This is a genomic window from uncultured Treponema sp. (genome assembly GCF_934725225.1).
Classification (GTDB): domain Bacteria; phylum Spirochaetota; class Spirochaetia; order Treponematales; family Treponemataceae; genus Treponema_D.
Genome location: NZ_CAKVAM010000003.1, coordinates 286,002 through 342,724, shown reverse-complemented (window position 1 = coordinate 342,724; position 56,723 = coordinate 286,002). Strand labels below are relative to the sequence as shown.

Sequence of the window (56,723 nt, the reverse complement as noted above, 5' to 3'; positions counted from 1 at the left end):
CCGAGGATGGACGCGTAAAAGATTATTCTTCGTTCTATGCTGACGGAAAACTTTTCAAGCGTGTTGAATATATCTACAATGCGGACTCAACTTTGGCGCAGGAAAAAAACTATGACGCAAGCGGATTTTACGAGAGCGTGAACTACTCGTATTCAAACGGAAAGGCTTCTTCAATAAAAACGCTCGGCGCGGACGGAAGCCTGAAGACTGAGGAGACACGGACTTTTTCCGCTGGAAATATGATTCGCTCGGTTCTTAAAAATGCGGAAGGAAAAACTGTCTCTGAAAAAGAATTCTTCTACGACTGGAAAGGAAACATTGTGCTTGAAAAAAATCCGTCTGGAATCATAATGCGGAATTTTGTGTACAATGCGCCAGTTTCATCATCATCTTCTTCTGCGGCTTCTGCTTCATCTTCATCTGAAAAAAAGGAAAACTGAAAAATGGCCTGCGTGATAATTGTTGAGGACAACTCTCTGATTCGCGATGCTGTTTCTGGCTACCTGAAGCTTGACGGCTACAAGACGCTTGAATTCGGCGGAGTTTCGGGCGTTCTGGACGCGGTAAAAAGGGAGACGGCCGACCTTGCGATTCTTGACGTTATGCTCCCTGACGGAAGCGGATTCGCGCTCGCAAAGGAAATAAGGGCGACAAGCGACATTCCGCTTATTTTTTTGACCGCAAAGGATTCCGAGTCCGACAGAATTTTAGGATTCGAACTTGGCGCGGACGACTACATATGCAAGCCTTTCTCGGCAAAGGAGCTTGTTCTTCGTGTTCACGCGCTTTTAAGAAGAAGCGGAAAAACAGACAGCGGAAAAAGCACTGCTTCGGGCGAATGGAAGAGCGGAAACTCGACCGTTATTATTGACGAGGCGAAGCACAGCGTGAGCGTTGACGGAAACGCTGCGGAGCTTACTTCAACAGAATGGAAAATCCTCTTGTATCTTGCGTCGAACGCGGGGCAGGTTGTCTCGCGTGAGCAGCTTTTGGGCGAATGCCTGAACTATTTTTTTGAAGGCTCGGAGAGAACGATAGACACACACATGGCGAACTTGCGCTCAAAAATCGGGCAGCAGTGGATTTCAACCGTAAGGGGCTTCGGCTACAGGTTCAGCGGAATAAAGGCGGATTCCAAAAAATAGAAAATGAAGTCGATTTTTGCACGGATTCTTACAGGATTTATCGCCGCCTCTTTTGCCGTAATCGCCGCGATGTCCGTAATTTTTACGGTGTCGGTGAGCCGCTCGATAAACGACTGGAACGCGGACAAAAGGGACGACTTTGTCTCTCTGATTCTTCCGGCAATCTCAAAAACGTACAGGCTTACGGGAAGCCTTTCCGCTTCCGAGCTTGAAAAAGCCGTAATGCCTTACACAACGGATTCTCTTTACATCTACATTTTTGACAGGAACAAAAAGCCCGTTCTTCTTCTTGAAAAAGGAAAGGTCAGCACTCAGGACGAAGTTGAAAAATCGGTCGGCTCGCTTTCAACTTTCCTATCGCTCAATTCTCCTGTCCAGATAAAGGACGGCGGCGAGACAATAGGCTATCTTTGCGCGGACAACGTCGGGTTTCTGGCGTACAAGGCGAACAGAATTTTTGTCTCCACAATGGAAAAAGGGCTTTTTGCAGGAATCGCTCTTGCAGTTTCAATCACGATTGCTCTTTCCGTTCTGATTTCGACGATGCTCTCAAAAAAGGCGCGCTCTCTTGCAGACTACATCTCTTCCCCGGACTTGATGAAAAAGGACATGGCGGCTCTTGGCGTGAACGAGTTCGACAGGATTCTGGATTCGGTCAAAAAGCTGAAGGCACGGCTTTTGCACGAGGAGACTTTGCGCAGGCAGTGGATGCAGGACATCTCGCACGATTTGCGCACTCCGCTTACGGCGGTGAAAATGCAGGTTGAGGGAATGAACGACGGAGTTCTTGAGGCTACGGCAGAGCGTTTTTCCGCCCTTTACTCCGAGCTTACGCTGATTGAAAAACTCGTGTGGAATCTTCAGGACTTGAGCCGCTTTGAGTCCCCGGAAATGAAAATTTCGCCTGCGGACGTGAACGCATGGAAATTTGCAGACGATGTCTCATCCCGGTTTGCGCTCCTTGCAAAAAAGAAGAACATAAAATTCAGCGTGGAAAAAAATTGCGCAAAAGACTTTGACTTTAAGGCAGACCCGCTTCTTCTTATGCGGTGCGTCTCGAATCTTCTGCAGAACGCGTTCCAGTACACGGCGGACGGCGGCGAGGTTACGCTTGAAATTGAAGAACAGGCTGAAAAACGCGCGAAAATCTCCGTGCTTAACACAGGCGCAATCAGTGAGGAAGACATTCCCCACGTTTTCGACCGGCTTTACCGCGGCGACCGCTCAAGAAGCACGGCAGGCTCTGGGCTTGGACTTTCAATCGCGCAGGCAATCGCAAGCCTCCACGGCGGAAAAATCGAAGTGCAGAACACAAAAACTGAAAAAGGCGAGAATTGTGTGTGCTTTTCGGTGGCGGTGTAGGGTTTTTACGCAATGGCCAAACGCACTTTTAACTCGTTCGAAAACTTTCACGGCCTGCCCAGCGTACTTTTGGCTCGTTCGGAAAAATTTACGAGTTGCCCAACGCATTTTTTGGTCGTTCGGAAAATTTTGTGAGCCGCCCAACGCACTTTTAACTCGTTCGAAAACTTTTACGAGCTTCTCAGCGTATTTTGGGCTCATGCAAAAATTTTATTTTCTTCTCATCGCTTACACAAAATCAAAAAATCTGCTAGGATAGGCGAAATTAAAAATTCAAATGCAATCTAACGAGCAGCCAAAAGCGTAAGTCCAGTTCGGGCGCGTTTTTAGGCTGCTTTTTTTGTTTAATGGATTGTGTTTTTTTTCTTGAGGTGAATTATGAAAAATTATGATTTGGGGAGCGAGAAAATCGGGCGGCTTGTGCGGCATTTCGCCGTTCCGTGTGTAATCAGCATGCTGGTTGCGGCTTTGTACAATATTGTTGACCAGATTTTTATCGGGTGGAGCAGTGCGGGCGCATTCGGAAACGCGGCGACCAATATCGTCTATCCCTTTACAGTTCTGGCTTTGGGACTTTCGCTTCTTGTGGGAGACGGCTCGGCGGCGATGTTCAGCCTTTCGCTCGGCGAGAAGAACAGGGAAAAGGCGGACAAGTGCGTTGGAACTGGATTTTCGTTTCTGGTTATTCTTTCGGTTTTGCTTTGCGCTTTTGGATTTTTGTTCAAGAACCAGATTCTTGCGGTTTTCGGCGCGAATCCAAGTGAAAAGCTCTGCTACGATTTTGCGAACGAGTATTTTACGGTGATCTGCATGGGGCTTCCTTTCTATATGATTGGCCAGGGATTGAACGGCGCAATCCGTGCGGACGGCTCGCCGAAATTCGCGATGACTTGCACTCTTGTTGGCGCGGTTTCGAACATTATTCTTGATCCGGTTTTTATTTTCGTCTTTGGAATGGGCGTGAAAGGTGCTGCGATTGCGACTGTAATCGGGCAGATTTTGACTTTTGCGATGAGCATTTTTTACATTTTCCGCTCAAAGAATTTCCGCCTCAGCCTTAAATGTCTTAAGCCTGATTTTATTTTGCTTGCCCGAATTTCAATGATTGGAATGGCGTCTCTTATTGTTCAGCTTTCAATCGTGATAGTAATCGCCGTGAACAACAATCTTCTTTCAAAATACGGCTACGGAACTTTCGCAAGCACCGGCGAGGCTTTCGGCTCTGTGATTCCGCTTGCGGTCGTTGGAATCGTTATGAAAGTTTTCGGAATTGTTATTTCCGTTGTGATTGGAATCAGCTTGGGCGGCCAGCCGATTATCGGATTCAATATGGGAGCCGGAAACTTTGCGCGCGTAAAGGAAACTGCCCGTGTAATTCTTCGTCTTGTGCTTGCAATCGGCGCTGTGGTTTTCCTGATTTTTGAATTCCTTCCGGATTTGGTGATTTCAATTTTCGGAAAAGGCAACCCGCCTGAATATATTGAATATGCGCGGCTTTGCGTAAGAATCTTTTTGAGCGGAATCATAATGACATGCTTCATAAAGTCCTCGGCGATAATCTTGCAGTCAATCGGAAAAAGCGGAAAATCAACGCTTCTCGCTTTGCTCCGAGACGTGATAGTTTTTGTTCCGGCTTCAATTATTCTTGCCACCGTGAGCAAAAATATTGTGACAATGCTCTGGAGCGCGCTCATAAGCGATGCAGTTTCGTTCGTGGTTGCTGTGATTTTTCTGCGCGCGGAAATGGGGAAGATGGAATGCAATTTGTAATGATTAATGCTTAATGCGTTAGGGATTGTAGCACCTGTGGAGCAGTCCTGTAGCGTAGCGCAAGGATGAGCGGATAGCGAAGTGCGGAAAGCCCGACCTGCCGCAAGGCAGGGAACGCAAAAAAAAATCCCGGCTTCACATTGTGAAAACCGGGTTCTGTTAAAAGTTATCTGTTTGTAAAACTTTTGATATTGTTATATTGAAGCCTTGCATAGATTTCTTTTGTCCAAGTGTTAAGTATGTCGGCGTCAGATTTGTCAACGTTCGACGGAAGCTTTGTTTTTACAGCTTTGTTGTAGTTTTCTGCGGCAGTATTGTAATCTTTTGAGTTTAGCGCGACTTCGGCTTTTGTAAGATAAGCGGCTTTTTTCTGAACTTGAGGATTGTTTGAAAGTTTTGCAGTATTTTTCTTGGCATTGTTTGTTTCTGTTTGTTCGATTGCCTGAGTTTGTTCTGTTGTCTGTGAATTGTTTTTTCCGCCGACTCTGCCTTCAATTCCATTTACAAGGCTTTTCCATTTCTGGGCGAAGCAAGATGAAGCTGAAACCATGAGCGCAACTAGTACAACTTTCGATTTTTTTGATAAATACATAATAACTCCTAAAAACATTATGTTATTTTATAAAGTCTTTTTATATAAAACTACTTTTTATGGAAATTGTCAATTAAGGAAAATTCGAAGAAATAAGTCGGCCGAAACTTCTATGGGCATTAAAATAACGTTTGCTGATTTTATGTAATTTCTCGAAGCGTTATTTTAACGCTGACCGACCGCAGATGATTTCTCTAAACGTTATAGTAATGTTCCCCGACATGACATAATTTCTTCAAACGTTATTTTGATTTTCCTTGACCGCAAGCAATTTCAGCTAGCGTTATTTTAACGTTTGCTGTCCGCACACGATTTCTGCTTGCGTTATCGTAACGTTCTTTGCCAGCAAGTAATTTTTCAAAACGTTACGGTTCTTGCTTTTCCGCTGTGTATCTTGCCCGCGCGCCACCAATGAGTTTCGGCCGTGAGTAAGCCGCCGTAACGTAAGCCTTGCCGACGAATTTCTGCTCCGGGTGGACTGGAACCGCGACTTCTTTCAAGTGCATTCCAATCAGCGTGCTTCCAATGTCGATTCCAGCCGCCGCCTTTATATGCTCAACGACGACCGGCTCCTTGAATCCGTAGTAAGCCGCAGTCGCAAACGAGCCGCCTCCGTGAATCCACGGAACAACGCTCACCTCGTCAAGTCCGTATTTTTCTGCGCACTCGCACTCAACAACAAGCGCGCGGTTTAAATGCTCACAGCACTGGCACGCAAGAAAAATTCCTTTTTCAGACAAAATTCTGTTTGCAGTCTCAAAAATCGCTTTTCCGATTTCCGCGCTCGAGTCCTTTCCGATTGAGCCGCCCGCAACTTCGCTCGTCGAGCAGCCGATTACAAAAACCGAGCCGGCTTTCTGCGGATGGGAATCGAGCAGCTCAGCGATTATCTTTTCCGTCTGGCGTGAAATTTCAGAAAGAGTTGCATTTTTATTTTCGTTCGTATTCATAATAAAAAGATTATAGCGAAATTTTGCGGCTTTAGAAACAAGTTGCGTGTTCTATAACTTCCGCCAGATTTCTGCTATAATCTCCGCATGATTCAGATTTTTGGGACGACAAGGAATTTTGACACAAAAAAGGCGCAGATGTGGTTCAAGGAGCGGCGGATTCCTTTTCAGTTTGTTGATTTAAAGGAAAAAGCTATGAGCCGGGGCGAATTTGAAAGCGTTGTGGATTCACTTTCGCGCGCGGCTGGCTCACGTGCGGATGCGGTCGAGCTTTTGGCGGACAAAAAATCAAAAGACTACGCTTCGTTCGCATATCTTGATGACGCTAACAAGGAAGAAAAACTTTTTGAAAACCAGCTTTTGATGAAACTTCCGGTTTGCCGTAACGGAAAAATGCTGCGACCTGCGGACTTGAACCAAAAATCTGGGAAAACTGGAAATGACATCATCTGAGTCAGATTCAAAAAATCTTTTTGACAAAAATCTTCCGCGATGCAATTGGTGCAACCTTAAAAATCCGAAATATATTGACTACCACGACAATGAATGGGGAAGTTTCAGCGAAAAAAGCACGGACGACAAATATCTTTTTGAAATGCTGACGCTCGAAAGTTTTCAGGCGGGGCTTTCATGGGAATGTGTCTTGAACAAGCGTGAAGATTTCCGTTCTGCCTACGACGGATTCGACCTTGAAAAAGTCTGTGGCTACGGCGAGGAAAAAATCGCTGAACTTTTGGCAAATCCAAAAATCATAAGAAACCGGCTAAAAATAAAGTCGAGCATTTCAAACGCAAGAATTTTCAGGACGATTTGCCTTGAATACGGAAGTTTCTTTAGTTTCATAAAAAAGTTTTTGGACGAATATTTATGCAATGACTCCGTGGCAGAAAAGAAGAATACAAAAATCGAAATCATTGAGGAAAATTCTAAGAACAAATCCGATTTTTCCGGAATAAAAATAATTCACGAGACAGGCAAGGCGACGAACGGTCTTTCAGACTCAATCTCCGCAGAACTAAAAAAACGCGGAATGAAATTCATGGGAAGCACAATTGTCTATTCATTCTTGCAGGCAATCGGCGTAATTTTTTCGCATGGGGAAGAATGCTTTTTGTTCAGGGATTGAAAAAAATAATCCGCCACAGTCTGTTTTTTCCGCGGCGGATTTTGTTTGTTGTTGCCTGATATGCTCGGGCAATTTTATTTTAAAAGATATTCGACTGTAGTTACAACGCGGATTGTCTTTTTTTCCTGAAGGTCTTCGGCGGCGTTCTCTATGCTGAAAAATCCCTGGGTTGCTTTTTTGATTTTTCCGACTTTGCTTCCGGAGTCATGCGCAAATTGTTCTGCTGCTGTGCGCGCATTTTTTGTCGCTTCGGCAATCATCTTCGGCTTTATGTCATTCAGTTTTGTAAATTCAAAAGAAATCTTGCTGTTGTAGTCTTTTGAAACTGCGATTCCGCTGCTCATCAGGTCAAGGGAATCGTCCTGCGCTTTTTTTACTTCAGCAACTTTTGAGGAGCGAACAAGAACTACGGTCTGCGCAATGTAAGTGTAAAGAATTTTATTCTGATCCATGTACGGATTGACAGTGTTGTCAGTTATGCTTGGCGACTGAACCGTGTAGTCTTCTTCGGAAAGTCCGTGGCTTGCAAGATATTCCTTTACAGTCTGAGTTTTTGCCAGAATGTCCTTCTGAAGCTGCGGAAGGCTGTTTGCTCCAAGCGTGAATGTGAGCGGCCAAAGAGCAAGGTCAGCATCGACTTCTTTTTCTGCAAGTCCGCGCACCGTAACAGTCCTGTCAGGTCTTGCGATTTTTGAAAGTCCCACGGAAACAATCGCCGCCGAAACAACAAGCGAAACCGATACAGCCAGAATAAATGCCTTTAGTTCTTTCATTTTTTCCTCCGAATATTTTATGCTTTAAATATAATAAATTGAATATAAAAAATCAGCATAAAACTGCGAATATAAAATTTTTTAAGATTACATTTGCTAAACAACTTTGCGTGCAAAAAGTTTCAGCAGTTCTCTTTTTGGTTTTACAGAATATTCATGGCGGTCCGGCAAGCACCTTCGGCACTTGCCGTCGCTATGTCCGCCCTTCGCTAACCGCTCATTCTTGGGTAATTTCGACAGGCTCAATCACCCAAGAACTTCGGGGCTTCCAGCGCTACCGCATCCGCCTACAAAAGTTCTTTCACTTTGCCTAAAACTTCCACGTCCGCTGGAAGCCATTTTACGCTTTCAAGTTTTTCCGCGGAAAGCCAGACCGCGTTCTCGTGCTCCAAAAGTGTCAGATTCCCGGAAACAACCGAGCACAAAAAACATTCCATTTTCAAGTGAAAGGCAGGGTAGTCGTATTCAGCCGTGCAGAGTTTTCGTTCCGCCCTGATTTCCGTCGCAAGCTCCTCGCGGATTTCGCGCACAACCGCCTGTTCCGCGCTTTCGCCTGCCTCAATCTTTCCGCCCGGAAATTCCCACCAGTCCTTCCATTCGCCGTATCCGCGCTGTGTCGCAAAAATCTGCTTTTCGCCCTCGCTCGTGTTTCGGAGAATTACCGCCGCGGAAACGTGGATTTGTTTGAGTGGGGAAGTTTTGTTTTGTGAAGTTTTTTGAGTTGTTGACTTGAGATGTTCTGTTTCGTTATTCATACTTATAAAATATAACTTTTTAGGATAATTTTACAGGAGTTGTTGAGTTTTATCAGATTTCTTTCAGCGCGTTTTTTTACAGAATCCTTTCTATAATCTTAGGTGAATAAACGCTTATGTCATCGTTTTCTTCTGCGCAAACAGCTGTAATTCCAGATTCAAAATATCTTGTTATTTTTGCTTTTGCCAGATAATAGTAATCTGCGTGGAATCCATTTGCCGGAGAAAAATCTTTTCTATACAAGAGTGAAAGTTTCTTTGCAAGCACATCTTTTGAAACAAGCTCAATGCTTTCAATTTCTGCTTCCCATGGTTCTAAATGGTTAAAAACAAATCCAAGTTCTGTTTTGCAATTTCTTATATCGGTTGTTGTAAGTCTTAAATATTTTGCCTTATTTGTTTCTTTATGAAGTGTATAGACTTTTCCGTTTTTGATTGCATAAAAATAAAAGTAGAAACAAAAATTTTTTCCGCTCATAAAATCATCAAGAGAATTCGGAATAAAGCCATTTGCTTTTAGAAAATTCAGATACTCATTCCTGATAAAACCAATCATCTGATATTCACTCTTTTGCTGCTTTGAAATAACTGCGGCTTTTTCTTCGGACGGAGAGCGAATCACTATGTTTTCAAAATATTCTTTTCTGTATTGTCGGCTTGATTCTTTTGCCTTGAATTCTAGAATTGCGGAAATGAATTCCTTGAGTGCTTTTTGACCTGCGTTTTTATTTCCTGGGCGAATGGCGAATGCCCCGACTCCAGGAAGAATTTCATCATAAACAGAAGTTTGCTCATTTTTATTCTCTTTGCTGTTGTTGCCCGGATAAAGAACATAGCTTCCAACTGTCCGGCGGATTGCGTCATTGTATGTGTGCATTTTTAGCAAGTCGCCGCGTTTGTACGTGTTTACCACAGAGTCATTTTTTTCCTGAGCAAGTTCTTCGCTTTCTTTTTCTGAAATTTTGGAGATGTCAGATTCAAAATTTTCTGTATCTGGCATTTTTTTATCAGAATTTATAAATTGAGTTAAATCCTGAATTCTGTATTTTGCATCAAAATGAATGTACGAAACATCTCCTTCTTTTATAGCATCGTTTTCTTTCTTATATTTATTCGGAAAAACTGCGATTGTGTAATCAGGTCTGAATGGGCGGGAATATGAGCCCCAATAAACTGATGTGCTGAATTGTGTCGGCAAAAATGTTCTGTTGTAATAAAGATTCACTGTAAGATTCTGTTTTTCGAATAAAAAAGTTTGAACAGAAGTGTTTCCTTGCTGTAGTGAGATTGTGAGTCCGTTAGTGTCGTTTACAAACTGGCGGAAGGGTTCTAATTCTTCCGTATTTTTTTCTTTTCCGGAAAGTTCACGCAGAATTTTTCTTAGCTCAAAAAACAGCCAGTATTCATATAGCAGGGCGGTATTTTTGGATTCCCCTAAATAGATGTCATCTTTTCCTTTCCATGAAAGTTGCAAAGCCAAATCCATCATTGAAAAAGCGTTAAAAATCTGACTGTAGCCTTCGCGTTTTTCAAGAATCTGATTGTTCGCAGGAAAAAAATCAAGTTCATTTATGTCATCAAAAAATGAATCGCACAAGATTTCATCGATTGTGCTGATAATTTTTTGCGCTTCTAATTTCAGTTCTTTCCCGCTGTTGTCAAATTCAACTTTTTCAAGAACTTTGCCGCATATTTCTGAAAAAGTGAGTAACGCGAATTTTATGAACCGATTTGCGGAAGTGTCAAAACTGTCGTATTTTCTGGAAACTGAAATTTCTGATGGAACATAATTTCCTGATTTTGTCTTTGTCCAGCACCTGCTGTTTGCAAAAGGAGAAGAATAAAATTTGTTTGACGGGATTCCGCTTCCAAAAGGTTTCATTTCTTCTTCCTTTGCAAGAATTCTGTCCGGGTTTCTTTTTATTGAGGCAAAAAGACTTTCAAGATTGTCTGAATAGCAGAATGTGCGGAGAAAAATGAACTGCTCCAGAATACTTGATTTTCTGCTTGAGTCCTGCGAGAATGTGAGTGAGGTCGGGCTTGAATAGTCAAGCAGCAGGGCGGAACATTCATTGGCAATGGCTTTTGTAAGCTGAATATAATCTTCCTCATAGTTGATTTTATCCGGCACAACTTCAAAATCAATTTTTTTTGACTTGTTGTTTTCAAAATAAATGTAAGATTTGCCAAGATAATTTATGAACTGAAAGATTATTCTGTCATTTTCGCGTTCCAGTTTTATAAGCCTGTTGTATTCATTTGTAATGTGAGGGACAATCTCTGAAAGTTTTGTTGAACCAGCGATTTTGCAGCAGTAGCGGACAGTTTCCTTTAGCCGCAGGGAATTGATATTAAGGTCGGATTGTTTGTATTCAAAGAAAGTTTTGCTTAATTGCTTGCGTGAAATATAAAAATCAAATCTGTCTTTCGTTTCTGCAAAATCAACTTCATTCAGGTTTGTATCCGACGGAAAAATCCATGCAGAATGAGTTTTATCAATTTTACAGGAAACAGCGGCAATATTTTTCATAAGGATTTGGCGGAAAATCAGATAAAGCTTGTGTACTGGAATCTTTCAAGTTTTTCTATCATGGATTGAACTTTTGCTTGGCTTAAAATAAATTCTTCATGCTCGGAAAGTTTCGCTTTGAGTTTTGCAAGCATTTCTCCAATCTGCTTTTTGTTTCCGTGGATTTTCGGAAGAATCTTCTGCACAATCTGCTCGTCAAGAATTTTCATCGTGCTGATTTCTGAATCAAGATTTTTTGCCGCACAATAATAAAGCATGATTTCTTTTGCTGTTCTGTATGCGAATTCAAATCCTGATGGTTTTAGAATGTCGTATAATTCGCCGAGGATATTTTTGCAGTTTGTCTTTAGTTCTTCATTCGGCTCTTGTTCTGAATTGCGGATTTTTTCTGCAAGCGCGACAAAACTTTCTGCCATTCCGCCTGGAGCAGGAGAAATATCTTTTATATAGATGTTCTCAGAAAAGCATTTCAAAATATCTTCTTTTTCAGGTGAAAATTCTATTACATTCGCGCGGTCTAAAACTTTCGGGCTGAACATATAAGTTGTTTCATCAATGTTCACAGTTCCTGTTACAAAAAGGTTTTCCGGCAAGTATATTGACTCTTCAATAGAACATTCACAACCGGAGTTTTTTTTATACAAAGGAATCGGCTTTTTTGATTCCATCGCACTCAAAAAGTCGGAAAAATATCGCTCGACATGGCTTAAATTCATTTCATCCAGAATCAGAAAAAACGGAATTTGCGGGTTGGCGTTCGCGGTCTCAATAAAATTCAGCACAGCGGATTTTACATATTCACCGTTTTCGTTGTTTGCAAGAGGATTGAAGTAGCCGAGAATTTTTGTGTTGTCAGTCCAATCCGCACCTACTGGAATAATCAGAGAATTTGTAATTCCAGAATCAGTTTTCTTTTCAAACCATGAAGCAAAATCAAGCGCGATTTTTGTTTTTCCTGTGCCGCTGTTTCCTGCGAGAATTGCAAAAGGTTTTGCAAGAAGGGAAGTGATGTAGCGAACGGCATAAGGCGAGTTTTTTTGAGGAAAAGATTCTAGAGAAAAGGAACGATTTGTGTTTGTAGAAAAAACAGATTGTGTAGGTTTATTTTTCTGTAATTGAGAATATTGTAAATCATATTTGCCTGAAATCAAACATTTGTAAATGTTAATGCCTTTTGTAATTTCTGCATAATAGGAATTTTTGATTCCAGCGACTTTTATTATTTCATTTGGAGAAACATTGTCGATAATATATGGTGCGTATTCAATTCCGAACATATGAATTGAGGCAGATTTGAAATTTTCATCTGCATTCTTATACATCTCTTTAAGTATGTTGCCAAGTTCCTCTGCTGTGTATTTTGATTTTTTCCGAGGTGTTTCCTGTCCCGAAAAAGGTTCGTTTTTTGGGACAAGTCAGAACTGCTTTTTACATGAAAAAAACTTGACAAACAGAATAAAAAGTGTAAATTTTAAGCATAAACAACTTATATCAACTTATTTTGAGGTGATTTTATGATGAATGTAAGCGTAAGAATGGACAACACAACAAAGAAGGAGTTTGAAAAATTCTGCAAGGATGTAGGTCTTTCAATTTCCGGGGCGTTCAATCTGTTCGCAAAGAAAGTAATCCGCGAGCACCGTATTCCGTTTGAAATTTCTTCAGAAGATCCATTTTACAGCGAGGAGAACCAGAAACGGCCTGAGCTTTCAATTCAGCACGCAAAAGAAGGAAAACTTACAGAACACGAACTTATTGAGGAATAACCACACTTTCCCCTAGAAAAGTGTGATTACTCTTTTAATATTCCCCTGGAAAAATGCAAAAATACCTTAACTTTTCCCCTAGAAAAGTGTAATATCATTTTATGAAGCGTTTGCTGTATAAAGAATTGCTTAAATGGAAAAATTCAAACAGCCGAAATCCTCTTATTCTTGAAGGTGCCCGTCAAGTTGGAAAAACCTGGCTTTTGAAGGAATTTGCAAAAAATGAATATGAGAATTTTGTATACATAAACTGTGAGACAGAAATATCCGCAAAAAATGTGTTTTCAGATTATGACACGCAAAGAATCATTCGTTCTCTTTCTGCACTATGCGGACAGAATATTTTTCCAAAAAAAACGCTTATAATCCTTGATGAAATTCAGGTTCTTCCGGCGGCGATTACCAGCCTTAAATATTTTTGTGAAAACGCAAATGAATATCACGTTGCGGTAGCCGGTTCACTTCTTGGCGTAAAAATGCATGAGGGAACCGGTTTTCCAGTCGGAAAAGTTGACCATCTGACGCTTTATCCGCTTTCATTCAAGGAATTTCTTCTTGCAATGAACAAAGATATTCTTGTCCAGTATCTTGATGAGCATAAATGGAATGAATATTCTGCCCTAAAAACTGAATTGACTGAGCTTTTGCGTCAATATTATTTTACAGGCGGAATGCCGCTGGTGGTCCAAAAATACGTTGAAAACCAGGATTTGATTGAGGTCCGGCAGATTCAGAAAGATATTCTGCGTGACTACGAGGAAGATTTTTCCAAGCACATTCCTACAGCGGAACTGGCTAAAGTCACAGCGGTCTGGAATTCAATTCCAAGCCAGCTCGCAAAGGAAAACAAGAAATTCATCTGGGGCGCATTAAAAAAGGGAGCGCGTGCAAAAGAATTTGAGAATGCGGTTCAATGGCTGATTGACGCAGGTCTTGTCCACAAAGTTCCGCGTGTGAAAAAAATCGAGCTTCCGGTCAAGTTCTATGAGGATTTTTCGGCTTTCAAGCTGTTTTTTAATGATGTAGGCTTGCTCGGCGCCCTTTCCGATGTTCCTGCAAAAGAAATCCTTGTCAGCACAAAACTGATGACCGAATATAAAGGCGCTTTTACAGAGCAGTATGTGGCGCAGCAATATTTTTCCGCATTGAGCTCGACATATATTTTGCCTCTTTATTATTATTCAAATGAAAATTCCACATTGGAGATTGACTTCGTATTTCAAAAAGAAAATGTTTTTCCGGTTGAAGTAAAGGCTGAAGAAAATCTAAGGGCAAAATCACTCAGCACGATTCTAAAGGAAAACAATGAAATAACCGGAATCCGTTTTTCCATGTCAGACTACCGCGAGCAGGAACAGATGGTGAATGTGCCGCTTTACCTTGCATTCTGGTATTTTGAGTGGGTTTAGGTGGAAATGATAACTCAAACCCTATTTGCTAGAAAAATGTAATTGAAAATCTAAAAAAAACGCTATATTATGGTTAAGACTAATCATTTTATGAAGGGGCTAAGATAAAAACAGCCGAAACTGGCGTCTGTTTTTATCTTTACAAGTTTGCGTTGCAAACTTCATTATCAACTGTTGTTTCTCACTTCGTTGTGAAACAACTTAAAAAGTCGAATCGGAAATTGATATTTCCTCATTGACTTTTTATGGGGGCATTTTATGGAAAGTTCAAATGTAATAAGACTGTATAGCGAAATAGAAATGCTCTCTTACTCCGATCGGATTTCGTTATTAAACAAACTCCTGAATTCAATTGGATTTAATCGCTCCAAAAAAGCAAAATCTTCCTCTGAGAATTTTGATAAAGTTTTTGGTCTATGGAAAGACAGCGACATAAATATTGAAAATATCCGTCAGAAAGCATGGAGCCGGACATAATGCTGTATCTATGCGACACTTGTATTTTAATTGATTACCTTCGTGGAAAAGAAGAAGCAAGGAAACGACTTTCTAATGATAGGACAAAAGGGCTTGGAATGTCTGCTATAACTTATATGGAACTTATGATTGGAGCAAGAAATAAAAATGAAGTTATAGCCATAAAAAAGGCTTTTGCTGATTTTGAAATAATAGAATTGACAGAAGCTATTTCTGTAAAAGCTAGGAATCTAATAGAAAAGTTTGCGAAAAGTCATGGACTTCTAATTCCCGATGCTTTGATTGCAGCAACAGCACTTGAATTTGAACTTCCACTTTCAACCTTGAATATTTCAGATTTTAAATTTATTCCAAATCTAACATTGGTTTAAGGATTAAAAATGTCAGATACAGAAAACACATCTGTCCCAAAAAACGAACCTTTTTCGGGACAGAATACACATCGGAAAAAATCAAAAGCCAACTACACATTTTTAGACAAATATATTGGCGAAAAAAGTTTTGATGAAAACTACGCGCTTTTAAGTCATTATATCCAGCTTCAAGATTCCATTGCTGGTGAAAAATACAGAAAAATTCTTGAGCAAAACGGACTTGATGTTTCAAAGTTTCCAGAAACAGATGATTTCAATGCAAGACTTGATGTTCCGTTTGGTACACCAAAAAATCCATCGTTTACTTTTGTTGATTTGTTTGCTGGAATCGGCGGATTCCGGCTTGCGATGCAGTCCTGTGGCGGTCAGTGTGTTTTTTCCTCTGAATGGGACGACGCCGCAAAGCAGACTTATTTTGAAAATTATGGAGAAGTTCCGTTCGGCGATATTACAAAACCGGAAACGAAAGATTTGATTCCACAAAAATTTGACGTGCTGTGCGCTGGTTTTCCATGCCAGGCTTTTTCAATTGCCGGTTATCAAAAAGGATTTGCCGATGTCCGCGGAACTTTGTTTTTTGATGTTGCGGATATTTTAGAGAAACATCGTCCAAAGGCATTTTATCTTGAGAATGTAAAAAACTTGAAGTCGCATGACGAAGGGAGGACTTTTGCAAAGATAATGGACGTTCTGAAAAATCGGCTTGGTTATATCGTTGACTCAAAAATCATGAATCCGTGTGAATATGCAAATGTTCCTCAGAACCGCGAGCGAATTTTTATAGTCGGCTTTGACCCGAATCAAATTGAGGTTCCTGAAAGATATTTTTGCAATGGACAGTTTGAATTTCCTTTTCCTAGAAAAATCAATTTGACAAAAAATATTCATGATGTGATAGATGATTCTATTGGAACGGAAAATCTTTTTTACAAAGAAAACCATCTCTATTACGAAAAAATGAAAGATGTGATTGTAAACCCGAACACGGTTTATCAGTGGCGCAGAGTTTATATCCGCGAGAATAAAAGCGGAGTCTGCCCGACGTTGACAGCAAACATGGGCGAGGGCGGACACAATGTTCCGATTGTCCGGACTTCAAAAGGAATCAGAAAATTAACGCCTGAAGAATGTCTTGGATTTCAAGGATTTCCAGTTGATATAAAAAATCCATTCCGATTTCCGGACACAATTGCGCAAAGCAAGAAATATAAGCAGGCAGGAAACAGCGTGACAGAGCCCTTGATAGAGCGCGTAGCAAGAAATGTAATTCAATTCGTGAGGGAGAATGAGAGATGAATTTTATGGATGAATGGAAACAAAATAAGGAGTATTTTTCCTTGCTTGAACTTATGGCGCGCCTTTCAAATCTTTTTAGCGACAGCTCAATTCCATTCTTGCATTACAGGGTTACTGAAAATCTTTTCTGTAAGTATTATAAAGCGGAAAATCTTTCGCGCTCAGATACAGCTTACGATGCAAAAAATGGCTCGTTTGGAGTCGGAATAAAAACTTTTACTTTGGCAAATAATGCAAGCACAGAAAAGGTCGCAGAATTTAATTCAATAAGTTCAGAATTGAAAAAATATAAAGGATATGATTTAGCCTATCAGCTTGCAGTCGCACGCAATGAAAGAATGATGCTGGGCCAGCGGCTTTATGGCATTTCAGATGGCTGCTATCACATTATCGGCCGGGTTGAGAATGGCCTTACAGTTTTTAACTCTTCCTATCCTCTTTTAAATACAGAAAAAATTCATGTAATAAAAGATACAGAAAAATCGCTTCAATTTGATGACGGAAAAGAGTTCTATAATTTCAATTATTCAAAAAGTACTTTGTTCAAGCATTTTGAAGTTCCTGAAGATTCCAAAGAAAAACAAGAAATTTCAGTTTCTATTATCCAAGATCCTTATGAGCTTCTTCGGAAACTTATTGACACAGAGGATTATGAAGGCAAATACACAGATATTTACAATATTCATAAAGTAATCCACGAGCAAGTCGCAAGCTTCAAAAAGCAATTAAGGTTTGGAATTGACTATGTGTATCTGCCGCTTTATTCAGAAAGACTAAAAGAAGTTCCTTTAAAATCTGGTCTGAACCAATGGAACGCAGGCGGCAGAGCACGGGATGCAAATGAGATTTATATCCCGATTCCTCTTTCTATTCACCATGATTTTCCAGCTTTTTTCCCTCCGCGTGATACTCCATTTACACTTCATCTTCCAAACGGTTCTTCAATGTCTGCAAAAATCTGTCAGGACGGCGGAAAAGCGCTTATGTCAAATCCGAATAAAGAATTAGGAAAATGGCTTTTGCGGGATGTTCTTCACCTTAAAGAAGGCGAGCTTTTGACAATGGAAAAACTCAATCTCTTTGGCTTTGACAGCGTGATTATTACAAAAAACGATTCAGAAAATTTCAAAATAGATGTCCGGAGACGAAGTGAGAATGAATGATTTTTTCTCCCTATTAAAACGACATGGAGAGTTACAGAAGATTGGAATTTGACTTTAGCCAATAAGTCTGTTTCTTTATCCCTCCGCCTTCCTGAAAAACGAAGTCCTTACAGGAAAAATGGCTTAACCTCCCTATAATTCCAAATTCCCACCTTCCATTCTGTCTGTACATATTTCCCAGCTTGGCTGTATAAGAGCCCCAGTTTGATTGTGCTTACGCCCCAGACAAGTTGTATAAGCACTACAGTTTGTCTGGGCTTGCTATACAGTTTGTCTGTAGTGTAAGAATTTTTTTTTGAATATTTAGCCTAAATTTCGAGTTTTATAATTTTATGTCATTATCGGGCTTGACCCTGCGATGTTTCTGAAAGAAACTCGGTTGATAATCTATTGAAAATTTCCAACAGATTCCTGATCGAGTTTACTGCGTAAACATCGCAGTGTCGTAGCACGGGAATGACACTTAAATTACTGTTCTTATCAAAACTCGACATTTGGGCTATTTATAATTTGTCATCGACTTGAATTTTTGTTTGGCAGTTTATGAAGCGTTTTCTATCGTTCTATAGTTTTGTCATGTTTTTTCAGTTAGATTTCCTGCCGATTGTCAAAAAGCCTTTCAGTCTCTTTTATTCTTGAGTCTAGTGTTCTGCACAAAATTTCCGCGCGCTCCGGCTCGATGTACGGATTTTTTGATATGAGCTTTCCGAAGAATTCTGGAATTCCATACAGTTTCTCAAAGTTCAAATCTGCACAGTATTCCTTGAATGGAATCCGTTTCATCTGTTCCTTCTGGTTTGGAGCGAACGGCTTTGCCTTTATTTTTAAAGATTCACGCAAGTATGGATTTCGTAATGAGAACACGCTTTCTCTGTGGAAAAATGAAGTTCCGCTGTCGAACACTGGTGCAAGACCAAGCCATTCAAGCGTGTCAGGATTCCTTAAAAAACCGAAGTTGTTGTAGTGCCTGTCGGTGTTGGCAATTATAAAGTCAACCGTGAGCATATTGCAGATTTCCTGCTTTAGTTTTTCTGTGTCTTTGAATCCCAGTTCCTGGCAGCAGTTTATCATATGGTTGAAGTTTGAAGTATTGTTGTCTTTTTTTAAAGTATTTACAATGTGCCAGGCTGGAACAAGCTCTGTCTGCGGCGACACAAAGTCTGGGCATGATGAATAAAAAGTTTCATCAGATTTTATGATTTTGTATTCAACGTGTTTTATTCCGAGCCTACCACAAATTTCGGAAGTCAAAACTTCATTGAACGGCTCCTGATAATACGGCGCGCTTCCGGCTTTTAGAAGAATCCTCTCTCCGTTGTTTATTATCCATTTTTTCTTGAGCCATCCGTCGGATGTGTTGTCCGGGGAAACAAGGTTCAGCTTGTCCGTGCTGTCTGAATTCAGAACGCCGAAGAGAGCTTTTCCTACGTCGTCTGAAAAACTGTTCTGAAAGAAATTCACATCTTTCCAGGACAGGCTGCTTGCTAAAGGCTTTGCCCAGTAGTGGTCAGAAAGGCTTAGACCGTAGCTTTTTTCTATGAGATAATCCGTGGTGATGTTTCCGAGCTGCTCAAGGGCGGTGTCAAGATTCTGGCGGCTTGCAGGAATAGAGCGGCCTTTCCACCATGAGCGGAACTGGCTTTTCAGCGTTTTTCCTTTTTCATTGTCTGGCGATATTCCAACAGGAAGATGCTCCTTGCAAATGACTTCAGAGACTTCGGAGAGTTCCTCATCCTCGGTTGAGAATCTTAAAACCGGAATATCTTTGTGGCAAAGAATGTAGTTCATTATTCTTCCTTATTAGTTACAATATATTGCAAAAACGGCTTGGTTTACAAGTTATTTTTCATGCGAAAAAATAGAGGAAAAAATAATCAATATTTACAAATTTGTGAAAAATATTTCAAAAATAACTTGATTTATTTATAAAATTAATATATATTTTACTTAGATGCTAAAACATAAAGAATCAAAAAAAAGATTCTTTTAAGCCTTAAAACGAGAGGTACATTTATGGGAGTAACGGCATTTGGAAAAATTTTGAGAAAAAGAAGAATTGATTCTTCGGAAATTCTTGGAGACATGGCAAAGCGGCTTGACGTAAGTTCGGCTTACCTTTCTTCAATTGAAAATGGTCTGCGTGAGATTCCTGACTCTTTTGTTGAAAAAATTGCAAAGGAATACGGTCTTTCAGAGGCAGAAAAACTGGAGCTTGAAGAAGCACAGGCGCAGTCAAAGGGCAGTGTGAATGTTCCTCTTGGCGAGCAGAAAGATTCAAGCGAATATCTTGAAACCGCTGTAATGTTTGCCAAGGATTTTTCAAAGCTTACAGAACAGCAGGTCAGGCTTATGAAAGAGTTGCTTGAAAAGTTTCAGGCGGAATCTTCGGGAGAGAAAAATGGAAGTGGTGCAGTATGAAACACATTTAAAAGACGTAGAGTATTCAGAAACTCTGGTTCTTTCTGAAAACGAGATTAAAATCGCTTCGTTCTGGAGCCACTTGCTTTGCACGGCTACCACAAACCAGAAGTTCGAACCGCTCTTTGTAATGGAAAATATAATTCCCTGTTTTGACAGGACTTTCAATTATCTGATTGAGCCTGAAGATTTCTGGAAGCACGGAAAAGATGTGGCGGCTTTTTATAATGCGGCTCAAAACATGATTGTCATCAGAAGCGATGTCTATGAAGGCGCGCAGAATGGAAGCTATATCGATGTGATTACGATTGCGCATGAGGTAGTGCACTGTATCCAGTCGATTATCTTAAGATTCATAAGAATCTTTGAGTGCGCGGAATTCAAAAAGGAGCTTTCAAAAATCAAGGTGGAGCAGATTCAGGAGCATGAATTCCAGACTGATTTAATAATGCGGCTTTTGTTCTCTCCGGAAGAAATTACAAAGGGCAGAACGCAGGAGGAGGTTTTGGACGAGTATGTGCTAAAGCCTGTTCTTTCGCTTCTTTGCATTCTGATAAAAAAAGTTGGAAAGCAGTTCTTGGATTTGATAAAAGAAGAGAATTCAAAAATTCCTGCTGCAACTCAGAGCTATCTGGAGGCAGTCTAAAATGAAGAAGAAATATAGGAGGAAGCGGATGCACAACGGAATTGCCAATGCTCTTGCAAAAAAAAACTTGAACCTACGCCAATAGATTCAAGTTTTGCAGAATTAAGTCAGGATATGCTTAACTCAAAAATAACTTTGTATATCCTACTTTTTATTCTGTCTTTTTGCAAGAGCCAGAACAGCGTGCCGGTAAAACTAGATGAGTAAAATTACCGACTAAAACATTGCCGCATGGCAAAATTTAAAAGGCTCTTCACGCCATAAGCTGAAGAAGGATATATATGGAACACATTTCCACATTGGAAAACAGCTCATCATTAGTGAGTATTACATTAAAAGAAAACAAATTAAGAAAAGATGGAACTTATTACGCTACTGTAACGCGCAACAAGGCAAGCTTTAGAAACATTCTTTCAGAAATCGCGGAAGAAAACAAAGGAATAGATCCGTTCATTTTGCAGTATTGCGCAATTCTTATGCAGAAGAAAATATTAAAGTTTCTTGAACAAGGAAAAGCCGTGAACATTCTTGATCTTGGAACTATGTATATTGCAATGAATGTTTCTGCAAAGTCAAAAACTGAAGTTCCACAAAACGGAAAGTTCAAGGTAAGATTTTCTCCTACAAAGCTTACAAATTCTTCTTTGCAGAATCTTAACATTGACAAAATTGTCTACAACGACAAGTCCCCGGAAATTGATTCTGTGGCAGACATCAGCTCAGAAGAAGAGAATGTTCTTTTGCTAGGCGAACCGGCAAAAATAACTGGAGCGAACCTTAAGCTTGGAAGCGAAGAAAGCGGAATCTACTTTGCGGCCGTTGACTCAGACGAAAATCTTGAAGAACCTTCCGTCTGGACAAGGGTTGACGATTCAAAAGTATTCCGCAACAAGCCTGCGGAACTGAATTTCTTTGTGCCGCAAACTTTGGATTCTTCAAAAAGCTACAGAATCGTAATAAAAACAAACTATATTTCCGCAAGCGTTACCCGCAAGGAATTTTTAGAGTCCGTAAGCAACACTGTAAAAATAAAAGAATAGCGGTGCTGTAAGAAACTAAAATCTTCCCGGTTCTGTCATAATTATTTGTGCTGGAACTGGGAAGATTCAATTTTAGCCGTCATACATTTTATAGAAAAATTTTCCTAAACGATGCTATAATAATATTTAACTTAACTGTCATTCTCGTGCTTGACACGGGAATCTTGTGCTGCAGGAATAATGACATTAAATTTAATTTACACACTTTTTTTTCAGGAGTCGCCCATGCAGAATTATACGCTTGAAGCTGCCGCAAAAAAACAAAATGAAATTCAGGAAAGTTTAAAATCGCAGCCGAAGAATTTTCTGCTTCCGGTTTTTCATGCGTTTTCTCCGGCGGGATGGTGCAACGATCCGAACGGCTTTTCGTTTTTCGGCGGAAAATGCCATCTGTTTTTTCAGTATCATCCGTATTCGACGCAGTGGGGACCGATGCACTGGGGGCATCTTTGCACTTCGGATTTTGTCCGCTGGGAAATTCTTGACCCTGCTCTTGTTCCTGATTCTGCTTTTGACTGCGAAGGCTGCTTTTCCGGCACGGCAATTGAATTTGAAGGCAGGCATATTCTTGCGTACACTGGAGTTTCAAAAAATGAAAAAGGTGAAACTTTGCAGAACCAGTGCTTGGCGGAAGGCGACGGTCTTTGCTACAAAAAGTTTAAAAAGAATCCTGTGATTACTGCGGCGGACGTTCCGTTTGAATTTCAGAAAGGAGATTTCCGCGATCCAAAGTTGTGGCGCGAAGATGGAAAATTTTACATGGCGTGTGTTCTTAAAATGCCAGACGGAAAAGGCGCGCTTGTCTGCTTCCGCTCTGAAAATCTTCTTGACTGGAAGTTTGTTTCTGTGATTGACAAGAGCCGCGGAAAAAGCGGAATGTGGGAGTGTCCCGATATTTTTAAATTGTGTGGAAAGGACGTTGTGATTTTTTCTCCGCAGGAAATGAAAGCTGACTTTGAGAACGGACTTCACGATGGAAACAACAGCGTCTACATGACAGGAATTCTGAAGTGGCCGGAATTTGTTTTTGAGCGCGAAAAGCGGAATGAAAATTCTCTTGACTTTGCGCAGATTGACGGCGGAATTGATTTTTATGCGCCGCAGACTTGCCTTGCTCCTGACGGACGAAGAATCATGATTGCCTGGATGCAAAACTGGGAATCGTACATCACGCCCAAAAATTATCTTTGGTCTGGCATGATGACTTTTCCTCGTGAGCTTGAGTTGAAAAACGGAAAGTTTTTTCAGAATCCTGTGCGCGAGCTTTTGTTATATAGAAAAAAATGTGAAAGCGGCATTGTCTCTGAATCTTCCGTGTTTGTAAAAAATGATTTTTTGCATGGGGATATTGAGCTTGATCTTTTTTTTGATTTTGAAAATTCAGCGGACTGCAAAAATCAAAATGAAAAATTTTCTTTTGTGCTAAGCAGAAATTTTGCTGGCAAAAAATTTTCCGTAGAATTCACTTGCGACTTTGCAGAACAAACGCTTTGCTTTGACAGAAGAAATTCCGTTGGCGGCGGAGGAAAAATAAATTTCCGCAAAATGAAACTTCCGCCGTCTTCGTTCAGCTATGAGGAATCAGCTCACGGAAAAAAGATTTCTCTGCGGATTTTAATTGACACTTGCTCCATGGAAGTTTTTGTTAATGGCGGAGAGACGGCGTTCACAAATGCGTTCTTTCTTGTTCCTGCTGCTTTTGTTAGCTCTGAAAATTCTGCGGTGCTTGAAATGTCTGTTTCAAAAAATATTCGCGCTGAATATAAAGTTTTTGAAATTTAAATTACGGAGATTTGCAAAATGAAAAATTACGATGTTGTTGCGCTGGGAGAGCTTCTTGTGGATTTTACTCAGAACGGAATGAGCGCGCAGGGAAACTGGCTTATGGAAGCGAACTCTGGAGGCGCGCCATGCAATGTTCTTGCGATGCTTTTAAAGCTTGGACATTCAGCTTCGTTTGTTGGAAAAGTCGGAGATGATATGTTTGGAAAAATGCTCAAGTCAAAAATTGAAAATCTTGGAATCGGAACAGAAAATCTTGTGTTTTCAAAAAAATACAAAACAACGCTCGCTTTTGTTCACACTGCAAATGATGGCGACAGAAGTTTTTCGTTTTACAGAAATCAAGGCGCGGATTCCATGCTTGAAAAATCTGAAATAAAATCAGAGTTGATTTCAGACGCGAAAATATTTCACTTTGGAACTTTGTCAATGACAAATGAAATTTGCTTTGATGCCACTAAGTTTGCGCTTGAGACTGCAAAAAATTCTGGAGTGCTCCGTTCGTTTGATCCGAATCTGCGGCTTCCGCTTTGGGAAAATGAAAATCAGGCAAAAGAAAAAATTTTGTTTGGACTTTCAGAATGTGAAATCTTAAAGATTGCGGCGGAAGAGCTTGAATTTGTTTCCGGCGAAAAATCTATTTGCGATGGCATAAACTGGATCCGCTCAAAATTTAAAATTCCGCTGATTACAGTTACCAAGGGCAAGGACGGAAGCGAAGCGTTTTTCTCTGACGGAAAAATTTCTTTGCATGAAACAGCCGGAACATTTTCAAACGTAAAAACAATTGACACGACTGGAGCGGGCGACACATTCTGCGCTTGCATCCTGCATGAAATTCTTTGCGCTGGATACGAAACTTTTTCTAGGGAGCGTCTGCAAAAAATGCTTGTCTTTGCAAATGCCGCTTCATCGCTTGTAACAACAAAAAAAGGCTCGCTTTCAGTAATGCCTGCGCGTTCGGAAATTAAGCAGCTTATAAAAGATTTCAGCAAAAAATAACTGGCAAAAAAAATTCATAAAGTTTTCGATATTGCTCTTTGTTCTATTGAAATTCTGTGGGAAAGTGTTATTATTTATATAGCAATTATATAGAAGATTTTTGTTTTTTATTCGCCAGTTTTGCTTTGCAGGGGAGGGCTTGTGAAGTCCAACATTCTTACAGATTTTCTGAACGACCATTTTGTTTTGTTTACAAGCGTTCTCTCCGGGATTCTTTGCGCGCTTTATGTATGGAAAGGTTTTAACGAAGGATTTTTCGCAGGAACTTGGATTGTTGCCTTGATGAATTTTCTTTATATTCCGACTGCGGCTATTTTCAAGCGGAAATGTTTTTCTTATTTTTATCTTGTCTATTCAGTGATTCTTGTTTTTTTGATTGCGTTTGAAAAAACTTTTTTGTTCAATAATTTTACGGCTCTCTTTATTGTGTGTATTGTTGTTATGATAAAGCCCAAAGTAAAATATATTGCCATGTCGCTTTATTTTGGTGCGGTTTGTGTTGCTTTTTCTATAAACGGCGAAAGTGTGTTTCATTTTTTGATTCACATTGCCCGCAGCATCTGGTTTGTTGGAAGCGTTTTCTTTGTTCTTGGAAATCAGTTTGAACGCAAGCGGCTTGTGCTTTATGAAGATGAAGTGAAAATTCTTGAGCAGCTTTGCGATGGAAAAATCTACCAGAAAGAAGTTGAAGGCTTCAGCGAAAACACCGTGTACAGAAAACTCAAGGCGGCGCGTGAACGCAACGGAAACATTACGCGTGAGCAGTTAATCGCTTTGTTCAAAAAAGAGCGCATGGGAAGAAAATCATCAGAAAAAACATTCCGTCAGATTTAGTTTCCATGCCGCATTTTTTTATTGCCGTCCGCCAAGTTCTTTATCAAGCACATAAAGACCTTCTGGTGTTGAGCCGAACATTTTGTATTTGTCTATAAGCTCCTTTGCCTTTTGCTCTTCTTCAAGCTGTTCGTTTATAAACCAGTTCAAGAAATTTTTTGCAAACAAATTTTTTTCTTTTTCAGCTTGAAAGTAAAGCGTGGTTATGAGATTTGTTACGTACTCCTCGTGCTCAAGGCTTTGATTTAAAACTTGCGAAATTGTTTCAGGCTTGTTCTTTGGCGCGCCAATCGGCATAAGTTCCACAGGCTGATTTACTTTGCACAAGTAGTCGTAAATTTTCATTGCGTGCTCTTCCTCTTCTTTTGCCTGCTGTTTGTACCATTCAGCAAATCCGGCAAGTCCTTTCATGTCAAAAAAAGCCGCAAACCCAAGATAAATATAAGCTGACTCAAATTCTTTTTGAATCTGCGTGTTCAGCATTGAAGTTAAAGTTGTAGTCGTGTTCATAAAAATCCTCCGTGAAATTTAATATTCCGCTTTCCAAAGCCTGTGGATGTTGCAATATTCATAGGCGGCTTCAACTCGCTCCCCGGTCATAACTGCAAAATCTACGCTTGGAGAGTTTCCGGGACGAAGCCACTTTTGCTGGATTCCTTTATCAGTCTGAAGCAAAATCCATTCGATGTAGTGTTCTGCTTCTGACGGATGAAGTTTTGAGCCTACAGTAACAGAAACTGTGTTTCCTGCAACTTTGATTACAGGAATGTGTTTTTCTGTAGAGCCGTCTGTTGTTCCCGGCACAAGTTCCTGCATTTCTTCTCCGCAGCAAATTGTTGGAACTCCAGAGTCCTTTACGATGGCGATGATTTTTCCGCAGTGCCTGCAATAATAAAATTTCAACTGCATAATGACCTCCAAAAAATTTTGCAAGACCGGCTTGAAAAATAACTGCATTTTTTTTGCTGCCTGTTATTTTCTTTTTGCCTTGCGTTTACGCTTTTAAGATACCACAAAAAAATCCTGTGTAAACAAAAAACGTCCGCAAACGGTCATCAAAAAATCACCAGCGGTATGATGAGAGAAAATTTCATTGCTGTTCATAAACAAGCAGTTTATATTAACGGATTTGTGAAGGGAAAATAGGAATTTTAAGAGTTTTTATCTTATTTTCTCTTCAAAACTCAATATCTGAAATGCTAAATGCGTAGCGTTCTACTGATTTAGCCTTGCATTTTCCGTGGAAAAATATTACATTTGCGTTGCGCAGTTTATGATTCCTCATAACTCTCCTGCGCTTTATAAATTAAAATTCTTATGGAGGTTGGCGGTTTTGTTTCCGCTGATATTTTATGAAAAAATTCTTTTCTTTTGTTTCCCGCGAAGCTGACGACTTTAAAATTCTTTTGAGAAACATTCCTTCACTTACAGTTTCAATTTTTATTTTGTCTGTTGTCTGTGCGAATCTTATTGCGAACAAAGAGCTTGTGAGTTTTAAATATGTTGCGCTTGACTGCGGATTTGCGTTCAGCTGGATTATGTTTTTGTGCATGGATGTAATCTGCAAAAGATGGGGTGCGAAGGCTGCGATAAAAATTTCACTTGTTGCTCTTGCCGCGAATCTTTTTATCTGCGTTTCATTTGCGTTGCTTGCAAAGACTCCGGGAAAGTGGGGCGAATTTTACACTTCTGAAAATCAGCTTGTCAATGATGCGCTCAATGCAACTTTCGCTGGCTCTTGGTATGTTGTGCTCGGCTCGTCTGTCGCCTTTGTTTCGTCATCGGTTGTAAATGCTTTGCTTAACTGCGCAATCGGAAATCATTTTAAGTCGGACGGATTTTTTTCATTTGCATTCCGCTCTTATATTTCAACTGCAATAGCGCAGCTTGTGGACAATTTTATTTTTGCCACAATTGTTTCAAAAGTTTTCTTTGGCTGGACTTGGATTCAGGTTTTTGTATGCTCGGCGATTGGGGCAGGCTTTGAGCTTTTGGGCGAAATATTTTTTTCAGGCTTGGGATATAAAGTTGTCCGCCAGTGGGAAAGAGAAAAAGTCGGGCAGGAATATATTGAATACAGAAAGGCTAATGCAAAATGAAAGTTTTAATTACAGGAACGAGCAGAGGAATTGGCAGAGCGTGCGCTTTAAAATTTCTTGCTGAAAAAAATGAAGTCATCGGGCTTGATGTGCGCCCCGACTCAATAAGCGGCGATTCTTCTGTAAAGAATGCGGAATGTTATAAACATTTTGTCTGCGACATTTCAAAAGAAAATTCTCTTCCTGAAATAAGCGGCGTTGAAATTCTTGTGAACAACGCAGGAATTCAAACTGCCAGCAATTTCAGCCTTGATGATATAAAAGTGAATCTTGTTGGAACAATGGCGGTTACAGAAAAATATGCGTTTCAGAAAAAAATAAAATCGGTTTTATTCAATGCTTCCGTTTCAGCGCTTACAGGAAACGAGTTTGCTTCTTATGCCGCGTCAAAAGCTGGAGTTGTGGGCTACATGAAAAACTGCGCGATTCGGCTTGCAAATGAATATCGGGCGACTTGCAATGCCTTGTGCTTTGGCGGAATCCTTACGGAACTGAATGCGCCAGTTGTTCAGGATAAATCGCTTTGGAAAAAAATCATGGACGTAACTCCGCTAAAACGTTGGGCGACTGCGGAAGAAGCCGCTGACTGGATTTACTTTATGACTGCGATAAACAAATTCTGCACAGGGCAGGCAATCGATATTTCCGGCGGAGAACGCAACTGTGCCGACTTGTTCGTGTGGTAAAAATTTGACATTTCAGCAGTTATTACTTTATAATTACATTAGGTTTGTCAAGGAGGTTTTTATGGTGGTTTCTGTAGTTCCTATTGGAAATTCTCGTGGAATAAGATTTCCCAAAATGATATTAGATAAATTTTTAGTGAAAGACAAAATGAATATGAAAGTAACCGAAAAAGGCATTCTGCTTACTCCTATAAAAGAAAATCCTCGTGAAGGCTGGGCGGAAGCATTTTGTGAAATGCACAAAAATAAAGATGATGTGATGGAGGACATTCCTTCTTCAGAGGAGTTTGAATGGGAATGGTAATAAATCAATATGATGTTTATCTTGTAAACTTAGATCCAACTGTTGGACATGAAATAAAAAAGACTCGTCCTTGCCTTATAATTTCTCCTGATGAAATAAATAATAATATCAGCACTATAATTATTGCTCCTATGACAACAAAATCCCATTCATATCCGACAAGAATTCCAGTGAGATTCGAAGGAAAAAATGGCTGGATTGTTTTGGATCAAATAAGAACTGTAGATAATATTCGTCTTATAAAAAGGCTTGGAAAAATATCAAAAAAAGAAGTTTTAGAAGTGAAAAAGATTCTGAAAGAAATGCTTGTGAATTGAAATTGTTTTTGTCTGTTTTTCATATTCTTTTTAGTTGACTTGCCGGTATTTTCAATGCTAAATTTTAAGAATGAGATTTTCTTCTAGTCGTTTTGTCCGCTGTTTTTTATTTGTGCTTTTGTTTTTTCCTTGCTTTGGGTTTTCATTTTCTGCATTCAATTTAAAATGTGAAGAGCCTGAGCTGCTTTCATTATTCAAAAAGGCTTATCCTGATATTCAGTTTAAAAGCGAATACAATGCGTTTGCCGGCGACTGGAAAATTTCACTTTCGCATGGCGGAAGAACTGCGGAATTTTTCTGGGCGGACGGAATGTTTTTGCCTGAATCCGAAATCGAAAATAAAAATCTGTACAATTCTTTTCTATATGAATATGATTTTGTTCTGCATGACCCGGCGGATTTTACAGACGAGGACATTGAAAAAATCCGGCAGTTCAGTTCTCCAGAAAACAGAACAAGCGGCAAGGGAACGCCTCCATTTTTTTACGACTTTGTATATGACTGCAAGACAAGAGTTTCCCTTGAGCAGCATATAAAAAAAATATCGTTCCTTGGAAAAAAAACAAATGCGCATGAGCGACTTAGAGAGCCTCTTGCAAAAGTCGAAAAAGAAATTCTTGAAGCTTCAAAGTCTGATGCGGAAGTAAAAAATTTTTTAGATACACTTTTAAGCGCGGACAGTTATTCTTGGCGGAATATAAGCGATTCTGGCAATCGTTCTTTTCATAGTCTTGGACTTGCGCTTGACTTGCTTCCAAGAGGCTGGAAGCAGAAAAATGTATACTGGGCATGGAGACGAGATATTGACGGAGACAACTGGATGAAGCTTCCGCTTGAAAGAAGATGGATGCCACCGAAAAAAGTAATTGAGATTTTTGAAAACAACGGATTTTTGTGGGGCGGAAAGTGGGCAATCTGGGACAATATGCATTTTGAATATCGCCCAGAAGTTATTCTTTTCAGCAGATTGCAGAATAAGCAATCCCGGTAATTTTCCTGCCTTGAATTTTATTTTCCTAGCTCAAGGATGCTTTCTTTTATTGCGTTTGTGTCAGTAAGAAGTTTTTCTGTGCGTTCTTTTACTGTCTGTGTAAGTTCGCGCATTGTTCCTACTGCCTGCAAAAGCTGCTTTCCGCCTTCGTTCTGTTCGGAAATTGCACGGCGCACAGTCTGCTCCTGCTCAACCACAGTTCCAGAAAGCTGCACAACTTCTGAAAATTCCTTTTGGACATCTCCAGTGTCTTTGAACGTTGCATCGATTAGCTGCTTTACATTTTTTAGAACATCAGAAATTTTGCGTGCTTGTGAGCCTGAATTTTCAGCGAGTTTTCTTATTTCGTCGGCTACAACTGCAAATCCTCGCCCGGAATCTCCTGCGTGGGCGGCTTCTATTGCGGCGTTCATGGCAAGAAGGTTTGTCTGGCTTGCAATTTTTTGAATAACGCTGCTCATTTCGCTAAGTCCGTTTGAGTTTTCTTCAATCTTGGAAACAAGCTCGGCAACATTTTCAATTCCTGCCATTCCTTTTCTTGTTGCTCCGTCAAGAAGTCCCACGGATTCAGCGTTGTGTTCAAGAATTGAATTTATAGAATTTATGTTTGCAATCATTTCTTCAACAGCGGAAGAAGAAGTTGAAACGCTTTCGCTCATGTTGCGTGCGGCATCTGTCAAAGTCTGGACATCGCGTCCGTTTTCTGTAAGTTTTTCAGCTCCGGCTTCAACAACTTTACGCACAGACTGTTTTACTTCGTCCTGATGCTGCTCGTTCATTATGTCCTTTAAAATATTTGTGTAATGAGTGCAGTTTTCAGGGTGGTTCAGTCCGTTGTAAATTGCAACCGCCATCTGCTCGCAGTTTTCATATCCGCAGGCACCACAGTTTAAAATGTCCGCCTTTGTTTTTTTGTGCATATCTGTGTAGATTTTTTGAATTTCTTCCTGCGAAGGCTCTTTTATTGTTTGGCGGAAATATGCACTTCTGTCAACATAAGTTCTGTCGTAAAGTCCGGGCTTCCAAAACTCATCGATTGCCTTGTTAAGTTTTTTCAGAGCGGATTTTTTGCTGTGTCCTTTTTTTGCCCAGTACGAACGGCGCTCCTGCATTCGGTTTTCTACAAAAGATTCCATTTCGTCAAGGTGCATTCCCTTATTTGTAGTTCCGGCTCCTTCGTTGCATCCGTTTTCGCAGTTAAGGCAGTCAACTAAAGTGAAGCACGGCTTTTTGTTTTTATTCGCTTCTGAAAATTTTGCAAGATAATGAAAAACTTTTGGATTGCCTTCAATCTTACGCGTCTTTTCTGAAATGCCCGGAACAAAGCGTTCTGCGGTTCTCATAAGTCCGCCCGGAGTTGAATAAAGAACTCCACGTTCCGCGGCAGGATTTTCGTATTCTACTTTTGGAAATGAATCGAGCTTAAGATTTTTTTCTTCCATATATTTCTGGATTGAGCGCATTGTTACGTTGTAGTCGCACACTCCAGTTTCGTCGAACTCACGCCGTTTTGCATAGCATGGCGAAATTGCCGCGATTTTATATCCGCTGTATTTTGTATAAAATTCTTTTATCATTTTTGCGCAGTGAAGCATCGGGCTGTCGGCAGGCGCAAGATATTTTATGAGTTCTGGGCGGTAAGTTTCAATAAACGAAACAAGGGCAGGACAAGGCTGAGAAATTACGCAATCTGGATTTTTGTTTTTAATATATTCAACATAAGATTTTGTTGTAAGCTCCGCGCCAAAACTTACATCAAAAACAGCTTCCACACCAAGCGACTTTAAAAATCCGTTCAGTTCAAGGTCTTTTCCGCGGAAACTAACAATTGCGGCAGGCGCAACAATCGCCACGATTTTTTCACCTTTTTTAAGAGATTCAAAGAAAAGTTCTGCGTCGTCAATTCCTTTTCTTGCGCCGTGAGTGCAGGCTTCAATGCAAGAGCCGCAACCTATGCAAAGTTTTTCGTCAAATGCAACGTGGTCTCCAGCTCCGTTGTTGCACATTTTTACAGGACACACCGCAATGCACCTTTGGCAGTTTACGCATTTTTCTTTGTCTACGGAAATTACTGAACGATATTTTCCAGTTTGTGTGTTTAGATTTTTTGTCATGTCGAACTCGGTAAAAAGTGATTTAGTGAATTTGGTTTCGGCTAGTATCTAACGAAAACGGTTTTTCGTCAACCATTGATATTTTCTATAATTTTATTTCTTTGCGAGCCTGCTGATTTTATTGACATTGTGCGGAAAAAGTTTATAATTATGCAAAACTTTGTAAAAGGAGTGTATAAAAATGCAGTTTATTGATGGCGGAGTTACAGCTCCTAAAGGATTTACAGCGAATGGAATGCTTTGCAAAATAAAGGAAAGCAGCACAAAAAACGACCTTGCGCTTGTTTTTAGCGAAAAGCTTTGCAATGCGGCCGGCGTATTTACACAGAATAAAGTCAAGGCAGAAAGCGTAAAGCTTACAAAAGAAAATATTGCCAACGGAAAAGCTCAGGCTGTTATTGCCAACTCTGGAAACGCAAATGCTTGTACTGGCGAACAGGGCGCGAAAGTTGCGCGAAAAATGGCGAGCCTTGCAGCTGATGTTCTTGGAATAAATCCTAATGATGTTATTGTTTACTCCACAGGCGTAATCGGCAAGCAGCTTCCTGTTGAAAAAATCGAAAAGAATATTCAGACTTTAAAAGACGGACTTTCCAAGGAAGGACATAAAGAAGCCCGCGCTGCAATAATGACAACAGACACTCATTACAAGGAATGCGCTGTAGAAACTGTAATCGGCGGAAAAACTGTAAGAATCGGAGCAATGGCAAAAGGTTCTGGAATGATTCATATAAACATGGGAACAATGCTCAGCGTTATGACAACTGACTGCGCTATTTCTTCCCAGATGCTTGAAAAAGCCTTGCGCAAATCTGTTGCTGGAACTTACAACTGCGTTTCAATTGACGGCGACACTTCCACAAACGACAGCCTGACTGTTCTTGCAAACGGAATGGCAGGAAACGATGAAATCACTTGCGAAGGAAAAGACTTTGAGATTTTTTACGAAGCCTTGAATGCAATAAATACCCAGATGGCAAAAAAGATTGCAGGAGACGGAGAAGGTGCAACCAAGCTGATTGAATGCAATGTTTCCGGGGCGAAGGACGTTGAAACTGCGCGTGGTCTTGCAAAAGCCGTTATAAGCTCAAGCCTTGCAAAAGCCGCAATTTTTGGAAGCGATGCGAACTTCGGGCGTTTTTTGTGCGCAATGGGATATTCAGGATTTGACTTTTCGCCTGAAAAAACTTCCATAACTTTTGAAAGCGCGGAAAATTCCATGCGGACTGGTGCGACTGATTTTATCGGCGAGCAGAAAGGGAAACGCACTTCGCTTAAAGTTTTTGAAAACGGAGTTCCTCTTGACTTTGACGAGGCATTGGCAAAAAAAGTTCTTCAGGAAGCGGAAATAAAAATCAACATTGAATGCCAGGACGGAACTGCCTGCGGAACTGCCTGGGGCTGTGATTTGACTTACGAATATGTTAAAATAAACGGCGATTACAGAACCTAAAACACGGAGCAAAAAATTGAATACAAATGAACCTGATATAGAAGAAATTGATCCTCGGCTTGACAATGCGCATTGGTCTGATGTGCTTGTTCAGGCTCTTCCGTATTTTAAGCATTGGGTCGGAAAAGTTGTTGTCGTAAAGTACGGCGGAAACGCTATGCTTAATGCGGATTTGAAGAAGCACGTAATGGAAGATATTGTTCTATTAAACACGATTGGAATCCATGTTGTGCTTGTTCACGGCGGCGGTCCTGAAATTAACAATATGCTTGGAAGAGTCGGCAAGAAAAGCAAATTCATAAACGGACTTCGCTACACTGATGCGGAAACAATGGAGATTGTCCAGATGGTTTTGACTGGAAAACTGAACAAGGACATTGTTGCTCTTCTTCTTGAAAACGGCGGAAAGGCTGTTGGCTTGAGCGGAGTTGATTCAGGACTTTTGAAGGCTGTGAAAATCCAAAAAGACGGACAGGACTTGGGTTTTGTCGGTGAAGTTACAGAAGTGAACCCTGAAATTCTTGAGTCGCTTTTGGAGCAGAATTTTATTCCTGTAGTTTCGACTGTTGCCTTGGGCTGCGATGGCGACAATGTCCGTTACAACATAAATGCCGACACTGCCGCTGCGAAAATTGCCGTGGCTCTTCATGCTGAAAAATTTGTTCAGCTTACAAATGTGCCTGGCGTTTTAAAAGATGTGAATGATCCGAAGTCTTTGATTCAGCGGATTCATATTGGCGATGTTGAAAAATATATAGACCAAGGAATAATTGCCGGCGGAATGATTCCGAAGATTGAGTGCTGTATGCTTGCCCGAAACGGCGGTGTTCCGCGCACTCATATTATTGACGGCCGTGTTCCTCATTCGCTTTTAATTGAAATGTTCAGCGACCGCGGAATTGGAACGATGATTTACTAGAGGTTAACATGGGAAGCAAAAAAGTTTTAAATAATTACGGCTCTTTTGATGTTGTTTTTAAGAGCGGAAAAGGTTCTGTTCTTACAGATATAAATGGAAAAAAATATATTGATTTTCTTGCGGGAATCGCAGTGAACAGCTTGGGGCATAATTTTAAGCCGCTTGTAAAAGCTGTGTCTAGCCAGGCAAAAAAACAGATTCATGTCTGCAATTATTTTCTTAGCGACATTGGCATAAAGTATGCGGATGAACTTTTGAATGCTACAGGATTTGAAGGCGTGTTCTTTGGAAACAGCGGCGCGGAAGCAAATGAAGCTGCGATAAAACTTGCACGCAAATTCGGCCAGCTGAATGGCGGTTCAAAAAGAAAAACTATTGTAACGTTGGAGCATTCTTTTCACGGACGCACGATGGCAACTCTTACTGCGACTGGTCAGGATATTTTTCACCCGGAAACTTTTGCGCCTTATGTTGAAGGTTTCAAAACTATAAAGCCAAACGATTATGATTCTTTGAAAGACGCTTTTGACGATACGACTGCCGCTTTGATGATGGAATGTGTTCAAGGCGAGGGCGGCGTTTTTCCTCTTGATAAGGAATGGGCAAAGGCGGCCGCAGAAGCTGCAAGAAAAGCTGGCGCAATTGTAATCTGCGATGAAGTTCAGACAGGAATGGGACGCACAGGAACTCTTCTTGCGAGCGAGCAGCTTGAAATAAATCCGGAAGTTGTAACACTTGCAAAAGCAATTGCCGGTGGAATTCCAATGGGCGCTTGTCTTTACCGCGGAAAAGGAAATGTTCTTGCGGCAGGAGAGCATCAGTCAACTTTCGGCGGAAATCCTCTTGCGTGCAGCGCGGCCAGTGTTGTTTTGCATGAGCTTTTAAAGGACGGCTTCTTGTCTTCTGTTTGTGAAAAAGGCGAATATATTCAAAGCACTGTAAAAAGCTGGAATTTGCCTTGCGTAGAAGATGTGCGCGGAAAAGGTCTTATGATTGGAATTCAGGTTTCAAAAAATCCTGTGGAAGTTGAAAAACTTTGCCTTGAAAAAGGTGTGCTTTTTTCTACAGCAGGAAAAAATGTCTTGCGCCTAGTTCCGCCTTTAAATATCGGCTACAAGGAAATTGACAAAGGTCTTTCTATTATAAAAGAAGTTCTTGAAAAATAAAAAAATTGCATTATCGTTGCTCCCTTACATTCTTGGGAGCATTTTTTTTATTTTGACGTGCGGTAAATATGTTATTTATTTTTATTGAAAAGTTTCTAATTTACGTTTTGCCATGCTGCTATATTGTTCATCTGTAGATTGCTCTAATAATTTATAATATTTTTTTGCGTCTTCTTTTTCACCAAGATCTTCAGAAATATATGCAAGATTTGCTAGAATTATCATATCTGACTTGTCAAGTTCATAAGCTGATTTAAAATATTCTTTTGCGGATTTTAAGTCATTTGAATAAATACAGCATATTGCAGCATCATTATATGCAATGGGATTTTTAGGATAGTATTTGATAAATTCGACTGACAATTTTTTTGCATACTTTATTGAATCTTCAGTTTTTTCTTTCAGCCATTTTCCAATATATCCATGCATAGTTTTTTCAAAGTCAATACTGGCTTCTTTTGCAGGCGTATTATTTGCCCACAGCCATTTTGATTTATTTTTTTTATCCAAATCAAATACTTTCTTTAATAATTCACATTGATTTTTATAATCTTTTCTTAAGTAGTAAAAATGAGCCTTTCCAAAATACATATCAAGTCTTTTAGGATTGTATGAAATTCCTTTGTCAATATATTCAAAAGCTTTGTTTGACATTTCATCATCATATTTAGTTATAAAACACATATAACCTTCCTCGCCGTTTTCATTCTGGCCTTTCATATAGCTTTTACAGTCCGGCGGAAGATCTGTTTCAAAATACATTTGATTTTGTGTGGCTTTCTGCAAATAGAAATTAAAATACGCTACATAAAGTTCCGCATCTTTTTTGTTTTCCTGTTCCCAATTGCCTAAGAAGGTTTCAAGTTCATCATACTTTTTTTCACCCATTAAATTCCAAAATTCGACAATTCTTTTTTCAGCAAATATTGAGTTAGCAAAAAGTAAAGTGCAAATAAATGTAAAAATAAACTTTTTCATTTTTTTCCCTTTGAGTTATAGATATTTTCAATCAATATATAATAGCATAAAAACAGCAGTTTTTCTATGTGGTTTTTGTCGTCTAGTTCATCTGCTGCAAAACTCTACATTCAGATTAGATATTCTTATAGAAATAAAATCTTTACATTTCCTGTTTCTTTTCATAGAATAGAATCAGATTATGGAAAATAAAAATTTATCAGCAAAAAGCAATTTTGAAGTTCTTGCGTCAAATCTTTCAAAAGAGGAACGCTCTGATATTTTGAGCCAGATTCAGCAGGACAAAGTTGATGTTTCATTTCCTTCTGAAAAATCCGACAATCAGCTTGAGCAGGAAAAACGCAGAGAAGACAAGCTGACTCTTTCGGAAAAACTTAGACAAGAGCCGCTTTTGTTCAGATTCATTTTGTGGCTGAAATCTTTGTTTTTGAATTCTAGCATTGAAACTGTTTACAATAATTCCGTTGTGGCTTCTCTTTCAAAAAATTTGGAGCATGATTTTCCTGATATAATTGACTGCAAAAACAAGCTTCTTCTTTCTGGATTTTATTCCGGGCTTTTGGATTTAAAGCGAGTGCGTGAATTTTTTAAGCCTTCGTTTGATTCGCTTGAACAGGACACCGGGCTGTTTTATTTTTTGCTTGGTTTTACCGTGATGCCTGAAATTGTTCAAGAAATAAAATCTTCGTGCGATGTTTACAGTTATTCTTTTGAAAAACCTTTGCCTGCGGACATAAGAAATATTCTTTTTACAAAGCTTGACGGAATTGTTTCTGGAATTTCTTCTGAAAAGAAAATTCAAATGTCTTCTTGCGCGCGTGAATTTGAGCGGCTTAGAATGTTTGTGAAAATTCCGCTTGGCACTGTTATGTCAAAATTTTCTTCCGGCTCTTCCGGACGCACTTGTTCTTTTTCGCAGATAAAAGATGATTTTGACAGCCTTGCAAGAATTCTTTTGGGGCGGCTTGAATGCTCAGATACAACTCTTTCTGTTCTTTTTATGTCTGGAATTCCGCAGAAGGATTTGTGGAACTGCTCGGCTTCTTCATATGAGGAGATTTCAGAAAAAGTAAATTCATCGTCTGCAGAAATTTCTTTGCTGAATACGTTTGCAGAAAAAATTCCGCTTAAAAAATTTGGAAAAGTAATTTCTGAAAATTCCCTTTATTCTCCGTTGCCGTTGAGCTACAGCGATTTGTGGTTTCAGAAATTCAAGGAGCAGTGGAAAGTTGTTTTGGACAAGCGGCTTAAAATGTGGAACAAGGATTTTAAAAAATCAGAAGTAAAGAAAAAACTCAAAACTTATTTTTCACTTGAGGATTTTCCAAAGTATCCTTCTCGTCCCTGGAAAAAAATCGGTGCGGACTACACTGAAAAATATGAAAATTCGATTGGCTTTTTGAATTATTATTTAAAGAATGAATTTCCAAAATACAAGCAGCTTTTGAGCACAATTACTTTGGAAGGAAAATTTTCGATAAAGGAAAATATGTATGAGTTTTCCGACATGATTTCCACGTTGAATTCTATTATCAGCAAAAATGATTTTCTTATTGAACGGCTTTCGTCTTCCGGGGAATATGGTTCTGAAATTGCGCATTATGCTTCTTCTGAAAAAGAGCCGGACAAAGAAAAACTCCGCAGCATTCTTTTTGAAATTGAGGGAAATGCCTTGGACTTGGCGGATATGTTTGCAAAATTTTTGACCGGCTTTGAAAATCTTTTGTTTGCGATGCTTGGCGAAAAGTCAACAGTTTATTACGGACCGCTTGCGAATTTAAATAAGATAATGGGTGCGGACAATAAAGAGTTCAAATTGAATCTTGAAAAATTTGCGCACAGCATAAAATTTGCTTCTGAAGTTTTGCAGGCAATTATAGAAATGGAAAATATTTCAGTATGAATTTTTTGACAGGAAATTTTTTTTATAACGGAATGCCTTTGTTTTCTGCGCCTTTGTGGGGAATGTCGGTTTTGTCGTCTGGAAATATGCGGTTCAGATGGAATGAAACCAATTCAGTGCGAGATAATTTTTTTTCTTCAATTTGCGCTGAAAAAAGAAAGGTTGCGCAGCCGGAACTCATTCATTCAAAAACTGTCTATGAAGTTTCTAGCGCGGATGAAATTTTTCAAAAGAAAGGAGACGGAATTTTTACTTCAAATAAATTCATTGTTCCTGCTGTAACAGTTGCGGACTGTATGCCGATTTTTGTTTATGACAAAAACTCAAATGTGTTTGGCGTTTTGCATTCCGGCTGGAAGGGAACTGGAATTGCGGTGGAAGCTTTTTATATGCTGAATAAAAAATACGGTTCCAAACCTGATGATTTGTGCTTTGTTTTGGGACCGCATATAAATTCGTGCTGTTATTCCATTAATAAAGGCCGCGCTGAATATTTTTTGAAAAACTTTGGATGCGGCTGTGTTTCTTCAGATGAGAATAAATATTCATTGAGCCTTGCGGATGCGAATCTGTATCTTTTAAGAAAAATTGGCATTCCAGATGGAAATATTTTTGTGAGCAAAGAATGCACTTGCTGTTTTAAGGAAAACGGAGCGTTTAAGTACGGCTCTTTTAGGCGGCAGACATCATCGCTTCCGCAGAATTTGCCTTTGGAAGAAAAACAGAAACACTTTACTGTTCAAACTGCATTCGTTTTTTATTCATTTTGATATTGCATATTTATTCATAAAAATGTATATTCTATGCATACAGTAATTTTGTTTGAAAGTTGTTCAACTGAAAATAAAGTTACTGAAAAATTCTTTATAAGAGGCGTTGTTATGGCAGTTAAAGAAAAAGTTTCTGAAGCAGCAAAGGCTGTAAAATCCACTGCGAAAAAAGCTGTAAAGGCAACAACAAAAGTTGCAAAATCTGCGGCATCAAAAAAGGACAAGGTTGTCTTGGCTTATTCAGGCGGTCTTGATACAACTGTTATCATTCCATGGCTCAAAGAAAACTATGACTATGATGTTATTGCTGTCTGCATTGATGTTGGACAGGGCGATGACTGGAAAGCTATAAAATCCCGCGCTTTGAAAACTGGAGCTTCTGCTTGCTATGTTGTAGATGCCCGTCAGGAATATATTGAAGAATACGTTTGGCCGGCTTTGAAGGCAAATGCAATTTATGAAGATGAATATCTTCTTGGAACTTCTACTGCGCGTCCTCTTATTGGAAAAATTCTTGTTGAATATGCTCGTCAGGAAAAAGCTGTTGCAATTTGCCATGGAGCAACTGGAAAGGGAAATGACCAGGTTCGCTTTGAGCTTGCAATCAAGGCTTTTGCTCCGGACTTGAAAGTTATTGCCGCCTGGCGTGATCCAAAATGGAACATGGACAGCCGCGAAGCTGAAATCAAATATCTTGAAGAGCGCAAGCTTGAAGTTCCGATGAAAAAGGATCAGTCTTACAGCCGCGATGAAAATATCTGGCACTTGAGCCATGAAGGTCTTGAACTTGAAAAAACAGAAAACGAGCCTAACTACAAGCACATGCTTAAAAATACAGTTGTGCCTGAAGAAGCTCCTGCTGCCGGTGAATATGTTAAGATTGATTTTGAAAAAGGAATTCCAGTTGCGGTTAACGGCAAAAAAATGGATGCCCTTAAACTTCTTCTTGAACTTAATAAAATCGGCGGAAGAAACGGAATCGGTCTTGTTGACATCTGCGAAAACCGCTGTGTAGGAATGAAGAGCCGCGGTGTTTACGAAACTCCAGGCGGAGCAATTCTTTACTTTGCGCACAGAATGCTTGAGCACCTTTGCTTGGACCGCGACACATACCATTACAAGCAGCAGCTTTCTATAAAAGTTGCAGAACTTATCTACGATGGAAAATGGTTTACAACTTTGTTTGATGCTTGCATGGCGTTTGTTGACAAGACAGAAGAAACTGTTACTGGCTGGGTAAAACTCAAGTTGTGCAAAGGCGCAATCCGCGGAGCTGGCTCTTATTCAAAATACAGCTTGTACAATGAAAGCATTGCTTCGTTCAAGACTGGTGAATTGTATGACCACAAAGATGCGCAGGGCTTTATTACTTTGTTTGGCTTGCCTTTGAAAGTCCGTGCTATGATGGAGCAGCAGGTTGGAGAAGGTCAGGCAGTTCTTAAAAGCAAAAAACTTAAGAAACGCCCGACAGAGTAAACTGTTTTTGAAAGATACAATGCGAACATAAATAAAATGTTTTGCATTGTATTTTTGATTCAACTTAAATCTGTTTTAGCGAGCCTCCGTCTTGGAATTGAACAGGAACTTCTTCTTGTACGATTTCAACGGAGGTTTTGTTTATGTAGCCAAAGAGAATTTCTGCGGCGCGTTTTCCCATTATAGAAAAAGGCTGAACATTTGTTGCAATTGAAAAATTGTAGAACATCTGGTCTTGAAAAATTCCGTCGAAGCCAACAATAGAAAACTCATCTGGAACTTTTATTCCGTGTTTTGAAAGCTCGCATATAACCGGCGGAATGTGATTGTCTGTGGAGCAGAACATTGCGGTTGGCTTTTCCTTTAGGTTGAAAAAAGGCAGGAAATTTTCTGCGGCGGATTTCTGGTCGTAAGAACTTCTAAAAACATATTCTTCCGAAACTGGTTTTCCTGAAAGTTCAAGAATCGCTCTTCTGAATCCTTTTTCTCTGTCGGAAATATTTTTGTTGTATATTGAATTCAGCACGCCGTAAAAAGCAATTTTTCTGTGGCCCTTTTCCCAAATCCGCTTTGTGGCTTCGTAACCGGCTTTTTCATTGTCTGTGTCAACCCAGGAAAATGATTCGTCCACTTTTCTGTCGCCGACGATTACGCACGGAAGTTTTCTAAGCTTGATTTCTTCAATGACATTTTTTGGCATTTGCTTTAGTCCAACGAAAATGCTTCCGTCAATTTTTCTTTGGCGGAACGGACGCAAAAAGTCAAAGTTTTTATCATCTTCTGAAAAAGGAATAAGCAGGATGTCTGTTTCATTTTTTCTGCAAACATCCTGAATTCCTGAAATGACTCCCAGAAGATATTCAGAGCGGGAAACTACATTGAAGTTGATTGGAGTCAAAATTGCGATTGTATTGCAACGGCCGCTGTTAAGTGCTTTTCCTGCGAATCCGGGAAAGTATCCGATTTCTTTTATTGCCTGCTCAACTTTTTTCCGGGTTTCTTCTTTTACATTTGGCTCTTTGTTTACAACTCGTGAGACTGTAATAAAAGAAACACCGGCGTATTTTGCTACATCTTTTTGCGTAACCATGATTTTAATTATATATCAATCAAAATTGTTTGGATAGCATGAGCTGGGCAGAAAAGGGGAGCGTTGCTTGTTTGACATGAATCACATTCAAGTTTGAAACTTACGGCTTCTTCGTTTCTGTTGCAAATTGCAAGCGCAATTTTTCCGTCTGGATTTTTGAACGATGTGCATTCAAATGTGTTTCCCATTTGTCCGTCGCTTGCTGAAGGAACTGCGCACGGAAGCAAGCTACTTTCAACTCTTGTTGCGCCAGACTTTATGAATCTGCTGAAATGTCCTATATAGTAATAAGAACTTTGCACTGCATATTCACCAGTTTTTGTATTTATTAAAATCGGAGCATCGCAGTTGTTTCCAACGTGATTCGGTCCGCCATCAATGTCAAGAAATAAATTCCAGTCAAACCATAATGAGCAGCCGCTGTTCAAGTCGTTTATTATATTGTGTGCATACCGTTCCCCGGTAAACCATTTTCCATTTCTAGCTCCGTTTTCTACGCAGCCTTCAGAAAAAACAATTTCTTTGCTTGGAAAATATTCTGCAATCTTTTTTATATTTTCAAACTGATCTCATGTGTACCAGTGATAGGCAATTCCTGAAATGTATTTGTCTGCGTTTTTTGCCTTCATTGATGCGGAAAATCTTTCCCAGGCAAGATCCCGGTTATGATCCCAGACAAGAATTTTTGTCTTGCTGTATCCGTTTTTTTCAAGAAGCGGACCAAGATGAACTGTTGCGAATTCTCCTTCTTCTTCCGCTGTCCATAAGCATGAATCCCAAGTTTGCGTTGCGGCTGGTTCGTTTTGAATTGAAACGTAGTCTATTTTCGCTCCGCGTTTTTTCAGCTCATCAAAGAACTTTAAAAAGTGTTTTGCCCAGACTTCTCTGTATTCAGGCAGAAGATGACCGCCATAGTTCATGTTGTTGTTGTCTTTCATCCAGGCTGGAGGCGACCATGTAGAAACCATTGTGCCACAGTTTTTTCCTTGCTCTGTAAGTCCGCTGTAGATTTTTTTTTAAAGAGGAGTTATGTATTTGTCTGTGCGCTCCATTGAAAATGATTCAAGCGTTTCATCTTTTTCTGGAACACACGCCCAGTTTTCAAGTGAAAAGTCGCAGGAGTTCATGTGAGTGCGCACAAAAGAATACTGGTTGCTGTTTTTGTTTCCGTAGTAAAGTGCTACAAGTTCCTGCTGTTTTTTTTCATCTAAAAAAGACAAAACGTATCCGGCTGATTCAGTTGCCGCTCCTCCAAAGCCCTTGAATGTTTGAGCAGTTTTTTGCGGATGAATATTTATAGTTGCGCAAGGTCCTTTTGTTTCTTTCATGCGTTCATTAGGATTTATGCTTGAGATTCTATTGTCTGTGTCTTTCGCTGTTTCAAAAATTTTTGAGATTTCCATAATTATTTTTCAACTCCTGAAGTTTGAACTCCGTTGATAAAGAATTTCTGCGCGATAAAGAAAATTGCAAACGGAACAACGCATGCTAAAAGGCTCGCCGCCTGAATAAGGTTGCTTTCTGTTGAATACATTCCACTGAATCTTGAAAGTCCGACAGTGATAGGCTGTTTTTCCGGCTTTCCTGCAAGATAGATAAGCGGATTGAAGAAGTCGTTCCAGGCAAAGAAGAAGTGGAACAATGCAACTGAAATTACAGACGGAATTGCCTGCGGAAGAATTATCTGGAACAATGTGCGGATTGGTCCTGCTCCGTCTACGCAAGCGGCTTCATCCATTTCGCGCGGAATTCCCATAATGAATTGTCTAAGAAGAAAAATGTTGAATGCGTTTCCGAAGAAGTGCGGCACGATAAGCGGAAGCCATGTTCCAATCCAGCCGAGCTTGTAGAACATCGTGTACTGCGGAATCAAAGTTACTGCGCTTGGAAGAACGATTGTCGCTATAAGAATGATGAACAGAATTTTCTTTCCGGGGAAATCGTAACGTGCAAATCCGTAGGCTACAAAGAAGGCAGAGAAAACTGCTCCGATTGTTGATATGACTGCGTACATGAGCGTGTTTTTGAAAAGCTGCGGAAAGTTTACGGCTTTCCAAGCGGTTAAGAAGTTTTACCACTTAGGTGAAATTTCCCATGCTTTTTCGAGTGTGCGCCACTGACCGCTCCAGTTGTATTTTTCATTTGAAACGCTGCCTATGTCAATGAATACGCAGCCGTCTCTTCCTTTTTGAAACGCCGCCATTTCTTTTGTGCGTTCTTCGTTTATAGGAACGAGAAACACTTCAAGTTTTTTTCCGTTGTATTCAAAAGTCTTGGGCTTCATTGGAAGCGGAGATTGGTTCAGAGAAGACAGTTGCTCTTTTGTTTTCAGCGATACAGAAATTCCGTAGAACAATGGAAGGATGTAAACAAAGGCTACAAGAAGAACAAGTCCCGTGATAAGTATGTTTTTATTTGTAATTTTTGTTGTCATATAATGCTCCGTAAAAATTGCGTTATGATTTTACTTTTTTTGTAAACGATTTAGTTTTTGCTGTCCGCGTAGAAAACCCAGCTTTTTGAAGTTCCAAATAAAATCAGTGTGAATACAAGTCCGAGAACAAAAATAAACCAGGCGATTACAGCCGCGTATCCCATGTTGAAATATGAAAATGCGTGTCTGTAGAACAAAACCATCGGAAAGTTTGTCATTCCTTCTGGATAGCCGCTTCCTTGGTTTATTACCATCGGAACTAAGAAGTACTGCATCATTCCGACAACTCCAGTTATTATATTGTAGAAAAGAATTGGCGTTATCATCGGAATTGTAATGCGGATCATGCGTTGCCAGCCGTTTGCTCCGTCAATGTATGAAGCTTCGTAAAGCGACTGTGGAATTCCTTGAAGTCCTGCAAGAAGTATTACAATTGTGTTTCCGACTCCCCAAAGTCCTATGAATGCGTAAGATATGTAAACAAGCTTTGTGCTTGCAAGCCATCTTAATCCTTCGCCACCAACAGTTCCTTTTATCATAAGATTTATCCAGCCTGTCTGTTCGTTGAGAATTCCTTTCCATATAATTACTGTCGCAACAAGGGGAACCATCGTTGGAATGTAGTAAAGCGCGCGGAAAAGTTTTTTTCCAAGAAGATATTTGTTGTTAAGAAGAACAGCTGCGAATAAAGAAAATACAAGGCTAAGCGGAAGTGAAATAATTGTGTATTCCAAAATTCTATAGATTGACATAAGAATCTGTTTGTCTTCCACAATGGCGCGTTTCCAGTTTCCGATGCCAACAAATTTTGTGAGTTCCGGCTGAATTAGATTATAGTCCAAAAATGAATATATAAGCGAAACAACCATCGGTCCTGCGTAAAATACAAGGAATCCGATTAGCCAGGGAGCAATGAAAATAAATCCCCAAAACTGCTGTCTTTTTAGGAAAAATTTTGTCTTCATAAAAACATCCTTCTTGTGTGTTCAGTTTTAAAAGCAACTGCCAAAAAACACATTCTTCTGGCAGCTGCTTGTCAAGCTTCAATCGTCAACTGATTTTTGAAACTTGTTTTTATTTTACGTTTGAAAAAATATTCTGAAGTTTTTCTCTAAGGATTTCAGATTCCTTTTCAACATCAAGTCCCGGATTGTTCTTGAGCTTGTCCCAGAATTCTGAATATGCTGTTGAGCTTTCCTGGAATGACGGCATCCAGCTTTCGTGATTCGGATTGTCTGCGTATTCAATGCTGTCTACGATAACTTGAGTGTTTACATTTACGTGCGGGTATCTTGTCTTAAAGAAGTCGTCAAGGAAAGGTTTTTGCAAATTTTTCTGAGCTGGCATTCCGCCGTAAATATTCAGCAAGTCTTTTGAAGCTGTTGTTACAAGATAAGAAAGAACTTTGAATGCTTCTTCTGGATGTTTTGAGCCTTTTGGAATTTCAAATGTATCGGCGTGCATTTTTGCAGTTGTTTTTCCTTTGTATGAAGGCATTGGATAAACGTCCCAGTCGTAGTCCATTTTTGCATATCCTGAATACCAGAGGTGGCACTGGAACATTGCAATTTTTCCAGATTCGCCCCAGCTTCCGTTTGAAAGAATGTCTGAATCTCCATAAGCCGCTGTAGGAATAAAGTTTGACTTCCACATTCCGTCGTAAGTCCACTTCCAGGCGTCAAGCCATGATGAAGGAATCTGCGCAGTTTTTCCGCCGTCTTTTACAAAAGTGTTTGGCTCGAATAAACTTCCGTATCCGCGCGCATCGCCCCATACAATTCCGAATCCCCACTGCACAATATTCTGCGGATCGAAATTTTTGCTTGTCGCATCGTTTCCGTTTGCATCAACTGTAAGTTTGCAGGCGAGTTTTTTTAGGCAGTCAAAATCCCATGTCTGCTCTTTTCCGTTTTCATCGATGTATTTTTCGCCGTAATTTTTTGGAGGAAGCGGAAGTCCGGCCTCTTCAAAAAGTTCTTTGTTCACATAAAGATATGACGGATAAATTCCAAACGGCAAACCGATAAGTCCTTCCTGCGGATCGCGGTAAAATTCAACCATTGATTTGTCAAACTGACTCAAGTCGAATTTGTTTTCCTTAACTAGCGGATCAAGGTCAAGCCAAGCACCTTTAAAGCTGTCTCTTCCGCGGATTCCAACTGGTCCTACAACATCCGGAGCATTTCCGCCTGAAATCTGTGTTGCAAGCGTCTGGTACGCCTGATCGTTGTCTACAATTTCAAGCACAAGCTCAATTTCATCCTGAGACTTGTTGAACGCATCAACAACGGCTTTTTGCGGCGCGTAAGTCGGCTCATCAGAACCTGCTCCAAGTCCTACAAACCAGCGGATTTTTACACGATCGTCCTGCTTTTTTGCACAGCCGAAGAATAATGTTGCTGCTGCGAGGGCTGCAACTGCGGTGAGTGTGAGTCTTTTCATAAAATACCCCATAAAGTTAGATTTGTTTACGCAAACATTTTTAACAACAGTTTTATAAAAATTAGGAGGAATACTGATATTTGAATGTTTGCGAAAACATTATATTTAGAGTAAACCCACTTTTTCTATTTGTCAAACAAAAAATATAAATTTTTTCAAGAATTTAATTTGCAAGAAAAAAAATTCCCGGAACATAAAAAATGCTCCGGGAATTGAAGTTATAGTTTCCGCTTTTATTGCGCTGAATGTTCCTGCGACTCAAGGTACTTGAAAATCTGGTCGATTTCGATTGAAAAGGAGATTATGTCGTTGAAGAGAATCAGGTTCTGCGAGGCGTTGTCCGCGAATTCCTTGAGCTGCTCGATGTTGCGTTTTTTTACGCTCTGCAGAACGGAATCTATGCTTTTGCGGTTTTGCTCAATCAGTTCAAGCATGTTCTGCGCATATTGGGAATTTTCGTCTGTTTCCGCGCTCATCTGCGAAACGATTTTTTTTGATTTGCTGGTTGAATCTACCAAAGAGGCGAGAAGCTGTGAATTCTGCCTGCTTTGTTCTGAAAGCTGCTCCAGCTTGTCTTGAAGCGCGCCGACCATTTTTGTAATCTCATCCGAAGCTTTTTTCGTGTTCTCTGAAAGTTTCTTGACTTCGTTTGCAATGATTCTGAATCCGACGCCAGCGCTTCCTGCATGGGCCGCCTCAATTGACGCGTTGAACGAGAGAAGATTTGTCCGCTCGGAAATTTCTGAGATGTCGTCCATGTGCTTCATGATTTTGTGAATCTGCTCGCCGAAGTTGTCTATGCTTGACTTGAGGCTGTTGTTGTTCTTGGAAACTTTGTCAACGTCCTGACTGAAATTCTCGAACGCCTTGAAAATCTGTCCGTTGCCTTCCGCATTCCGCTTGAAATTCTCAATCAGTTCTCCGGCATTTTCTGAAAGTTTGTCGCCTGAATCAGAAAGTTCCCTGAGCGCGCTGTCTTCTTCGTTGTCCGCCCCGGAGTTGTTCGCCATTCTGTCTATGTAGTCCTGCGCTCCGGAATTTCCCGCCGCGTTTTTCGCGCAGCAGTCCATCAGGATTTTCGCAAGTTCCTTTCCGCCGTTTATCGCTGTCATTCTGTCCATGTTATTCTCCGATTATGATGCTGACCAAAGTCTGGTTTGAATTTATGCGCCCGATTTGCTCTCCGTAGCTTGAGAATCCGGCGAAGTCAAGTCCGTGCGAGTCGTAAAGCCTGCAAATCTGGTCGCAGATTCCCTGCTGCTGGAAGATTATCGTGCGAAGAATGCAGTTTACAAGGATTATGCAGCCCGGATGCGGAATTTCCTTGAGCGCGGAATTCAGAGACTCCTCGATTTTTTCCCTGATCGGGACAAGCTCCATCAGCTCGACAGTCGAATTCGCAAGGACGCGCGAGTACATGTTTATTGTTCCGTCCGGATTGAAGCCCGCGATTGACGAGATGAAAGTGTGTCCGCCGAAAACCCTTCCGAACGGATTTGTGAGAGCCGCAGAGTCAGCCTTGGATTCAGGAATTCCTAGAAGCTCCGCATAACGCCTGCGCGGATTGATTCCGTCAAGCGAGATTATTTTTCTTATGTAAGTGTCCGCCTGGGTGATTTTTGTGCGCTTTCCTGACGGCTTGAAAATGTTTTCCTTCTGGATGAAGAACGGAAGCGGAGTCTTCACAAAAAGAATGGCGGCTCCGTCAGAAACGACTTTTCCGTTGCAGCTTACGAATGTCCGCTTGAATTTAAGGTAGTCTCCGGCTGAACCGCCTGCTATCATGAAGTCGTCGTTTTTTATGACCGCATAGAAAAATGAGAGGAGGGCTTCCTCCGCGTTGCAAAGTCCGTTTACGAAAGTTATGGCGAACGCGTTCCTGTGCGATGTGGAATCCGCGCATCTTATTCCGATTTTTGCCGCCGCATCCTCAAGCTCCTTTTTATGCACGATTGGAAACTTGTCAACTCCGTCGAACACAACGCCTGAAAATTTTGTCCTGTCGCATGAGAGCGCGGTCAGAACTATCGAACGGCTCGTGAATCCCTGCCTTGAGATTTCACCCGAAGTTGTTGTTCCTACAACCTGCGCTCCGCTGAATTTTTCATGCAGCAAGGTTGAAAGAATTTCAAAGTCATAGTCCGATGACGCGAAGAAAAGCACCGCGTTGTATCTTTCCGGCGGATTTTTCAGCTTTCTGACCAACTCCTGCACGGCGCTTTCCGCGTCTGCCTGCCCGCTGAAAACAATTTCCTGTTTCATTATGCGCTCCAATATCTGATTTTAGGATACCCCATTATAGCACTGTTCTTCTGATGCTGTAAATGTACTTTTCTTTATTGCAATTGATTTTAGTTCTTTGTTGGTGTAAAATTATTGTCATTAAATTTTAGACAGGAGTTTGGTTATGGCACGTACTCATTATATCGCCGGAAACTGGAAAATGAACACTTCCAAAGCGGAAGCTGTAAAACTTGCATCGGATTTGGTTTCCGCATTGAAAGGAAAGACAAACAAATTCATGATTGGTGTTCCTTTTGTTTACCTTGATGCTGTAAGTCAGGTTGTAAAAGGCTCAAACATTATTCTTGCTGCCCAGGATTGCGCTGCAACTGCAAACGGAGCTCACACAGGCGAAGTTTCAACAGAAATGCTCAAGGATCTTGGTGTTCAGTGTGTAATTCTTGGACATTCAGAACGCCGCCACGAAATCGGTGAGTCTGATGAGCTTATCAACAAAAAAGTTCGCCGCGCTTTAAATGAAGGCTTGGAAGTTGACCTTTGCATCGGTGAGCTTCTTGCTGACCGTGAAGCAGGAAACGCAGAGCAGGTTTGCGCATTCCAGCTTTCTGCTGATTTGGCTGGCGTAACAGAAGAGCAGATGAAACGTGTTACAATCGCTTACGAGCCTGTTTGGGCAATCGGAACTGGAAAAACTGCAACTCCAGAAGATGCCGAGGCAATCCACAAATTTGTCCGCGGATACATTGCAAAGCTTTACAATCAGAAAGTTGCCGATGAAGTTATTATTCAGTACGGCGGTTCAATGAAAGCTTCAAATGCTCCGGAACTTCTTGCCCAGCCTGATATTGACGGCGGCTTGATTGGCGGTGCTTCTTTGAAAGCTGAAACATTTGTTCCAATCTGCGAGTGCTAATTTTTTCTGCACTTTAAAAGCTGTCCTGTTGCTGTAAAAAGCAAAAGGGCAGTTTTTTTTATGTCAATTTTTTTTCTTGCTACTTCCCATTTATTTTTATATTATTAAAACGTTATGGCTTTGTTCAAAGAACTTGTTGATTTGTTTATTACTTTTTTTAAAATCGGAATTGTAACTTTTGGCGGCGGACTTACAATGCTTCCGCTTTTGGAGCGTGTCCTGATTAACGAAAAAAACTGGGTTTCCATGGATGAAATTCTTGATTACTATTCGATTGCCCAGACAACTCCGGGAATAATTGCAGTAAACGTGGCGACTTTTGTTGGCCATAAACGCGCTGGAACTATCGGCGGAATTTTTGCGACGCTTGGAATGATAACGCCTTCCGTAATCATAATAACTATAATCGCAAAATTTATTTCGAACTTTGAGCAAATCGGCTGGGTTCAAAAAGCGATGAAGGGAATCAATGCGGCGGTTGCGGCTTTGCTTACTTACGCTGTTTTTAATCTGTGCAAAAAAAATTTAAAAAGTCTTTGGAGCGTTTTGCTGTTTTTTGCTTCGTTTGCTTCAATTTATTTTTTCCATGCGCATACAGTTTTAGTTATTTTGAGCGCGGCTTTTATTGGCGCAGTTGCATTTGCAGTTTCAAAGAAATTTAATTCAGGTGAAGGAATTCAAAAATGAGTCTTTTGCAGTTGTTTTTTGTTTTCATGTATATTGGATTTTTTGCAGTTGGCGGCGGACTTGTTGCGGCGTCGTTTATGCAAAATGTTCTTGTAAATCAGTACGGACTTATTTCTGCGGAAAAATTTTACAATATGCTTGCAATCAGCGAAAGCACGCCCGGACCGATTGGAATAAACATTGCGACTTATATTGGAACTGAGCTTTATGGAGTTCCCGGCGGAATCATTGCGACGATTGGCGAAGTTCTCCCATCGATTGTTACAATTATTTTGATTGCAAAGTTTTTTTCAAAGTTTCAGGAAAAGCCTTTGGTAAAATCAATATTTAAAACTTTGCGGCCTGTTACAAGCGGACTTGTTTTGTGCGTTCTTGTTCAGGTTTTTACGTTGGCAATTTTAAACTTAAGCTCTCAAAATTCTGAATTTGGATTTTTGCAGATTTTCAATTTGCCGGCTCTTGTGATTTTTGCAGTTTCACTTGTTGTGCTATTTAAAACAAAAGTTCACCCTGTTGTGGTTGTTGCTTTTGGCGCGATTTTTGGAGTTGTATTTTTTTAAGTGATTTGTTCAGTTTGCCGGCATTGCGGTTTATGTGAAGGCTCGGAAACAAAAAAAAATATTTCTGTTCTTGCCGATTTCTCTGGTCTTGAAAATTTAAAAGGCGACAATTCTCTTCCGCTGAATTTTGTTGGAATTGCCTTTGACATTGGAACAACTTCTATAGCCGCAAATCTTTTTACGCTAAAAGACGGAATCCTTGTTTCTTCTGTCGGCGAAGAAAATTCTCAGGTTGAATTTGGAAGCGATGTTGTTTCAAGAATTTTATTTTCAAGTTCACCATCTGGTTTGCAAAAACTTCATAAATCAATTTTATCTCAAATAGAAAGAATTTCAAAAAAACTGATTCTTTCATCTCAAAATTTTTTTGTTGAAAATCGCCGCGGACGGGCAGTGTTAAAGCGCATTGTGATTTCCGGAAACACAGCAATGGAATCTTTTGTTCTTGGAATTTCAGCGGCTTCACTTGCACAGTTTCCTTTTTCGCTTCCAAGCAAATTCGGATTTTCAGTTCAGGCATATGAACTTGAAAATTTTGAAAACATTCCGTCTGACTGTGAATTTTATTTTGCTCCTGCGGTTGAATCTTTTGTTGGCGGCGACACTGTTTGCGCGATGATTGCCTGCGGATTTTTAGAAAAAGGCGGAAATAAATTTCTTGCTGACATTGGAACAAACTGCGAGCTTTGCGTTTATTCTGCGGAGTTGGATAAAATTTTTTGCGCGTCAACTTCAGCCGGACCTGCGTTTGAAGGATATGGAATTGTCTGCGGAATTCCTGCGCAAGAAGGTGCGATTGCAAAAATTGAAGTTCTTAAAAACAATGAAATAAAATGTTTTGTGCTTGGAAATGTCAAGGCGATTGGAATTTGTGGAACTGGAATTTTAAGCGCAGTTTCAGAATTTTTAAAAAGCGGAATAATTGATTCTTTTGGCGCATTTGTTTCAGGAAAAGAAAAAATCATTCTTCAAGATGAAATTTATATTTGCCAAAAAGATATAAGAAATTTTCAGCTTGCAAAGTCAGCTATTTTAACTGGGCTTGAAATTCTTTCTGAAAAATCAAAATGTAAATCTGGAACACTTTATTTGGTTGGCGGCTTTGGTTCGCTTCTTGATATAAAAGATGCCTGCAATGTAAAAATGATTCCAAATTTTCTTTCTGAAAAAACTTTTGCTGCTGGAAATGCTTCTCTTTGCGGTGCTTCATTTTTGCTTTTAAATTTGGATTTAAGAAAATCCGCTTGCGAACTTGCAGAAAAATCAATTCACGTAGATCTTGCGCAAGATAAATCTTTTGAAAGTCTTTATATAAAAAATTTGAATTTTAAATAAACATTTTTGCCGCATTTCAAATTTCGCGGTTCATTGCTTTTTTCACAGAAACTCGATATATTTTATAGACTATGGACTTGATAAAAAAACTTGAAGATCTTTCTGCACGTTACACTGTGGTTTCAGAACTTGTTGGAGATGCCTCTTTAATTAAGGATCAAAAAAAATACAAAGAAACAATGCGTGAGCATCAGCAGCTTACAGAACTTATGTCGCTTTACGATGAATACAAAAAAGTTTTAAAAGGAATTGAAGATGCGACTGTCCTCATAACTGAAGAGGAAGACCGCGACATGAAAGAGCTTGCAAGAGAAGAACTGAAAGAACTTGAAGAAAAAAAGCCTAAGCTGGAAGAAGAAATAAAACTTAAGCTGATTCCGCCGGATCCTCTTGATGAAAAAAATATTATTCTTGAAATTCGCAGTGCCGCCGGTGGAGACGAAGCTAGCTTGTTTGTCCGTGATTTGTGGGAAATGTATATGCATCTTGCAGAACGCAAAGGCTGGAAAACTGAAACGATGGAAGCTCAGGAAACTGCGGTTGGCGGATTTAATAAAATTGTAACATCTATTGCTGGAAAATTTGTTTATGGAACTTTAAGATGGGAAAGCGGAGTTCACCGTGTTCAGCGTGTTCCTGCCACAGAAAGCCAGGGACGTCTTCAGACTTCGACTGTAACTGTCGCTGTTTTGCCGGAAGCAGAAGAAACTGAAATTCAAATTCGTCCGGAAGATGTCCGCGTTGACGTTATGCGTGCGGGCGGTCCAGGCGGTCAGTGCGTTAACACAACAGATTCCGCAGTCCGTTTGACTCACATTCCTACTGGAATTGTTGTTATCCAGCAGGATGAAAAAAGCCAGCATAAAAACAAAGACAAGGCATTTAGAGTTTTGCGTGCACGTCTTTTCGATCTTGAAGAAAGCAAGCGTCAGTCAGAGCGCGCGGATGCAAGAAAAAGCATGGTTGGAAGCGGCGCCCGCAGTGAAAAAATCCGCACTTATAATTTTCCGCAGGACAGAGTTACAGACCACCGCATAAATTTGAGCTTGCACAATTTGCCTTCATTTATGATGGGCAACATGGATGAAATGCTTGATGCGCTGAATGTCTATGCAAAAGAGGAGCAGTTAAAAGACAGTTCTGATCTTGTAAGTTGAAATTTAAAAACATGACAATAAGCCAAGCCAGAAAGTTTGCATTATCAGAATTAAAATCCAGCCCAAGTCCTCTTCTTGATGCTGATGTTATTTTAAAATGGATTTTAAAATGCAATCAGACTTTTATTCTTTTTCATTCTGAAACGGAACTTTCTGAGCCGCAAAAAAATCTTTTTTGTTCTTCAATTGAAAAAAGAAAAACTGGCTTGCCTGTTGCATATATTACAGGAATAAAAGAATTTTTTGGATATGATTTTGAAGTTGACCAAAGTGTTCTTATTCCCAAGCCGGACACAGAACTGCTTGTGGAAAATGCTGTTAATTTTATTGAAGAAAAATTTCATGCATCTTCAGATTGTAAAATTCTTTCTGTCTGCGATATGTGTTCTGGAAGCGGCTGTGTTGGAATCAGCATTTTAAAATTTATCGAGGAAAAAAAAATTATTCCAAAATCATTGCTTCCAAAAATTGTTTTTGCAGACATAAGCAAAAAAACTCTTGACATTGCAAAAAAAAATTCATTGCGTTTGCTTAGCAAGTTCGCTTTTGAAAAAACTGTTTTTGTTCAAAGCAATCTTTTTGAAAATTTAGGGCAAAGCAGAAACGGACTTTTTGATGTCATTGTTTCTAATCCGCCATACATTCCGTATTCTCAAACTGTTGAGCTTTTAAAAGACGGAAGAAGCGAGCCGTCTCTTGCGTTGTGCGGCGATATTGATTTGAATGGAAATCTCACAAACCTTGACGACGGACTTGAAATTATACGCAACTTGATTTTTCAGTCAGTTGATTTTTTGAATCCGGGCGGAATTCTGATTTTGGAAACTGGCGAATACAATGCTTTGCAAACAAAAAAAATAATGGAAGATTCAGGATTCAAAGACGTAAAAATTTATAAAGACTTGGAAGGGCAGTTTAGAAATGTCAGCGGAATTCTTGCTTGAAATAAAATCTCTTGCGCATAAAAACAATGTTCCCATTATGCAGGATGCAACTTCTGAATTTATTTGCAGTTTTATAAAAAGCCATAACGTGAAATCAGTTTTGGAAATTGGAACTGCTGTTGGGTATTCTGCCATTCAGTTTGCACTTGTTGATGAAAATATAAAAGTTACGACAATTGAAATCGACATTGACCGCACTATTCAGGCGATTCAAAATGTGGAAAAATGCGGTTTAAAAAACAGAATAAAAATTATAAACAACGATGCCTTGTCTTGCGATATAAATGAAAAATTTGATTTGATTTTTATTGACGCGGCAAAAGCTCAGTACGAAAAATTTTTTGAAAAGTTCAAGCCGAATTTAAATTCAGAAGGCGCAATCATTAGCGACAATTTGCTCTTTCATGGAATTGTTGAAAATCAGAATTTAACCAAAAGCTATAGCACAAAAAAACTTGTTAGAAAAATAAAACGCTATGTGAATTTTTTAAAAGAAAACACAGAGTTTACAACTGAATTTTATAAAACTGGCGACGGAATTTCTGTCAGCAAATTTAAAGCTGATTATTCAAATTTTATTTCAGGCGAAAATTTTCTTGAAGAAAAAAAATATTTTAAGATTTTTAAAATCGACCAAAAGCGGATTTTAAAACTTTTCAATGAAAATATTTCAAAAGAATTTGCATTGATGGATTTTAGAAATTCACAGTTCGCTTATAATCAAAATATTTTAAATTTTATGCCTTGTGATTTTCTGAAAATAAACGGCTGCTTTGGAATTGTTTTTAAAAATGATGATGAAAAATTTCCATCTCGGATTTTGAATGAAACTGATAAAAGTATTTTTTCCGAAAAATTTACTTTGCTCCATAAAAAACTTTTGAGTTTGAATGCGGAAAATCTTACAAGCTATAAAGAACTTCTGCTTTTTGTTTTAGGCGGAAATTCAAAAGAAAATTCTTCTGTGATAAGAAAACTGAAAAAACTTCCAGAAGGAAACTTTTTTTGCCACGGAAATTTTTGCCCGGAAAATATTTTGATTGATGAAAATAAAAATTGGTTTGCTTCAAATTTTATTTTGTCTTGCAAAGGTCCGAAAGAGTTTGACATTGCCAGAAGTTTTTATATTTTATCAAAAACGAAAATTGAAAATTCAATTTTAAAACCAGAAGATTATTTAATAAAAATGAAAATTGATAAAGAAAATTTGCTGCCTTTTATCGAAGTTTTCAATGAATGCGAAAATTGTTTTTCCGATATTTTTTAGGAAATCAATTTTAAAACATCCGCAATTTTCTTTTTTGTTACGGTTTTTGGATTCAGTTCTGTATATTTATTTTTTAAAATATTTTCCTGAATAAACGAAATGTCTTCCTTTGAAATTTTTACTTCTTCAACTTTTTTTGCTACAGAAAGTTCTTTGAAAAATTTCTCAACAGAATTTATTGCGGTTTTTCTAAATGATTCTGGAGAAGCCGAGGATGAAATTTTTGCTCCCATGTTTACTGCAATGTCTTTGTATTTTTGTCCTGTCGAAGCCGCATTGAATTCCATTGTTTCTTTGAAAATTGGAACTATTGCTTTTGAAAAAGAAATGCCTAATGCTGCTTCCAATGAAAGTGCTGACGCTGTTGCAAATGCCGCGCCTCCGTTTGCAACAGCTATGCCAGCGTAATATTGCGCGTAAAGCATATTTTCTATTGCCTTTGAATTTCCTTTCGAGGCTGAAAGCGCATTTTCAGAAATCAATTTTATTGCCTTTAATGCGAAAAATTCACTTAAATCCCATGAAGATTTGCAGATGAATGATTCAATTGAAGAAGCCAAAAGCGCGGCGGCTAAAACTGAAAAATTATTTTTGTCCGCAACGGAAGCAAACTCTGTGTCGAAAAAAAATGCTTTTGGAATTGTATTTGTGTCTGCGCATTCAATTTTTTTCCGCTGCGATTCGTCTTCTAAAATAAAAACGTGGCTAGAGTCCCAGGCGTTTCCGATTGAAGTAAAAAACATGTAAAGCGGGATTGCTTTGTTTTTTGATTTTGCTTTTCCTTCCAATTTTCTTGGATCTGAAATTTCAGGATTTGAAAGAAGAAGCGACACAGCTTTTGCAATATCTGAAACTGATTTTGAGCCTACGGAAATTACTGCGTCAGCCCTGAGTGTTTTTGCTGCGTTCAGTGCGGCTCTTGTGTCGGAAAGAGAAGCGGCCTGGCTTACTCTGTCAAAAATGCTGTATACGATTTTGTTTTTTGCAAGCATTGAGGAAATTTTTTTTAATGCGCTTTGAAATTCGGGGTTTGCTATGATAAAAATTCTTTGAAAACCGTTATTTTTTATTTCTTCATTGAAATTTTTTAAAGTGTCTGCTCCGAAAAATGAAATTCCTGTTGTGACAATTTGATTCGACATTTTTTTCCTCAAAGATTCAAATCTATTATGAACTGAAATTATATATACGTCAACTAAAATTTGAGCTATTCTGAAAAACAAATTGTTATTTATAATATTTTTTGTCTTATTGTAAATAATGC

At 39.7% G+C, this 56,723-nt stretch carries 56 protein-coding genes and 1 pseudogene (1 of these 57 only partly in view); 36 read left to right on the top strand and 21 right to left on the bottom strand.

Features of this window, described 5'->3' with window-relative positions; genetic code table 11:
- The 4 genes from Q0H92_RS06540 to Q0H92_RS06525 all read left to right on the top strand — a co-directional run.
- A protein-coding gene (locus tag Q0H92_RS06540; protein ID WP_296013106.1) for a hypothetical protein crosses the window boundary here: on the top strand, positions 1-440 show its 3' end. 511 nt of this gene lie to the left of the window's left edge; 440 of the gene's 951 nt are visible here — the last part of the coding sequence; its start codon lies beyond the left edge, outside the window; its stop codon occupies positions 438-440.
- Positions 441-443: 3 nt separating this feature from the next.
- Positions 444-1,145 (top strand): response regulator transcription factor, encoded by a 702-nt coding sequence (locus tag Q0H92_RS06535; RefSeq protein WP_296013104.1) that lies wholly within the window; start codon positions 444-446, stop codon positions 1,143-1,145.
- 3 nt (positions 1,146-1,148) lie between these two features.
- Positions 1,149-2,507 carry a HAMP domain-containing sensor histidine kinase gene (locus tag Q0H92_RS06530; RefSeq protein WP_296013102.1) on the top strand — a complete coding sequence of 453 codons (1,359 nt, stop codon included), beginning with the start codon at positions 1,149-1,151 and terminating at the stop codon, positions 2,505-2,507.
- A 378-nt stretch (positions 2,508-2,885) separates the two neighbouring features.
- On the top strand, positions 2,886-4,277 hold the full coding sequence (locus tag Q0H92_RS06525; protein ID WP_296013101.1) for an MATE family efflux transporter: 1,392 nt from the start codon (positions 2,886-2,888) through the stop codon (positions 4,275-4,277).
- Between the two features lie 166 nt (positions 4,278-4,443).
- Here the strand turns inward: Q0H92_RS06525 and Q0H92_RS06520 are convergent, their stop codons facing one another.
- Entirely contained in the window at positions 4,444-4,869 is a 426-nt protein-coding gene (locus tag Q0H92_RS06520) for a hypothetical protein (protein WP_296013099.1), read from the bottom strand.
- A gap of 365 nt (positions 4,870-5,234) precedes the next feature.
- On the bottom strand, positions 5,235-5,819 hold the full coding sequence (locus Q0H92_RS06515) for a TIGR01440 family protein (protein ID WP_296013097.1): 585 nt from the start codon (positions 5,817-5,819) through the stop codon (positions 5,235-5,237).
- Between the two features lie 87 nt (positions 5,820-5,906).
- On the opposite strand from Q0H92_RS06515, the gene Q0H92_RS06510 reads away from it, so the two are divergent.
- Complete coding sequence (locus Q0H92_RS06510) at positions 5,907-6,272, top strand: ArsC family transcriptional regulator (protein WP_296013095.1); 366 nt, start codon at positions 5,907-5,909, stop codon at positions 6,270-6,272.
- Positions 6,259-6,945, top strand: a complete 687-nt coding sequence (locus Q0H92_RS06505) for a DNA-3-methyladenine glycosylase I (RefSeq protein ID WP_296013094.1) — start codon at positions 6,259-6,261, stop codon at positions 6,943-6,945. The genes Q0H92_RS06510 and Q0H92_RS06505 overlap by 14 nt, the downstream gene beginning before the upstream one ends.
- Positions 6,946-7,019: 74 nt before the next feature.
- Here the strand turns inward: Q0H92_RS06505 and Q0H92_RS06500 are convergent, their stop codons facing one another.
- From Q0H92_RS06500 to Q0H92_RS06485, 4 genes are all read right to left on the bottom strand, one after another.
- Entirely contained in the window at positions 7,020-7,718 is a 699-nt protein-coding gene (locus tag Q0H92_RS06500; protein WP_296013092.1) for an SIMPL domain-containing protein, read from the bottom strand.
- Between the two features lie 287 nt (positions 7,719-8,005).
- The gene (locus tag Q0H92_RS06495) at positions 8,006-8,473 is read right to left on the bottom strand and encodes a (deoxy)nucleoside triphosphate pyrophosphohydrolase (RefSeq protein WP_296013090.1); all 468 of its coding nucleotides are present in this window, start codon (positions 8,471-8,473) and stop codon (positions 8,006-8,008) included.
- A gap of 76 nt (positions 8,474-8,549) precedes the next feature.
- The gene (locus tag Q0H92_RS06490) at positions 8,550-11,003 is read right to left on the bottom strand and encodes a DUF2357 domain-containing protein (RefSeq protein ID WP_296013088.1); all 2,454 of its coding nucleotides are present in this window, start codon (positions 11,001-11,003) and stop codon (positions 8,550-8,552) included.
- A 17-nt stretch (positions 11,004-11,020) separates the two neighbouring features.
- Positions 11,021-12,325 (bottom strand): hypothetical protein, encoded by a 1,305-nt coding sequence (locus Q0H92_RS06485; RefSeq protein ID WP_296013086.1) that lies wholly within the window; start codon positions 12,323-12,325, stop codon positions 11,021-11,023.
- A 192-nt stretch (positions 12,326-12,517) separates the two neighbouring features.
- On the opposite strand from Q0H92_RS06485, the gene Q0H92_RS06480 reads away from it, so the two are divergent.
- The 6 genes from Q0H92_RS06480 (at position 12,518) to Q0H92_RS06455 (ending at position 17,488) form a co-directional block, all read left to right on the top strand.
- Positions 12,518-12,769 (top strand): type II toxin-antitoxin system RelB/DinJ family antitoxin, encoded by a 252-nt coding sequence (locus tag Q0H92_RS06480; RefSeq protein ID WP_296013084.1) that lies wholly within the window; start codon positions 12,518-12,520, stop codon positions 12,767-12,769.
- Between the two features lie 101 nt (positions 12,770-12,870).
- Positions 12,871-14,178, top strand: a complete 1,308-nt coding sequence (locus Q0H92_RS06475) for an AAA family ATPase (protein ID WP_296013082.1) — start codon at positions 12,871-12,873, stop codon at positions 14,176-14,178.
- Between the two features lie 258 nt (positions 14,179-14,436).
- Positions 14,437-14,655: a hypothetical protein gene (locus Q0H92_RS06470; protein WP_296013081.1), complete on the top strand. Its 219-nt coding sequence runs from the start codon at positions 14,437-14,439 to the stop codon at positions 14,653-14,655.
- The gene (locus Q0H92_RS06465; RefSeq protein WP_296013080.1) at positions 14,640-15,026 is read left to right on the top strand and encodes a type II toxin-antitoxin system VapC family toxin; all 387 of its coding nucleotides are present in this window, start codon (positions 14,640-14,642) and stop codon (positions 15,024-15,026) included. The genes Q0H92_RS06470 and Q0H92_RS06465 overlap by 16 nt, the downstream gene beginning before the upstream one ends.
- 9 nt (positions 15,027-15,035) lie before the next feature.
- Positions 15,036-16,325 carry a DNA (cytosine-5-)-methyltransferase gene (gene dcm, locus Q0H92_RS06460; RefSeq protein ID WP_296013079.1) on the top strand — a complete coding sequence of 430 codons (1,290 nt, stop codon included), beginning with the start codon at positions 15,036-15,038 and terminating at the stop codon, positions 16,323-16,325.
- Positions 16,322-17,488, top strand: coding sequence for a restriction endonuclease PLD domain-containing protein (locus Q0H92_RS06455; RefSeq protein ID WP_296013078.1), 1,167 nt, complete (start codon positions 16,322-16,324; stop codon positions 17,486-17,488). Before dcm ends, Q0H92_RS06455 begins: the two co-directional genes overlap by 4 nt.
- 588 nt (positions 17,489-18,076) lie before the next feature.
- Here the strand turns inward: Q0H92_RS06455 and Q0H92_RS06450 are convergent.
- Positions 18,077-19,276 carry a HipA domain-containing protein gene (locus tag Q0H92_RS06450; protein WP_296013076.1) on the bottom strand — a complete coding sequence of 400 codons (1,200 nt, stop codon included), beginning with the start codon at positions 19,274-19,276 and terminating at the stop codon, positions 18,077-18,079.
- 225 nt (positions 19,277-19,501) lie between these two features.
- Here Q0H92_RS06450 and Q0H92_RS06445 point away from each other — a divergent pair, with 225 nt between their 5' ends.
- The 6 genes from Q0H92_RS06445 to Q0H92_RS06420 all read left to right on the top strand — a co-directional run bounded on the left by Q0H92_RS06445 (position 19,502) and on the right by Q0H92_RS06420 (position 25,210).
- Positions 19,502-19,906, top strand: coding sequence for a helix-turn-helix transcriptional regulator (locus Q0H92_RS06445; protein ID WP_296013075.1), 405 nt, complete (start codon positions 19,502-19,504; stop codon positions 19,904-19,906).
- Positions 19,887-20,552: a hypothetical protein gene (locus tag Q0H92_RS06440; RefSeq protein ID WP_296013073.1), complete on the top strand. Its 666-nt coding sequence runs from the start codon at positions 19,887-19,889 to the stop codon at positions 20,550-20,552. Before Q0H92_RS06445 ends, Q0H92_RS06440 begins: the two co-directional genes overlap by 20 nt.
- Positions 20,553-20,833: 281 nt before the next feature.
- Positions 20,834-21,592, top strand: coding sequence for a DUF4469 domain-containing protein (locus Q0H92_RS06435; protein ID WP_296013071.1), 759 nt, complete (start codon positions 20,834-20,836; stop codon positions 21,590-21,592).
- A gap of 225 nt (positions 21,593-21,817) precedes the next feature.
- On the top strand, positions 21,818-23,374 hold the full coding sequence (locus tag Q0H92_RS06430; RefSeq protein WP_296013069.1) for a GH32 C-terminal domain-containing protein: 1,557 nt from the start codon (positions 21,818-21,820) through the stop codon (positions 23,372-23,374).
- An 18-nt stretch (positions 23,375-23,392) separates the two neighbouring features.
- A complete protein-coding gene (locus Q0H92_RS06425; RefSeq protein WP_296013068.1) occupies positions 23,393-24,376 on the top strand; it encodes a carbohydrate kinase in 984 nt (327 codons plus the stop codon).
- 141 nt (positions 24,377-24,517) lie between these two features.
- A complete protein-coding gene (locus Q0H92_RS06420) occupies positions 24,518-25,210 on the top strand; it encodes a hypothetical protein (RefSeq protein WP_296013065.1) in 693 nt (230 codons plus the stop codon).
- 18 nt (positions 25,211-25,228) lie between these two features.
- On the opposite strand, the gene Q0H92_RS06415 is transcribed toward Q0H92_RS06420, so the two are convergent.
- Positions 25,229-25,720, bottom strand: coding sequence for a ferritin (locus Q0H92_RS06415; protein ID WP_296013063.1), 492 nt, complete (start codon positions 25,718-25,720; stop codon positions 25,229-25,231).
- Between the two features lie 18 nt (positions 25,721-25,738).
- The gene (locus tag Q0H92_RS06410) at positions 25,739-26,119 is read right to left on the bottom strand and encodes a desulfoferrodoxin family protein (RefSeq protein WP_296013061.1); all 381 of its coding nucleotides are present in this window, start codon (positions 26,117-26,119) and stop codon (positions 25,739-25,741) included.
- Between the two features lie 443 nt (positions 26,120-26,562).
- Between Q0H92_RS06410 and Q0H92_RS06405 the strand changes: the two genes are divergently transcribed.
- From Q0H92_RS06405 to Q0H92_RS06385, 5 genes are all read left to right on the top strand, one after another.
- Positions 26,563-27,309, top strand: coding sequence for a VUT family protein (locus Q0H92_RS06405; protein ID WP_296013060.1), 747 nt, complete (start codon positions 26,563-26,565; stop codon positions 27,307-27,309).
- Complete coding sequence (locus tag Q0H92_RS06400) at positions 27,306-27,995, top strand: SDR family oxidoreductase (RefSeq protein ID WP_296013057.1); 690 nt, start codon at positions 27,306-27,308, stop codon at positions 27,993-27,995. The genes Q0H92_RS06405 and Q0H92_RS06400 overlap by 4 nt, the downstream gene beginning before the upstream one ends.
- A gap of 61 nt (positions 27,996-28,056) precedes the next feature.
- On the top strand, positions 28,057-28,299 hold the full coding sequence (locus tag Q0H92_RS06395) for an AbrB/MazE/SpoVT family DNA-binding domain-containing protein (RefSeq protein ID WP_296013055.1): 243 nt from the start codon (positions 28,057-28,059) through the stop codon (positions 28,297-28,299).
- On the top strand, positions 28,287-28,616 hold the full coding sequence (locus Q0H92_RS06390; protein WP_296013053.1) for a type II toxin-antitoxin system PemK/MazF family toxin: 330 nt from the start codon (positions 28,287-28,289) through the stop codon (positions 28,614-28,616). Before Q0H92_RS06395 ends, Q0H92_RS06390 begins: the two co-directional genes overlap by 13 nt.
- Before the next feature lie 70 nt (positions 28,617-28,686).
- A complete protein-coding gene (locus tag Q0H92_RS06385; RefSeq protein WP_296013050.1) occupies positions 28,687-29,607 on the top strand; it encodes a M15 family metallopeptidase in 921 nt (306 codons plus the stop codon).
- Between the two features lie 17 nt (positions 29,608-29,624).
- Here Q0H92_RS06385 and Q0H92_RS06380 read toward each other — a convergent pair whose 3' ends face one another.
- A complete protein-coding gene (locus tag Q0H92_RS06380) occupies positions 29,625-31,721 on the bottom strand; it encodes a [Fe-Fe] hydrogenase large subunit C-terminal domain-containing protein (RefSeq protein WP_296013048.1) in 2,097 nt (698 codons plus the stop codon).
- A gap of 181 nt (positions 31,722-31,902) precedes the next feature.
- Here Q0H92_RS06380 and argJ point away from each other — a divergent pair, with 181 nt between their 5' ends.
- From argJ to Q0H92_RS06365, 3 genes are read left to right on the top strand one after another with little or no spacing between them, the layout of a single operon-like run.
- The gene (gene argJ / locus Q0H92_RS06375) at positions 31,903-33,174 is read left to right on the top strand and encodes a bifunctional glutamate N-acetyltransferase/amino-acid acetyltransferase ArgJ (protein ID WP_296013046.1); all 1,272 of its coding nucleotides are present in this window, start codon (positions 31,903-31,905) and stop codon (positions 33,172-33,174) included.
- 16 nt (positions 33,175-33,190) lie between these two features.
- Positions 33,191-34,093 carry an acetylglutamate kinase gene (gene argB, locus Q0H92_RS06370; RefSeq protein ID WP_296013044.1) on the top strand — a complete coding sequence of 301 codons (903 nt, stop codon included), beginning with the start codon at positions 33,191-33,193 and terminating at the stop codon, positions 34,091-34,093.
- A gap of 8 nt (positions 34,094-34,101) precedes the next feature.
- Positions 34,102-35,259, top strand: a complete 1,158-nt coding sequence (locus Q0H92_RS06365) for an acetylornithine/succinylornithine family transaminase (protein WP_296013042.1) — start codon at positions 34,102-34,104, stop codon at positions 35,257-35,259.
- An 81-nt stretch (positions 35,260-35,340) separates the two neighbouring features.
- Here the strand turns inward: Q0H92_RS06365 and Q0H92_RS06360 are convergent, their stop codons facing one another.
- Entirely contained in the window at positions 35,341-36,237 is an 897-nt protein-coding gene (locus tag Q0H92_RS06360) for a hypothetical protein (protein WP_296013039.1), read from the bottom strand.
- A gap of 181 nt (positions 36,238-36,418) precedes the next feature.
- Between Q0H92_RS06360 and Q0H92_RS06355 the strand changes: the two genes are divergently transcribed.
- The 3 genes from Q0H92_RS06355 to Q0H92_RS06345 all read left to right on the top strand — a co-directional run bounded on the left by Q0H92_RS06355 (position 36,419) and on the right by Q0H92_RS06345 (position 40,386).
- Positions 36,419-38,140 carry a DUF5312 family protein gene (locus tag Q0H92_RS06355; RefSeq protein ID WP_296013037.1) on the top strand — a complete coding sequence of 574 codons (1,722 nt, stop codon included), beginning with the start codon at positions 36,419-36,421 and terminating at the stop codon, positions 38,138-38,140.
- Positions 38,137-38,910: a polyphenol oxidase family protein gene (locus tag Q0H92_RS06350; RefSeq protein WP_296013035.1), complete on the top strand. Its 774-nt coding sequence runs from the start codon at positions 38,137-38,139 to the stop codon at positions 38,908-38,910. The genes Q0H92_RS06355 and Q0H92_RS06350 overlap by 4 nt, the downstream gene beginning before the upstream one ends.
- Before the next feature lie 111 nt (positions 38,911-39,021).
- The gene (locus tag Q0H92_RS06345) at positions 39,022-40,386 is read left to right on the top strand and encodes an argininosuccinate synthase (RefSeq protein WP_296013033.1); all 1,365 of its coding nucleotides are present in this window, start codon (positions 39,022-39,024) and stop codon (positions 40,384-40,386) included.
- Positions 40,387-40,450: 64 nt separating this feature from the next.
- On the opposite strand, the gene Q0H92_RS06340 is transcribed toward Q0H92_RS06345, so the two are convergent.
- The 9 genes and pseudogenes from Q0H92_RS06340 to Q0H92_RS06300 all read right to left on the bottom strand — a co-directional run bounded on the left by Q0H92_RS06340 (position 40,451) and on the right by Q0H92_RS06300 (position 48,614).
- Complete coding sequence (locus Q0H92_RS06340; protein ID WP_296013031.1) at positions 40,451-41,476, bottom strand: LacI family DNA-binding transcriptional regulator; 1,026 nt, start codon at positions 41,474-41,476, stop codon at positions 40,451-40,453.
- An 8-nt stretch (positions 41,477-41,484) separates the two neighbouring features.
- Positions 41,485-41,703 (bottom strand): glycoside hydrolase family 30 beta sandwich domain-containing protein, encoded by a 219-nt coding sequence (locus tag Q0H92_RS06335; protein WP_365920767.1) that lies wholly within the window; start codon positions 41,701-41,703, stop codon positions 41,485-41,487.
- A gap of 42 nt (positions 41,704-41,745) precedes the next feature.
- Positions 41,746-42,804 (bottom strand): annotated as a pseudogene (locus Q0H92_RS06330) (glucosylceramidase); the annotation flags it as partial.
- A 77-nt stretch (positions 42,805-42,881) separates the two neighbouring features.
- Positions 42,882-43,490: a carbohydrate ABC transporter permease gene (locus Q0H92_RS06325; protein ID WP_296013027.1), complete on the bottom strand. Its 609-nt coding sequence runs from the start codon at positions 43,488-43,490 to the stop codon at positions 42,882-42,884.
- Between the two features lie 57 nt (positions 43,491-43,547).
- The gene (locus tag Q0H92_RS06320; RefSeq protein WP_296013025.1) at positions 43,548-43,910 is read right to left on the bottom strand and encodes a hypothetical protein; all 363 of its coding nucleotides are present in this window, start codon (positions 43,908-43,910) and stop codon (positions 43,548-43,550) included.
- A gap of 50 nt (positions 43,911-43,960) precedes the next feature.
- Positions 43,961-44,875 (bottom strand): sugar ABC transporter permease, encoded by a 915-nt coding sequence (locus Q0H92_RS06315; protein ID WP_296013023.1) that lies wholly within the window; start codon positions 44,873-44,875, stop codon positions 43,961-43,963.
- 109 nt (positions 44,876-44,984) lie between these two features.
- Complete coding sequence (locus tag Q0H92_RS06310; RefSeq protein ID WP_296013022.1) at positions 44,985-46,352, bottom strand: extracellular solute-binding protein; 1,368 nt, start codon at positions 46,350-46,352, stop codon at positions 44,985-44,987.
- A gap of 233 nt (positions 46,353-46,585) precedes the next feature.
- Positions 46,586-47,473, bottom strand: a complete 888-nt coding sequence (locus Q0H92_RS06305; protein ID WP_296013020.1) for a methyl-accepting chemotaxis protein — start codon at positions 47,471-47,473, stop codon at positions 46,586-46,588.
- Between the two features lies 1 nt (position 47,474).
- On the bottom strand, positions 47,475-48,614 hold the full coding sequence (locus Q0H92_RS06300; RefSeq protein WP_296013018.1) for an FIST N-terminal domain-containing protein: 1,140 nt from the start codon (positions 48,612-48,614) through the stop codon (positions 47,475-47,477).
- Between the two features lie 145 nt (positions 48,615-48,759).
- Here Q0H92_RS06300 and tpiA point away from each other — a divergent pair, with 145 nt between their 5' ends.
- The 7 genes from tpiA to Q0H92_RS06265 all read left to right on the top strand — a co-directional run bounded on the left by tpiA (position 48,760) and on the right by Q0H92_RS06265 (position 55,459).
- A complete protein-coding gene (gene tpiA, locus Q0H92_RS06295; protein WP_013701181.1) occupies positions 48,760-49,509 on the top strand; it encodes a triose-phosphate isomerase in 750 nt (249 codons plus the stop codon).
- Between the two features lie 114 nt (positions 49,510-49,623).
- Positions 49,624-50,196 carry a chromate transporter gene (locus Q0H92_RS06290; RefSeq protein WP_296013016.1) on the top strand — a complete coding sequence of 191 codons (573 nt, stop codon included), beginning with the start codon at positions 49,624-49,626 and terminating at the stop codon, positions 50,194-50,196.
- Positions 50,193-50,756, top strand: coding sequence for a chromate transporter (locus tag Q0H92_RS06285; RefSeq protein WP_296013013.1), 564 nt, complete (start codon positions 50,193-50,195; stop codon positions 50,754-50,756). Before Q0H92_RS06290 ends, Q0H92_RS06285 begins: the two co-directional genes overlap by 4 nt.
- Positions 50,757-52,091 carry an ASKHA domain-containing protein gene (locus tag Q0H92_RS06280; protein ID WP_296013011.1) on the top strand — a complete coding sequence of 445 codons (1,335 nt, stop codon included), beginning with the start codon at positions 50,757-50,759 and terminating at the stop codon, positions 52,089-52,091.
- Between the two features lie 77 nt (positions 52,092-52,168).
- Entirely contained in the window at positions 52,169-53,248 is a 1,080-nt protein-coding gene (prfA, locus tag Q0H92_RS06275) for a peptide chain release factor 1 (RefSeq protein WP_296013225.1), read from the top strand.
- A gap of 11 nt (positions 53,249-53,259) precedes the next feature.
- Complete coding sequence (gene prmC / locus Q0H92_RS06270; protein WP_296013010.1) at positions 53,260-54,192, top strand: peptide chain release factor N(5)-glutamine methyltransferase; 933 nt, start codon at positions 53,260-53,262, stop codon at positions 54,190-54,192.
- Positions 54,170-55,459, top strand: a complete 1,290-nt coding sequence (locus tag Q0H92_RS06265; RefSeq protein WP_296013009.1) for an O-methyltransferase — start codon at positions 54,170-54,172, stop codon at positions 55,457-55,459. The genes prmC and Q0H92_RS06265 overlap by 23 nt, the downstream gene beginning before the upstream one ends.
- On the opposite strand, the gene Q0H92_RS06260 is transcribed toward Q0H92_RS06265, so the two are convergent.
- Positions 55,456-56,601, bottom strand: a complete 1,146-nt coding sequence (locus Q0H92_RS06260) for an iron-containing alcohol dehydrogenase (RefSeq protein WP_296013007.1) — start codon at positions 56,599-56,601, stop codon at positions 55,456-55,458. The genes Q0H92_RS06265 and Q0H92_RS06260 overlap by 4 nt on opposite strands.
- Between the last annotated feature and the right edge of the window lie 122 nt (positions 56,602-56,723).

Coding starts and splice junctions, on each gene's coding strand:
- Q0H92_RS06470 (WP_296013081.1), top strand. CDS start 14,437: ATGGAAAGTTCAAATGTAATAAGACTGTATAGCGAAATAGAAATGCTC.
- Q0H92_RS06505 (WP_296013094.1), top strand. CDS start 6,259: ATGACATCATCTGAGTCAGATTCAAAAAATCTTTTTGACAAAAATCTT.
- Q0H92_RS06405 (WP_296013060.1), top strand. CDS start 26,563: ATGAAAAAATTCTTTTCTTTTGTTTCCCGCGAAGCTGACGACTTTAAA.
- Q0H92_RS06440 (WP_296013073.1), top strand. CDS start 19,887: ATGGAAGTGGTGCAGTATGAAACACATTTAAAAGACGTAGAGTATTCA.
- Q0H92_RS06325 (WP_296013027.1), bottom strand. CDS start 43,490: ATGTACGCAGTCATATCAACAATCGGAGCAGTTTTCTCTGCCTTCTTT.
- Q0H92_RS06400 (WP_296013057.1), top strand. CDS start 27,306: ATGAAAGTTTTAATTACAGGAACGAGCAGAGGAATTGGCAGAGCGTGC.
- Q0H92_RS06355 (WP_296013037.1), top strand. CDS start 36,419: ATGGAAAATAAAAATTTATCAGCAAAAAGCAATTTTGAAGTTCTTGCG.
- Q0H92_RS06410 (WP_296013061.1), bottom strand. CDS start 26,119: ATGCAGTTGAAATTTTATTATTGCAGGCACTGCGGAAAAATCATCGCC.
- Q0H92_RS06520 (WP_296013099.1), bottom strand. CDS start 4,869: ATGTATTTATCAAAAAAATCGAAAGTTGTACTAGTTGCGCTCATGGTT.
- dcm (WP_296013079.1), top strand. CDS start 15,036: ATGTCAGATACAGAAAACACATCTGTCCCAAAAAACGAACCTTTTTCG.
- Q0H92_RS06510 (WP_296013095.1), top strand. CDS start 5,907: ATGATTCAGATTTTTGGGACGACAAGGAATTTTGACACAAAAAAGGCG.
- Q0H92_RS06455 (WP_296013078.1), top strand. CDS start 16,322: ATGAATTTTATGGATGAATGGAAACAAAATAAGGAGTATTTTTCCTTG.
- Q0H92_RS06360 (WP_296013039.1), bottom strand. CDS start 36,237: ATGAAAAAGTTTATTTTTACATTTATTTGCACTTTACTTTTTGCTAAC.
- Q0H92_RS06310 (WP_296013022.1), bottom strand. CDS start 46,352: ATGAAAAGACTCACACTCACCGCAGTTGCAGCCCTCGCAGCAGCAACA.
- Q0H92_RS06365 (WP_296013042.1), top strand. CDS start 34,102: ATGGGAAGCAAAAAAGTTTTAAATAATTACGGCTCTTTTGATGTTGTT.
- Q0H92_RS06450 (WP_296013076.1), bottom strand. CDS start 19,276: ATGAACTACATTCTTTGCCACAAAGATATTCCGGTTTTAAGATTCTCA.
- Q0H92_RS06445 (WP_296013075.1), top strand. CDS start 19,502: ATGGGAGTAACGGCATTTGGAAAAATTTTGAGAAAAAGAAGAATTGAT.
- Q0H92_RS06500 (WP_296013092.1), bottom strand. CDS start 7,718: ATGAAAGAACTAAAGGCATTTATTCTGGCTGTATCGGTTTCGCTTGTT.
- Q0H92_RS06260 (WP_296013007.1), bottom strand. CDS start 56,601: ATGTCGAATCAAATTGTCACAACAGGAATTTCATTTTTCGGAGCAGAC.
- Q0H92_RS06265 (WP_296013009.1), top strand. CDS start 54,170: ATGTCAGCGGAATTCTTGCTTGAAATAAAATCTCTTGCGCATAAAAAC.
- Q0H92_RS06535 (WP_296013104.1), top strand. CDS start 444: ATGGCCTGCGTGATAATTGTTGAGGACAACTCTCTGATTCGCGATGCT.
- argJ (WP_296013046.1), top strand. CDS start 31,903: ATGCAGTTTATTGATGGCGGAGTTACAGCTCCTAAAGGATTTACAGCG.
- Q0H92_RS06515 (WP_296013097.1), bottom strand. CDS start 5,819: ATGAATACGAACGAAAATAAAAATGCAACTCTTTCTGAAATTTCACGC.
- Q0H92_RS06300 (WP_296013018.1), bottom strand. CDS start 48,614: ATGAAACAGGAAATTGTTTTCAGCGGGCAGGCAGACGCGGAAAGCGCC.
- Q0H92_RS06320 (WP_296013025.1), bottom strand. CDS start 43,910: ATGACAACAAAAATTACAAATAAAAACATACTTATCACGGGACTTGTT.
- Q0H92_RS06490 (WP_296013088.1), bottom strand. CDS start 11,003: ATGAAAAATATTGCCGCTGTTTCCTGTAAAATTGATAAAACTCATTCT.
- Q0H92_RS06465 (WP_296013080.1), top strand. CDS start 14,640: ATGGAGCCGGACATAATGCTGTATCTATGCGACACTTGTATTTTAATT.
- prmC (WP_296013010.1), top strand. CDS start 53,260: ATGACAATAAGCCAAGCCAGAAAGTTTGCATTATCAGAATTAAAATCC.
- Q0H92_RS06430 (WP_296013069.1), top strand. CDS start 21,818: ATGCAGAATTATACGCTTGAAGCTGCCGCAAAAAAACAAAATGAAATT.
- Q0H92_RS06415 (WP_296013063.1), bottom strand. CDS start 25,720: ATGAACACGACTACAACTTTAACTTCAATGCTGAACACGCAGATTCAA.
- Q0H92_RS06475 (WP_296013082.1), top strand. CDS start 12,871: ATGAAGCGTTTGCTGTATAAAGAATTGCTTAAATGGAAAAATTCAAAC.
- Q0H92_RS06480 (WP_296013084.1), top strand. CDS start 12,518: ATGATGAATGTAAGCGTAAGAATGGACAACACAACAAAGAAGGAGTTT.
- Q0H92_RS06425 (WP_296013068.1), top strand. CDS start 23,393: ATGAAAAATTACGATGTTGTTGCGCTGGGAGAGCTTCTTGTGGATTTT.
- tpiA (WP_013701181.1), top strand. CDS start 48,760: ATGGCACGTACTCATTATATCGCCGGAAACTGGAAAATGAACACTTCC.
- Q0H92_RS06435 (WP_296013071.1), top strand. CDS start 20,834: ATGGAACACATTTCCACATTGGAAAACAGCTCATCATTAGTGAGTATT.
- Q0H92_RS06385 (WP_296013050.1), top strand. CDS start 28,687: ATGAGATTTTCTTCTAGTCGTTTTGTCCGCTGTTTTTTATTTGTGCTT.
- Q0H92_RS06390 (WP_296013053.1), top strand. CDS start 28,287: ATGGGAATGGTAATAAATCAATATGATGTTTATCTTGTAAACTTAGAT.
- Q0H92_RS06340 (WP_296013031.1), bottom strand. CDS start 41,476: ATGGTTACGCAAAAAGATGTAGCAAAATACGCCGGTGTTTCTTTTATT.
- Q0H92_RS06395 (WP_296013055.1), top strand. CDS start 28,057: ATGGTGGTTTCTGTAGTTCCTATTGGAAATTCTCGTGGAATAAGATTT.
- Q0H92_RS06345 (WP_296013033.1), top strand. CDS start 39,022: ATGGCAGTTAAAGAAAAAGTTTCTGAAGCAGCAAAGGCTGTAAAATCC.
- Q0H92_RS06525 (WP_296013101.1), top strand. CDS start 2,886: ATGAAAAATTATGATTTGGGGAGCGAGAAAATCGGGCGGCTTGTGCGG.
- Q0H92_RS06285 (WP_296013013.1), top strand. CDS start 50,193: ATGAGTCTTTTGCAGTTGTTTTTTGTTTTCATGTATATTGGATTTTTT.
- Q0H92_RS06380 (WP_296013048.1), bottom strand. CDS start 31,721: ATGACAAAAAATCTAAACACACAAACTGGAAAATATCGTTCAGTAATT.
- Q0H92_RS06315 (WP_296013023.1), bottom strand. CDS start 44,875: ATGAAGACAAAATTTTTCCTAAAAAGACAGCAGTTTTGGGGATTTATT.
- Q0H92_RS06290 (WP_296013016.1), top strand. CDS start 49,624: ATGGCTTTGTTCAAAGAACTTGTTGATTTGTTTATTACTTTTTTTAAA.
- Q0H92_RS06350 (WP_296013035.1), top strand. CDS start 38,137: ATGAATTTTTTGACAGGAAATTTTTTTTATAACGGAATGCCTTTGTTT.
- Q0H92_RS06495 (WP_296013090.1), bottom strand. CDS start 8,473: ATGAATAACGAAACAGAACATCTCAAGTCAACAACTCAAAAAACTTCA.
- Q0H92_RS06485 (WP_296013086.1), bottom strand. CDS start 12,325: ATGTATAAGAATGCAGATGAAAATTTCAAATCTGCCTCAATTCATATG.
- Q0H92_RS06305 (WP_296013020.1), bottom strand. CDS start 47,473: ATGGACAGAATGACAGCGATAAACGGCGGAAAGGAACTTGCGAAAATC.
- Q0H92_RS06530 (WP_296013102.1), top strand. CDS start 1,149: ATGAAGTCGATTTTTGCACGGATTCTTACAGGATTTATCGCCGCCTCT.